Raw genomic sequence first — 57318 nt, 5'->3', positions numbered from 1 at the left:
AAGCAACTGATCAGCGTCGAAGACCTCAAGCACCAGGGCCAGTTGCACAGCGTCCAGCAGGCGATGGTCGATTGCCACGGCTCGCAATGCGGCTTCTGCACACCGGGTTTCGTCATGTCGCTGTTTGCCCTGCAAAAGAACAGCGATCAACCTGATGCCCACAAGGCCCACGAAGCCCTGGCCGGCAATCTGTGTCGCTGCACCGGCTACCGACCGATCCTGGCGGCCGCCGATCAGGCCTGCTGCGGCAAACAGCCGGACCAGTTCGACGCCCGCGAGGCCGAGACCATCGCCCGTCTCAAAGCCATCGCGCCCAAGGAAACCGGCGAGCTCAACTGTGGCGACAAACGCTGCCTGGTGCCGCTGACCGTGGCCGACCTGGCCGATCTCTACGACGCCTACCCCCAGGCGCGCCTGCTGGCCGGCGGCACGGACCTGGCCCTGGAAGTCACCCAGTTCCACCGCACCTTGCCGGTGATGATCTATGTGGGTAACGTCGCTGAACTCAAGCGCATCGAGCGTTTCGACGATCGCCTGGAAATCGGTGCCGCCACCGCGTTGTCCGATTGCTACGAGGCCCTGAAAGCCGAGTACCCGGACTTCGGCGAACTGCTGCAACGCTTTGCCTCGCTGCAGATCCGCAACCAGGGCACCCTGGGCGGCAACATCGGCAACGCCTCGCCCATCGGTGACTCTCCGCCTCTGCTGATCGCCCTTGGCGCACAGATCGTGTTGTGCAAGGGCCAGGTCCGTCGCACCCTGGCGCTGGAGGACTACTTCATCGAATACCGGGTCACCGCCCGCCAGGAAAGCGAATTCATCGAGAAGATCATCGTGCCCCGGGCCAGCGCCGAGCAGGCGTTCCGTGCCTACAAGGTGTCCAAGCGCCTGGACGATGACATCTCCGCGGTGTGTGCCGCGTTCAACCTGCGCATCGACAACGGCGTGGTCCGCGATGCCCGCGTGGCCTTCGGCGGCATGGCTGCCATTCCCAAGCGTGCCACGCATTGTGAAGCCGCGTTGATCGGCGCGCAGTGGAACGACAGCACCCTCGAACGCGCCTGCGCCGCCCTGGCCGAAGACTTCACGCCGCTGTCGGACTTCCGCGCCAGCAAGGAATACCGCCTGCTCAGCGCCCGCAACCTGCTGCGCAAATACTTCATCGAACTGCAAACGCCGCACATCGAGACTCGGGTGACCGCTTATGTCTAACCATCACGCCGTAGAAAAGACCCAAGCCGAACTGTCCAAGCTGTTCGCCCGCGACCTGACCACCGGCGTCGGTCGCAGCGTCAAGCATGACAGCGCCGCCAAACATGTGACCGGTGAAGCGCAGTACATCGATGACCGTCTCGAATTCCCTAACCAACTGCACGTGTACGCGCGACTGTCGGACCGCGCCCACGCCCGGATCCTGAACATCGATACCACGCCATGCTACGCCTTCGAAGGCGTGCGCATCGCCATCACCCACGCCGACATTCCCGGCCTCAAGGACATCGGCCCGTTGCTGCCGGGCGATCCGCTGCTGGCGATTGACGATGTGCAGTTCGTCGGCCAACCGGTGCTGGCCGTTGCCGCAAGGGACCTGGAAACCGCACGCCAGGCGGCGATGGCCGCGATCATCGAGTATGAAGACCTGGAACCGGTGCTGGACGTGGTCGAAGCCCTGCGCAAACGGCATTTCGTGCTCGACAGCCACACCCACCAACGGGGTGATTCGGCCACTGCGCTGGCGAGCGCCGAGCATCGCATCCAGGGTTCGCTGCACATCGGCGGCCAGGAGCACTTCTACCTGGAAACCCAGATTTCCTCGGTGATGCCCACCGAAGACGGCGGCATGATCGTCTACTGCTCCACCCAGAACCCCACCGAAGTGCAGAAACTGGTGGCCGAAGTGCTGGGCGTATCGATGAACAAGGTGGTGGTGGACATGCGCCGCATGGGCGGCGGCTTCGGCGGCAAGGAAACCCAGGCCGCCAGCCCGGCCTGCCTGTGCGCGGTGATCGCGCACCTCACCGGCCTGCCGACCAAGATGCGCCTGCCCCGGGTCGAAGACATGCTGATGACCGGCAAGCGCCACCCTTTCTACATCGAGTACGACGTGGGCTTCGACAGCAACGGGCGCCTGCACGGCATCGCCCTGGAACTGGCCGGCAACTGCGGCTGCTCGCCAGACCTGTCGGCGTCGATTGTCGACCGGGCGATGTTCCATGCCGACAATGCCTACTACTTGGGCGATGCGACCATCAACGGCCACCGCTGCAAGACCAACACCGCGTCGAACACCGCTTACCGTGGCTTCGGCGGCCCGCAAGGAATGGTGGCCATCGAAGAAGTCATGGACGCCATCGCCCGGCACCTGGGGCTCGATCCGCTGGCGGTGCGCAAGGCCAACTATTACGGCAAGACCGAGCGCAACGTCACCCACTACTACCAGACCGTTGAGCACAACATGCTCGAGGAAATGACCGCCGAGCTGGAAGAAAGCAGCCAGTACGCCGAGCGGCGCGAAGCGATCCGTCGCTACAACGCCAATAGCCCGATCCTGAAAAAGGGCCTGGCGCTGACACCGGTCAAGTTCGGCATCTCGTTCACCGCCAGCTTCCTCAACCAGGCCGGCGCCCTGATCCACGTCTACACCGACGGCAGCATCCACTTGAACCATGGCGGCACCGAAATGGGCCAGGGCCTGAACACCAAGGTCGCGCAGGTGGTGGCCGAAGTGTTCCAGGTGGAAATGGACCGGGTGCAGATCACCGCGACCAATACCGACAAGGTGCCGAACACCTCACCCACCGCAGCTTCCAGCGGCGCCGACCTGAACGGCAAGGCCGCGCAGAATGCCGCCGAAACCATCAAGCGGCGCCTGGTGGAATTCGCCGCGCGACAGTACAAGGTCAGTGAAGAAGACGTGGAATTCCACAACGGCCATGTGCGGGTCCGCGATCACATCCTGACCTTCGAGGCGCTGGTACAGCAGGCATATTTCGCCCAGGTCTCGCTGTCAAGCACCGGGTTCTACAAGACCCCGAAAATCTACTACGACCGCAGCCAGGCCCGTGGTCGGCCGTTCTACTACTACGCCTACGGCGCGGCGTGTGCCGAGGTGATCGTCGACACCCTCACTGGCGAATACAAGATGCTGCGCACCGACATCCTCCACGACGTCGGTGCCTCGCTGAACCCGGCCATCGACACCGGCCAGGTCGAGGGCGGCTTCATCCAGGGCATGGGCTGGCTGACCATGGAAGAGCTGGTGTGGAACGACAAGGGCAAGCTGATGACCAACGGCCCGGCCAGCTACAAGATCCCGGCCGTGGCCGACATGCCGCTGGACCTGCGGGTCCGGCTGGTGGAGAACCGCAAGAACCCCGAAGACACGGTGTTTCACTCCAAGGCCGTGGGCGAGCCGCCATTCATGCTCGGCATCGCCGCATGGTGTGCGATCAAGGATGCCGTGGCGAGCTTGGGGGATTACCGGCACCAGCCGAAAATCGACGCGCCGGCGACACCGGAACGGGTGTTGTGGGGTTGTGAGCAGATGCGTGGGTTGAAGGCGGTGGAGGTTGAGGTAGCTCAAGCCGAGGTGGCTTCGCTTTAGGACCGCGGCGCGGCTATCGCGAGCAAGCTCGGCTCCCACAGGAATTTTGTTAACTCTGAGATCCCTTGTGGGAGCCGAGCTTGCTCGCGATGAGGCCGCAACAGACAAAAGAGATGTCGAGGTGAATATGTATAACTGGATCAGCGCCCTCGCCGACCTGCAAACCCGCGGCGAGCCCTGCGTGCTGGTGACGATCATCGAAGAACTCGGCTCGACCCCGCGCAACGCCGGTTCGAAGATGGTCATCAGCGCCAGCCAGACGTTCGACACCATCGGTGGCGGGCACCTGGAATACAAGGCCATGGAGATTGCCCGGCAAATGCTCGCCAGCGGCCAGCAGGGCACGCACCTGGAGCGCTTCAGCCTCGGCGCCAGCCTGGGCCAGTGCTGTGGCGGCGTCACCGTGCTGCTGTTCGAACCCATGGGCCAGGTGCAGGCGCAGATTGCCGTGTTCGGCGCCGGTCATGTCGGCCGGGCCCTGGTGCCGTTGCTGGCGAGCCTGCCTTGTCGGGTGCGCTGGATCGACTCGCGGGAAGCCGAGTTCCCTGAACAACTGCCCCACGGCGTAGAGAAAATCGTCAGCGAAGACCCGCTGGATGAAGTCGATGACCTGCCCGCCGGCAGTTACTGCATCGTCATGACCCACAACCATCAGCTCGATCTGGAGCTGAGCGCGGCGATCCTCAAGCGCAACGACTTCGCCTACTTCGGCCTCATCGGTTCGAAGACCAAGCGGGTCAAGTTCGAACACCGCCTGCGCGATCGCGGCTTCGACAGCGGCGCTTTGCAACGCATGCGTTGCCCGATGGGCATTGGCGAAGTCAAAGGCAAATTGCCTGTGGAAATCGCCATCTCCATCGCCGGCGAAATCATCGCCACCTATAACGCGGATTTCGGCCAGCACACCGCCCGCGCCGAACCCATCGCCAAGCTGCTGCCGGCCTCGCGTCGCAGCCAAGCCAAATCCTGAGACTCCCCATGCCCAAGACACGCAAAGCCTACCGCGCCGCCCTGCTCCACAGCCTCGCCGACCCGGCCGAAGTCGGCCTCGAAGCCTCTTATGAATATTTCGAGGACGGCCTGCTGGTGGTGGAAAACGGCCAGATCAGCGCCCTCGGCCACGCCCATGACCTGCTGCCAAGCCTGGCGGCGGACATCGAAATTGCCCATTACCCGGACGCGCTGATAACCCCCGGCTTCATCGACACCCACATCCATCTGCCACAAACCGGCATGGTGGGCGCCTATGGCGAACAACTGCTGGACTGGCTCAATACCTACACCTTTCCCTGTGAGCGCCAGTTCGCCGACCCGGCCCACGCCGAAGCCGTAGCCGATATTTTCATCAAGGAGCTGCTGCGCAACGGCACCACCACGGCCCTGGTGTTCGGCAGTGTGCACCCAGAATCGGTGAATGCCTTTTTTGAAGCGGCCGAGAAACTCGACCTGCGGATGATCGCCGGTAAAGTCATGATGGATCGCAACGCCCCGGACTACCTGACCGACACCGCCGAATCCAGCTACACCGAGAGCAAGGCGCTGATCGAGCGCTGGCACGGCAAGGGCCGCCTGCATTACGCCGTGACCCCGCGCTTCGCCCCCACCAGCACGCCGGAGCAGTTGGCGCTGGCCGGTCAGTTGCTGGAGGAATACCCGGATCTGTACATGCAGACCCACATCAGTGAAAACCTCCAGGAAGTGCAATGGGTCAAGGCGCTGTTTCCCGAGCGCAAGGGCTATCTGGACGTCTACGATCACTACCGGTTGCTCGGCGAGCGCTCGGTGTTCGCCCACGGTGTGCACCTGTGCGACGACGAATGTGCACGCCTGGCCGAAACCGGTTCGGCCATCGCGTTCTGCCCCACGTCGAACCTGTTCCTGGGCAGCGGCCTGTTCAACCTGCCGATGGCGGAAAAGCACAAGGTCAACGTGGGGTTGGGCACGGACGTCGGCGGCGGCACCAGCTTTTCGCTGCTACAGACCCTGAACGAAGCCTATAAGGTGATGCAGTTGCAGGGCGCGCGACTGAGCCCGTTCAAATCGCTGTACCTGGCGACCCTCGGCGGCGCCCGGGCCCTGCGCCTGGAAGATCGCATCGGTACCTTGCAGCCGGGCACCGATGCGGATTTCCTGGTGTTGGACTACAACGCTACGCCGCTGTTGAGCTATCGCCTGAAGCAGGCCAGGGACATTGCCGAGAGATTGTTCGTGTTGATGACGCTGGGGGATGACCGGACGGTGGCGCAGACCTATGCGGCTGGCAGGTTGGTGCATCAGCGCTAGACCGCTATCGCGAGCAGGCTCGCTCCCACAGGGGATTTATGGCGTTCACATAATCTCTGTGGGAGCGAGCCTGCTCGCGATGAAGGCAACTCGGTATGACGGACTCAGCCCCCCTCAGAGCTTGGCCGTCGACCGCCCAGGCTTCTTGCTCTGCAGCAGGTGCGAAAACACCGCGTGCAGGTCGTCCGAGGCACCCTCCTCGTCGAGGTTGAGCTTGCTGTCGATGTGATCCATATGGTGCATCATCAGGTCCACCGCCAGGGTAGCGTCCCGGGCTTCGATGGCATCGATCAACTGGGTGTGTTCGTCGTAGGAACAGTGGGAACGGTTGCCGCTTTCATACTGGGCGATGATCAGTGAGGTCTGGGACACCAGGCTGCGCTGGAAGCTGATCAGCGGGGCATTCCTGGCCGCCTCGGCCAGTTTGAGATGGAACTCACCCGACAGACGGATGCCGGCGCCACGGTCGCCACGGGAAAAACTGTCGCGCTCGTCGCTGACCATCTGGCGTAATTCGGCAAGCTGCTCGGCAGTAGCGTGCTGCACCGCCAGCTCAGTGATCGCCCGCTCTACCAGGCGCCGGGCCATGAACACCTGGCGCGCCTCCTCGACACTCGGGCTGGCAACGACCGCGCCGCGATTAGGCCGCAACAACACGACCCCTTCATGGGCCAGGCGCGACAGCGCACGGCGGATGATGGTGCGGCTGACTCCGAAAATCTCCCCCAGTGCCTCTTCGCTCAACTTTGTGCCGGGCGCCAGGCGTTGTTCGAGGATGGCCTCGAAGATATGCGCATAGACGATATCGTCCTGGGTTCCGCTGCGGCCGGCTTTGCCTGCTCGCGGTTGTTTCTTGAGGGGCTGCAACTGTTCGTTCATGGGCACTCGGGTCGGGAGAACTGCGGCGAATTGACCGTGACTGTAATACGGCACAGCGGGTCGCTGGCAAGTATCGCGTAAAAAACACGGCGATTGTACACAACCTCTGATGGCAACACGACTGTACGGCTGTTTGCGGCCTTGGCTGTATTGCAATTGCCCACTGGGTTGAGTTTAGGCTTAAACCCTCAATCTGTGACACCTATGGCACTGTGGGAGCATCGCTTGCCCGCGATGAAGCTGACGTGGTGAACCTTGAAACCCAGGCCCCTTCATCGCGGGCAAGCCTTGCTCCCACAGGTACATAATCTATCCAAGGATCCCCTCTCACCATGACCGAAGTCACGACCGCGCCACTTCGCCCATTGGCCGATACCTCGCCCTCGGCCATCGTCGCCGGGTTCATCGCGATGATGACCGGCTACACCAGTTCCCTGGTGCTGATGTTCCAGGCCGGCCAGGCGGCGGGGCTGACCAGCGGGCAGATTTCCTCGTGGATCTGGGCGATCTCCATTGGCATGGCGGTGTGTTCCATCGGCCTGTCGTTGCGTTACCGCACACCGGTCACCATCGCCTGGTCGACGCCCGGCGCGGCGCTGCTAATCACCAGCCTGGGCGGCGTGAGCTATGGCGAGGCCATAGGCGCCTACATCACCTGCGCGGTGCTGGTGACGATCTGCGGCCTGACCGGCAGCTTCGAGCGCCTGGTCAAGCGCATTCCGGCGTCGCTGGCGGCGGCGTTGCTGGCGGGCATCCTGTTCAAGATCGGCAGCGAGATTTTCGTCGCCGCCCAGCATCGCACCGGCCTGGTGCTGGGCATGTTCTTCACGTACCTGATCGTCAAGCGCCTGTCGCCTCGCTACGCGGTGCTGGCGGCGCTGCTGATCGGCACCGCGCTGTCTGGCCTGATGGGCCTGCTGGACTTCAGCGGCTTTGCCCTTGAGGTCGCGACACCGGTCTGGACCACGCCGCACTTTTCCCTGGCGGCCACCATCAGTATCGGCATTCCGCTGTTCGTGGTGGCGATGACTTCCCAGAATATGCCCGGCATCGCCGTGCTCCGTGCCGACGGCTACAACGTTCCGGCTTCCCCCCTGATCACCAGCACCGGCATCGCCTCGCTGCTGCTGGCGCCGTTCGGCTCCCACGGCATCAACCTCGCGGCCATCAGCGCCGCCATCTGCACCGGGCCCCATGCCCACGAAGATCGCAACAAGCGCTACACGGCGGCGGTGTGGTGCGGGATCTTCTACGGGATTGCCGGGGTATTCGGCGCCACACTGGCGGCATTGTTCGCGGCGCTGCCCAAGGAGCTGGTGTTGTCCATCGCGGCACTGGCACTGTTCGGTTCGATCATCAACGGCTTGAGCATCGCCATGAGCGAAGCCAGGGAACGGGAAGCGGCGCTGATCACCTTCATGGTCACGGCGTCGGGGCTGACGCTGTTTTCCGTCGGTTCGGCGTTCTGGGGGATTGTGGCGGGGGTGCTGACTTTGCTGATCCTGAACTGGCGCAAAGCTTGAAAGCATCGCGAGCAGGCTCGCTCCCACAGGGAAACGCGATCCAATCGTGGGAGCGAGCCTGCTCGCGATAGCGGCCTGAAGGTCACCAGATACCCGACCGCCAGGCATAAAAAAAACCGGCGCCCAATCGGGCTGCCGGTTCAGGACATCACGCCTTGGCGTTGATTGGCATGTCCGGGTGCCACACGTCGATCAGCGGGCTGACGGTCATGTTGGTCAGTTCGCTGCGGCCCTTGAGCCAGGCTTCAACGGCAGCACGTTGTTCTTCCGAAACCGAGCCACGCTTCTGCAGGCAAACCAGACCGTAGTCGTCGCCGCCGACATAACCCAGGCCATTGGCTTCCATGGCTTGTTTCAGGAAAGCGTCGAGGAAAGCGTCAATCGCCTCATCGTCCAGATCTTCTTTGAGATCCAGGTTCAGTTCGAAACCCAGCTCCTGAAATTCATCCACACACAGTTTTTTGCGCAGACGCCGGGAACGGTTAGTCGCCATTGGAACAATCCTCATAAGTAATAACGGCCGGCACTTTACCAGTTTGGTGCAACGATTGCCCGGTTGATCGGGCATATCGATCTACCGTCGGTAAAAAATTGCCTCATCAAAGGCTCAGGCACGGCCCATGCCGGTGCGCCTTGGGGCATAATGCCGACACTTTCCTGACCGTTGAGGGCGTTCATTTTCATGTCCTCGTTTTTCCCCCCTCGCCCGTAGGGTTTTATTACACATGATCAAATCTTTGCGTCCACTGCTCCTGGCCAGCCTTCTTCTTCCCCTGGCCCTCCCTGCTTCCACCAGCGCCGCTACGATCAACACTGCCCTGTCGCCGAATGTGCAGAAGGCCCTGAAGACCAGCAAGCTGCAAAACGACGCGCTGTCCCTGGTGATGGTGCCACTCAATGGCCCCGGCACCCCGACCCTCTACAATGCCGACGTCTCGGTCAACCCGGCCTCCACCATGAAGCTGGTGACCACCTACGCCGCCCTGGAAATGCTCGGCCCCAATCACCAGTGGAAGACCGAGTTCTACACCGACGGCACCCTCAGTGGCGGGATCCTCAACGGCAACCTGTATCTCAAGGGCGGCGGCGACCCCAAGCTGAACATGGAAAAGCTCTGGCTGCTGATGCGCGACTTGCGGGCCAACGGCGTACAGCAGGTCACCGGCGACCTGGTGCTGGACCGCGGTTTCTTCATCCAGCCGCAATTGCCCGAGTTCAACGACGACGGCAACGACGAAAACAAGCCTTTCCTGGTCAAGCCCGACTCCCTGCTGGTCAACCTCAAGGCGCTGCGCTTCGTTGCCCGCAATGATGGCGGCCGGGTACTGGTGTCGGTGGAGCCGCCGATTGCCAGCATCCATATCGATAACCAGGTCAAGGCGGTCAATTCCAAGCAATGCGCCGGCGGCGTGCGCTACAACCCGGTACCCCAGCCGGACGGCAGCGTGGCCGTGACCGTCGGCGGGCAGTTGGGCGATGGCTGCAGCTCCCAGACCTACCTGTCACTGCTGGACCACGCCACCTACACCGCCGGCGCGGTGCGTGCGATCTGGAAGGAACTGGGCGGCAGCATCCAGGGCAAGGACCGTCTGGCCGCCACCCCGAGCAACGCCAAAGTGCTGGCCCGGGCGTTCTCGCCGGACCTGGCGGAGATCATCCGCGACATCAACAAATACAGTAACAACACCATGGCCCAGCAGTTGTTCCTGAGCCTGGGCGCGCAGTTTCGCAACGAAGCCGACGGTGACGACGCCAAGGCCGCGCAAAGGGTCGTGCGCCAATGGCTGGCCAAGAAAGGCATCACCGCGCCGCACCTGGTGATGGAGAACGGCTCCGGCCTGTCCCGCGCCGAACGGGTCAGCGCCCGGGAAATGGCGGCGATGCTGCAAGCCGCCTGGCGCAGCCCCTATGCGGCCGAGTACATCAGTTCGATGCCGATTGTCGGCACCGACGGCACCATGCGCAAACGCCTCAAGACCACGGCCATGGCCGGCGAAGCCCACATCAAGACCGGCACCCTGAACACCGTGCGCGCCATCGCCGGGTTCAGCCGGGACATCAACGGCAACACCTGGGCGGTGGTGGCGATTCTCAACGATCCAAAGCCATGGGGCGCTTCGTCGGTGCTGGACCAGGTGCTGCTGGACCTGTACCGCCAGCCGAAATTGCCGCAAACGGCTTCGGTGCTCTGATCCGAGCCTGCTCGCGATAGCCTTCATTCAACCGGGATGCGGGGAGCTGAGCCGACGCTATCGCGAGCAGGCTCGCTCCCACAGGAGGCTGATGGGATACATGGGTTCTGTGTCCGCCCCGGGTCAGGGTGGGAGCGAGCCTGCTCGCGATGACGGTGGGACATTCAACCTGTCCATCGACTGACATGGCCCTTTCGCGAGCGACTTCCCCAAAAAGACTACTTCACCTGCATCTCGACCCGATCCCGTCCGGCCTGCTTGGCCGCGTAGACGCCCGAGTCAGCCCGCAACAGCAGGGCATCCGCGCCCTCTCCGGCGCGCCAGCTGGCGATGCCGAAGCTCGCGGTGACCACGCCCACATCCTCGATCTCCGCACCGCGCAGGCCCTCCCACAGGCCTATGGCCAAGGCATGGGCACTTTCGCCATCGGTATCGGGACACAGCACCACGAACTCCTCCCCGCCCAGCCGACAGAAGACATCGGTACGCCGCAGACGCTGGGAAACACGCAGGCAAACCGCCTGCAACACCCGGTCACCCACGGCATGACCATGCTGGTCGTTGATGCGCTTGAAGTGATCGATGTCGAGCATGATGACCGACAGCTCCCCGGATCCGCGTTCGACCCGGATCATTTCCGAGTTCAGGCGCTCCTGGAAATAACGCCGGTTGCGAATCCCGGTCAAGGCATCGGTCACGGACAGTGCCCGCAACTCCTCTTCCACCCGCTTGAGGTCGGAAATATCGGAGATATAGCCATGCCACAACACGCCACCGCCCGGCAGTTGCTCGGGCGTCGCCTCGCCACGCACCCAGCGCAGGCCACGCTGCGGCAGTTGTACCCGATACTCTTCGCGCCATGGGCTCAGGGTGTCGGCCGAGGCACGGATCGACGCACGGACCCGCGCGTTGTCCAGCGGATGGATACGGGAGAAAACGGCTTCCGAGTTCTGGATCAGCACACGGGCCTCCAGTTCGTAGATGTCACGAATGCCGTCACTGGCATAGATCACACTGAAACGGCCATTGAAATCCATTTTGAACTGATAGATGCCGCCCGGCACATGGGCACTGAGTTTCTTCAATAACAAATCCCGGGCCGCCAGGGCCTCGTGGACACGCTTGCGTTCGGTGATGTCGATGCAGATCGCCAGGTGCCCGACCCAGAGCCCCTGATCGTCGAGCACGGGCGTGGCCAGCATGTTCACGGTCAAATGACTGCCGTCACGCCGTACCAGGGTCCACTCCCGGGCCTGCTGGCCGCCTGCCTCGCCCCCTTCCAGCAGCATCGCGTGACAGGTAGGAATCGGCTTGCCGAATCGGGCACCAAGCTCTGCGGCCCGGGCCTGGAGCTCCCGGGGCACGTGGAGGCTTTCGAGGGTCATGCTCTGCAGGACCTCGCAGCTTTGGTAGCCCAACATCTGCTCAGCGCCGGCGTTGAATGTAGTGATGACGCCACGCAGGTCCGTGGCGATGATCGCGACCTGGGTCGCGGCATCCAGCACGCCGCGCAACTGGCCATGAGTCCCCCGCAGTTCCTGCTCCCGGGCGCGCAACTCCTGGGTACGTTGTTCCACCAGGGTCAGGGCCCGTTGGCGCTGGCTGACCAGGACGTAGAGCAAGGCACTGAGCAAAAAGCTGAGCAAACCGCCCAATACCACCAGGCCCGACATCGCGGAGTGGTTGGTCGACAGGAACGTGCGGCTGGGCCGTAGCTCTACCCGGTAATCATGATCCGCCAGGCGCAACACGCGGATCGCCGCCAGTTCACTGTCCCCCGGGAGCTCGGGGAAATCGAACAGCACTTCCTCCTGGTCGGCGTCGGACAGGTCCAGGACGCGCATCGAAAGATTGTCATGACTGGCCGCCGGCAGGCCATCGCCCACCAGTTGGCGCATGCTGATAGCCGCCAACACGTAACCGAAAGGCTCCGTAGACGGGGCCCGGGTGACCGGCGCCACCAGCAATACGCCACGGACAAAGGCCGGATCGACACCCAGCAGGTCCAGTGGCTGCGATACAGCCAGGCTGTTCTGGCGACGAGCCCGCTCGAGCACGGCGCGGCGCAGTGGATGGGAAAGCAGATCGAAACCCAGCGTTGATGCTTGGGCAGTCTGGCTCAGCACATAGAGAATTGGCGCGTACTCGTCCCGTTCGGCGGACCGCCGCCAGCCGCCTGAATCGTCCGCCTCATGGATGGCGAAAGAACTGTTTAGCTTATCCCGCTCCCGTTGTTCGAATGCCTGCCGCTCGCCACGAAGCACTCGTGGCGCCCACGCAAGGGCCTGGGTACGCCGCAACAACGTTTCGGCATACCCATGGAACTCCTTTTCGGAAACCGCCGCCGAATTGGCAAAGAAACGCCTCAGGCTGTCGAGACGCTGCTCCTGCGCCTGGAATCTTTCCTCGATACGGCTGAAGCGCTCCTCGGCTTGCAGCTCGAAGCGCTGACGAAGTTGCTGGTTGAACAGGCTCATCATGGCCCAACTCAGCAAACCGGTCAGGAACATGCCGGCCAGGAAGACCAGCGAAGCCACTAACCAGGCCGATACATCTTCGCTGATAAAGCCCAGGATCCTGGGACGCACCGGATGCAATGCCATAGGACACAACTCAAAAAAGGGGCAGGCGTCGGTACAGCCCTGGCCACAGCCTCAGTTATAGCCATTAGCCATCACTTTGACCAGTCCTAAAATTTGGCTGGAAGCCTTGATCTACAAGGCTTCGTGGATCCAATCGGAAATTTCAACGAGCCATGATTTTCCAGGCACGGTGGATCTTGCTGTTGCGGGCAAAGTCCGGATCGATGGTTGCGGCGGTGATTTCCTCCACCGCATAGCGCTCGCCGAGGTTGTCCTCGAGCTGGAACTTGCGGAAATTGTTGGAGAAATACAGCACGCCCCCCGGCGCCAGGCGGGCCATGGCCAGGTCCAGCAACTGGACGTGATCGCGCTGCACATCGAACACGCCCTCCATGCGTTTGGAGTTGGAGAAGGTCGGCGGGTCGATGAAGATCAGGTCGTATTCGTCACGGCTGGCTTCAAGCCAGGCCATCACATCGCCTTGCTCCAGGCGGTTCTTGTCGGAAAAACCATTGAGCGACAGGTTGCGTCGGGCCCAGTCCAGGTAGGTTTTCGACAAGTCGACGCTGGTGGTGCTCCGGGCGCCCCCCTTGGCAGCGTGGACGCTGGCGGTCGCGGTGTAGCAGAACAGGTTGAGGAAGCGCTTGCCGGCCGCCTCCTTCTGGATCCGCAGGCGCATCGGCCGGTGATCGAGAAACAGCCCGGTGTCCAGGTAGTCGGTCAGGTTGACCAGCAGCTTCACGCCACCTTCATTGACCTCGGTGAACTTGCCCTGGGCACTCTGGCGCTCGTACTGCTTGGTGCCGCTCTGGCGCTCACGACGCTTGATCACCACGCGGCTCTTGTCGACATTCAGCGCCTGGGGAATGGCCGCCAGGGCATCGAACAAGCGGGCCGAAGCCTTTTCCGGGTCGATGGATTTCGGCGCGGCATATTCCTGCACGTGCACCCAGTCGTGATAGAGGTCGATGGCCATGGAGTATTCCGGCATGTCGGCGTCATAGACCCGATAGCAGTCCACGCCTTCGCGCTTGACCCATTTGCCCAGCTGCTTGAGGTTCTTTTGCAGGCGATTGGCGAACATCTGCCCGCCTTCGCTCAAACGCGCCTGCTCGACCACTGGCGCGGGGGCCGGGGTCGGCTTGATCGGGTTGCCATTCTTGTTGTACTGGCGCTCTTGCGGTACCTGGGGTGCCTGTCCCTGCTCTTCCTGGTCAAGGCGGGCTTGCTCGCGCTCGGCCTGACGCTGTTCCGGCGTGCGACGCTCGCCGGTGACGAACTGGTCCGGCAGCACCTTGATCAGCAGCAGCTTGCACGGCAAGGCACCGTTCCAGAAGGAGTATTGCTTGTGGCTGCGGATGCCCATGCGCTTGCCCAGGTCCGGGGCGCCGGTGAACACCGCCGCTTCCCAGTTCAGGCACGCCTGGCGCAGGCGTTCGCCGAGGTTCTGGTAGAGATAAAGCAGGCTGGCCTCATCGCCCAGGCGCTCGCCGTACGGTGGGTTGCAGATCACCAGGCCTTTCTGGTTCTGGTCCGGACGCGGCTCGAACGTGGCGACCTCGCCCTGATAGATCTTGATCCACTCGCTCAGGCCGGCACGCTCGACGTTGTTGCGACCTGGCTGGATCAGCCGTGGGTCGGCTTCATAACCGCGAATCCACAGCGCTGGCCTGGCCAGCCCGGCGGCGGCGCGGGCAGTGGCTTCTTCGTGGAGTTTCTTCCACAGCGCCGGCACGTGGCCCAGCCACGCAGTGAAACCCCACTGCTGGCGACGCAGGTTTGGCGCCATGTCGGTGGCAATCATGCCCGCTTCCACCAGGAAGGTACCGACGCCGCACATCGGGTCGGCCAGGGCGCCGCCTTCAGCGGCAATGCGCGGCCAGCCGGCACGGATCAGGATGGCGGCGGCGAGGTTTTCCTTCAGCGGCGCGGCACCTTGCTGCAGGCGATAACCACGCTGGTGCAGGCTGTGACCGGACAGGTCCAGGGAGAGGATCGCTTCGCCGCGGTCCAGGCGCAGGTGAATACGCAGGTCCGGGTTGAGCTTGTCGATGGACGGCCGTTCGCCGGAGGGCGTGCGCAGCTTGTCGACGATGGCGTCCTTGACCTTCAAGGCGCCGAAGTGGGTGTTGTCGATGCCCGAGCCGTGACCGCTGAACTCTACCGCCAGGGTGCCATCGGCCAGCATGTGGTCCTGCCAGTCGACGTCCAGCACGCCGTGGTACAGGTCCTCGGCGTCTTTCATCGAAAAACGTTTAAGGACCAGCAACACGCGGTTGGCCAGCCGTGACCACAGGCACAGGCGATACGCCGTCTCCATGTCGGCCACGCCGCGAACGGCCGAGGTGTGCTCGCGCGCCTCTTCAAGGCCAAGCCCGATGGCTTCCTCGAGCAGCAGGCCTTCGAGGCCCTTGGGGCAGGTGAGGAAGAGTTCGAAACGATCGGACATGGGGAGTTCCAGAGCCTTTGGCTAAGTGGACCGGGGCAACGCATTGCCGGGTCAGGTTCAATCAGGTGCTTTTCTCAAGAGCACCCGGTGGCACGAAAGTGTGCCATTCCACCCTCGCCGCTCAGGTTAAAAGAGCTTAGATGCAGGGGCAGATAAAAAATTCGGTGTAACAAATAGTGAAAAGTCACCCCTTTCGTCGAATAGTACCCGAGTGCAACAGGGGGACATTCTCATCCGGGAAAACACCGCACCGTTCAGCGCAGGGCCGATCATACAGGGGTCTTGGTCAAAAGCGGATGCTGAACACGCTGTTACTTATCGCCCTAACATCTTTAATGTTACGTGCTTATGACAAAACGATCATTCCATCCCTGTGACGCTTTGGTTAGAACTCAACACAGGTTGACGCCACAACGGCGCCAACACCTTGGCTCGTCACGCCGGCAACGAGCCACCAACGGCAGAATGATTCTGCCCCGGCCTCAACAGAGGCCGACGCGAAGTAACAGTCAACAAGTGAGGGCAATACCCTATGAGAAGACTTAAGCGTGATCCGTTGGAAAGAGCATTTTTACGCGGTTACCAATATGGTGTTGGTGGTAAATCCCGTGAGCTTTGCCCCTTTACTCTACCGTCGGTACGTCAAGCCTGGATCAATGGCTGGCGAGAAGGACGCGGCGACAACTGGGACGGTATGACCGGCACTGCGGGTATCCACAGACTCAACGAACTTCACGCCGTCGGCTGACACAGGGCTCAATACTCAGAACTCGACAATTTCGATCCACATAACGATTTAACCACGCGCGTCCCATCCGGACGGCGGGCTACGGCCCAGGGGCTCCTTCGAGGAGCCCTTTTTAATGCCCGTCAGAAACCCAAGTTGCGAACACTGTTGTGGCGAGGGGATTTATCCCCGCTGGGCTGCAAAGCAGCCCCAAAATCACAAGACCGAAACACCTTCATCGATTCATACATCGAAGGGGGCTGCTTCGCAGCCCAGCGGGGATTTATCCCCTCGCCACAGATGAATCCCCTCGCCACAGAGGGTTTGCACAACCTTCAGGCAGTGGCTGTATCACCCCAACGCCGCAATCGCATCCACCGACTCACGAATCAACGCCGGTCCCTTGTAGATGAAGCCCGAGTAAATCTGCACCAGGCTTGCACCCGCGGTGATCTTCTCGGCGGCGTGCCGTCCTTCGGTGATCCCGCCGGCCGCGATGATCGGCAAGCGCCCCGCCAATTCCCCAGCCAGCACCTTCACGGTGTGGGTGCTCTTGTCACGCACCGGTGCGCCGGACAATCCGCCCGCTTCGTCACCGTGCTCCAGCCCTTCGACCCCTTCGCGGCCCAGCGTGGTGTTGGTGGCGATCACCGCGTCCATGCCGGTCTCGACCAGGGCCTGGGCCACCTGGACGGTTTCTTCGTCGGTCATGTCCGGAGCGATCTTGATAGCCAACGGCACATGCCGGCCATGGGTCACCGCCAGTTCGGCACGACGCCGGGCCAGGTCGGCCAGCAATTGCTTGAGGGAATCACCGAACTGCAGGCTGCGCAGCCCCGGGGTATTCGGGGAACTGACGTTGACGGTCACATAGCTGGCGTGGGCGTAGACCTTGTCCAGACAAATCAGGTAGTCGTCGACGGCACGCTCCACCGGCGTGTCGAAGTTCTTGCCGATATTGATGCCCAGCACGCCCTTGTATTTGGCAGCAGCCACGCGGGCCAGCAGATGGTCAACGCCAAGGTTGTTGAAGCCCATCCGGTTGATGATCGCCTCGGCCTGCGGCAGGCGAAACAGTCGTGGTTTGGGGTTGCCCGGTTGGGGCCGTGGTGTGACGGTGCCGATTTCCACAAAGCCGAAACCCAACTGCGCGAAGCCGTCGATGGCCGCGCCGTTCTTGTCCAGGCCCGCCGCCAGCCCGACCGGGTTGGGGAATTGCAGGCCCATCACATTCACCGGCAACGATGCCGGCGCCTTGCACAGCAGACCATTGAGGCCCAAACGTCCGCCCGCGCCGATCAGGTCCAGGGACAGATCGTGGGAGGTTTCCGGGGAGAGTTTGAACAGCAGTTCACGGGCCAGGGTGTACATGGGCGGCTTTGACTCGGGCGACGAAATGAGGCGGCGATTATAGCCGCGCAACGGCGGTTCAAGCGAGGCACCAGCACAAAACAGCGCCGATGGCATATGCCTTGCACCCCTGTAGTCATCGACGCTCATGCCAACGATGGAATGAGTGAAACACTGTTTGAAGGACAACGGCGTCGTCATCCGGCCTTGCTCTGGCATTCGTCCGGGTACGGCGCTTTTTTTATATGGAAGGTGATGCCTCGATGAATGAAATTCCAGCCAACCCCCTGGCCTGGGTCAATGGCAGCGACGCCCCGGAAAAAAGCGCGATCAACCTGGGCTTCATGGCCTTGAGCGACTGCGCCCCGGTCGTGGTGGCCGCCACCCAGGGCTTCGCCCAACCCTACGGCCTGACCTTGAACCTCAAGCGCCAGACGTCCTGGGCCAACCTGCGGGACAAGCTGGTCAGCGGTGAAATCGACGCGGCCCATAGCCTGTATGGCCTGATCTACGCCGTGCACCTGGGCATCGGCGGTGTCGCGCCGACCGACATGGCGGTGCTGATGGGGCTGAACCAGAACGGCCAGAGCATCAACCTCTCCCACGGCTTGCAGGCGATGGGCGTGACCAGTCCTGAGGCACTGGAGCGCCATGTGCACCAAACTCGCCCGAAACTGACTTTTGCCCAGACATTCCCCACCGGCACCCATGCGATGTGGCTTTATTACTGGCTCGCCGCCCAGGGTATTCACCCCTTGTCGGATGTCGACAGCGTGGTGGTACCGCCGCCGCAGATGATTGCGCATCTGCAAGCCGGGCGTATCGACGGGCTCTGTGTCGGCGAGCCCTGGTGCGCCAGCGCGGTGAAACAGAACCTCGGCTTCACCCTGGCGACGACCCAGACCATCTGGCCCGATCATCCGGAAAAAGTCCTGGGCTGTACCCGTGCGTTCGTCGAGCAGTACCCCAATACAGCGCGGGCGCTGGTGATGGCGATCCTCGAAGCCAGCCGTTTCATCGAACAGAGCACCGAGAACCGCCGCGGCACCGCACACCTGCTGAGCGCTCCCGAATACCTCGACGCCCCGCTGGACTGCATCGAACCCCGTCTGTTGGGGACCTATGCCGATGGCCTGGGCAACAGCTGGCAGGATCCCCACGCCATGCGCTTCCATGGCGGCGGCGAGGTGAACGTGCCCTATCTGTCCGACGGTATGTGGTTCATGACCCAGTTCCGACGCTGGGGTTTGTTGCGGGAAGACCCGGACTACCTGGCCGTGGCGCAGGAGGTCCAGCAACTCGAGCTGTATCGCCAGGCGTGTACGGCACTGGGGATTTCGACCACCTTCCAGGCCATGCGCAGCAGCCAGTTGATCGACGGTACCACCTGGGACGGCTCGGATCCGGCCGGGTATGCCCGCAGCTTCAAACTGCACGCCTTGAGCGATGCGGCTCCCCTTTTCGCCAGCCGCTGACAGGAGCCCGACCATGCTGCGTATCCTGCTGATCAACGACACCGCGAAAAAAGTCGGTCGCCTCAAAGCCTCTCTGGTGGAAGCCGGGTTCGACGTCATTGACGAATCCGGACTGACCATCGACCTGCCCGAACGCGTCGAAACAGTGCGTCCGGACGTGATCCTGATCGATACCGAGTCACCCGGACGGGATGTCATGGAACAAGTCGTGCTGGTCAGTCGCGATCAGCCACGACCGATCGTCATGTTCACCGACGAGCACGACCCCGATGTGATGCGCCAGGCGATCAAGTCGGGAGTGAGCGCCTATATCGTCGAAGGCATCCACGCCGCACGCCTGCAACCGATCCTGGACGTGGCCATGGCCCGCTTTGAAAGCGACCAGGCCCTGCGCGCCCAGTTGCTGGCCCGGGACCAGCAACTGGCCGAACGCAAGCGCATCGAACTGGCCAAGGGCATGCTGATGAAGATGAAGGATTGCAACGAAGAACAGGCCTACACCCTGATGCGCCGCCAGGCCATGAGCCGCCAACAGAAACTGATCCAGGTGGCGGAGCAGATCATTGCGATGAATGAGTTGCTGGGCTGACGCCTCGCGGCGTCTCGCCCGGCACCATCGCGAGCAGGCTCGCTCCCACAGGGGTTCGAGGTGAACGCAACATTTGCAGCACCCCGCTCCCACCAGGATTCCCCCGGCGAAGCACAGCATTTGCGACACCCCGGGCCCACTGTGGGAGCGAGCCTGCTCGCGATGGCCTTCCCTCGATACCCGCTGTTGGCACAGATCTCGCTTAAGCAACCCCACAGGTAACCAACGGCGGTTGCCCCACCTACGACAAAGACGTCGCACACCCTCCTTGCCTCGCTGGCAATCCGGGTTGCGGCGTTTTTTTGTTTTGGCTCTTCGGGGCCGGTGGTGCGACCACAGCCGGCGCACTGCTCTGAGCACTGACTCATTTCTCGAGACTTTCACAGCTGAGGTGCGCGATGAATTCAAGCTTTTGGAAATCCGGCCACACCCCGACTCTGTTCGCGGCCTTTCTCTACTTCGACCTGAGCTTCATGGTCTGGTACCTGCTCGGTCCACTGGCGGTGCAGATCTCCGCCGACCTGCACCTGACCACTCAACAACGCGGCCTGATGGTGGCAACGCCGATCCTGGCCGGCGCCGTGCTGCGCCTGTTCATGGGCCTGCTGGCCGACCGGACTTCACCGAAAACCGCCGGCATGGTGGGTCAGGTGATCGTGATCTGCGCGCTGTTCTGCGCCTGGAAACTGGGCATCCACAGCTACGAGCAAGCCCTGTTGCTGGGCCTGTTCCTGGGCATGGCCGGCGCGTCGTTTGCCGTTGCCCTGCCGTTGGCTTCCCAGTGGTATCCGCCACAACACCAGGGCAAGGCCATGGGCATCGCCGGTGCCGGCAACTCGGGCACCGTGCTGGCCGCAATCATCGCGCCGCTGATGGCCGCCGCCTTCGGCTGGGGCAACGTGTTCGGTTTCGCGCTCGTCCCGCTGGCCGTGACCCTGGTCGTCTTCGCGTGGCTGGCCCAAAACGCTCCCGAGCGGCCGAAAACCAAATCCATGGCCGACTACCTCAAGGCCTTGGGTGACCGTGACAGCTGGTGGTTCATGTTCTTCTACAGCGTGACCTTCGGCGGCTTCATCGGCCTGGCCAGCGCCCTGCCCGGCTACTTCAACGACCAATATGGCCTGAGCCCCGTGACCGCCGGCTACTACACCGCGGCGTGCGTCTTCGGCGGCAGCCTGATGCGGCCGTTGGGCGGTGCCCTGGCGGATCGTTTCGGCGGTATCCGCACCTTGCTGGGCATGTACACCGTGGCGGCCATCTGCATCGCGGCGGTGGGCTTCAACCTGCCGAGCTCCTACGCGGCACTGGCGCTGTTCGTCTGCACCATGCTCGGGCTCGGTGCAGGCAACGGCGCCGTGTTCCAACTGGTGCCACAACGTTTCCGGCGCGAAATCGGCGTGATGACCGGGCTGATCGGCATGGCGGGCGGCATCGGTGGCTTCGCCCTGGCGGCGGGCATGGGCGCGATCAAGCAAAGCACCGGCAGCTACCAATTGGCGCTGTGGTTGTTCGCCAGCCTGGGCGTGCTGGCCTGGTTCGGCCTGCACGGCGTCAAGCGTCGCTGGAGAACCACCTGGGGCTCGGCAGCCGTCACTGCGGCTCGGGTATAAACAGCGACCATGAGCCTGCAACTGAGTTTTGCCGAAGCCACGGCCATCGGCCCACGGGAGGAAAACCAGGACGCCCTGCGCCTGGTCACCCCGGCCCCGGCCCTGGCGGCCAGCAAGGGCTACCTGTTCGCCATTGCCGACGGTGTAAGCCAATGCGCCGACGGCGGGTTGGCCGCCCGTTCAACCTTGCAGGCACTGGCCCTGGACTATTACTCCACGCCGCAGACCTGGGGCGTGGCCCAGGCGCTGGACCGGCTGTTGCTGGCGCAGAATCGCTGGTTGCAGGCCAACGGTGGCGGACAGCCGTTGCTCACCACCGTCAGTGCCTTGGTGCTGCGGGGCCGACGCTTTACCCTCGCCCACGTGGGCGATTGCCGGGTCTACCGCTGGCATGCCAATCATCTGCAACGGGTCAGCGAAGATCACGTATGGGAGCAACAGGGCATGCAGCATGTGCTCAAGCGCGCCCTGGGGCTGGATCAGCATCTGATCCTGGACTTCCTCGACGGTGAACTGCGCACCGAAGAAACCTTCGTGTTGCTCAGCGATGGCGTCTGGGCAGTCCTGGGGGATACGGCCATTGCCGGCATCCTTCGGGACCAGCCGGACCTGGACCTCGCCGCCCAGACACTGGTCAACGCCGCACACCTGGCCGGCAGCCAGGACAACGCCAGCGCCTTGCTGGTACGGGTCGACGCGCTGGGCGAAGCGAGCATCGGCGATGCGCTGATCCAGTTGCAGCAGTGGCCCCTGCCCCCAGCGCTGAAACCGGGCCAGATGTTCGAGGGCTGGCAGCTCGAAGGACTGCTCGGCCAGAGCCAGCAGTCGCTGCTCTACCGGGTACACGATGGCCAGGGTCAGCCATGGCTGCTGAAAACCCTGCCGGTGCAGCTACGGGACGACACCCAGGCCGGACAGGCATTGCTGTCGGAAGAATGGTTTCTCAAGCGGGTCGCCGGCAGGCAGTTTCCGGAAGTCCATGGTGTTCCCCAGCGTCAGCATCTGTATTACGTGATGCGCGAATATCCGGGCGTGACCCTGGCCGAGCTGTTCAACCAGGCCGGCGCCTTGCCGCTGGCTCAATGGCTGGATCTGGCGCAACGGCTGGTGCGGGCGGTGGGGCTGTTGCATCGACGGCAGATCTACCACCGCGACATCAAGCCGGAAAACCTGCATCTGGGAGACGACGGCGAACTGCGGCTACTGGATTTCGGCCTGGCGTACTGCCCCGGCCTGTCCGAAGACCAGGCCAACGTGCTGCCGGGCACACCCAGCTATATCGCACCGGAAGCCTTCGGCGGTGTCGCGCCGACGGCGCAACAGGACTTGTATGGCGTCGGGGTGACCCTGTATTTCCTGCTGACCGGGCATTATCCCTATGGCGAAGTCGAAGCCTTCCAGCGACCGCGCTTTGGCGTGCCGGTCAGCGCCAGCCGCTATCGGCCGGACCTGCCCGAATGGCTCGGCCAAAGCCTGGAGCGCGCCATTGCGGCGGATCCGGACGAACGCTTTGAAACCGCCGAGGAATGGTTGTTGTTGCTGGAACAGGGCGAGCGCCGCAGCTTGAGCGTCAGGCCCCGGCCATTGCTGGAGCGCGAACCGCTGAAGGTCTGGCGGACCTTGGCGCTGGCGTCTTTAGTGGTCAACATTGTGCTGCTGTTTCTGGTGTTCCACAGCTGAGATCCAGTTGCGCCCATCGCGAGCAGGCTCGCTCCCACAGTGTCTATGCAGATCCAAATGTGAGAGCGAGCCTGCTCGCGATGGCGGCCTGTCTGTCCCCCCTCTAGGCCCACGCGCCATTACCGTGCAACACGCTTTGAATCAGTGCAGTAAATCCCTCTCCAGCGCCTGTATATGCCCCGCCCTTCAATAAAACCGCACTCCGAAGCCACTTGGCACAACCACTGCATAACCCCTCTCAACAGACATAAGGCAACGCCTCCAACGATGAAGGCGGTGCTTCCCGAGAGAACGGGACCAGGACAAAGGCGTCCTCGCTAGCACACTAGCGGGACGCCTTTTTTTGTTTTCGTGAAAATTGCCGAGCCAGTCCGATCGCCGTGATGAAACGTGACGAAACCGGGTCTGGGCTTGCGGAGAACCCTGATGAAAAAACTCAAACTGGTGATGATCGGCAATGGCATGGCCGGGGTTCGAACCCTCGAAGAACTGCTCAAGCTGAGCAACGAGCTGTACGACATCACGGTGTTCGGCGCCGAGCCCCACACCAACTACAACCGCATCCTGCTTTCCCCCGTGCTCGCCGGCGAGCAAACGTTTGAAGAAATCGTCCTCAACAACCTGAGCTGGTACCAGGACAACCACATCAACCTGCTGCTGAACCGCAAGGTCGTGGAGATCGACCGGGTCAAGCGTCGGGTCATCGCCGAAGACGGCACCGAGGCCGAGTACGATCGCCTGCTGATCGCCACCGGCTCCACGCCGTTCATCTTGCCGATTCCCGGCCACACGCTCGACGGCGTCATCGGTTACCGCGACATCGCCGACACCCAGGCGATGATCGAAACCGCCAAGACCCACAAGCACGCCGTGGTGATCGGCGGCGGCCTGCTGGGCCTGGAAGCCGCCAATGGCCTGAAGCTGCGGGGCATGGACGTGACCGTGGTGCACCTGGGTGAATGGTTGCTGGAGCGCCAGTTGGACAAGACCAGCGGCCAGCTGCTGCAAACCGCCTTGGAAGACCGCGGCCTGAAATTCCGCCTCAACGAGCAGACCCAGGCTCTCCACGACGCCGGCAATGGCCGGGTCGGGTCGGTGCAGTTCAAGAACGGCGACATCATCCCCGCCGACCTGGTGGTGATGGCGGCCGGCATCCGCCCCAATGTCGAACTGGCGGAAAAAGCCGGCATCCCGTGCAGCCGCGGGATCCTGGTCAATGACACGATGCAAACCTATGACCCGCGCATCTACGCCATCGGTGAATGCGCCAACCATCGCGGCACTGCCTACGGCCTGGTGGCCCCGCTGTTCGAACAGGCCAAGGTCTGCGCCAACCACCTCGCTCAACTGGGCTTCGCCACCTATAAAGGCTCGGTGACCTCGACCAAGCTCAAGGTCACCGGCATCGACCTGTTTTCCGCCGGGGATTTCATGGGCGGCGAAGGCACCGAGACCATCACCCTCTCCGACCCCATCGGCGGCGTCTACAAGAAACTGGTGATCAAGGATGACGTACTGGTCGGCGCCTGCCTGTACGGCGATACGGCAGATGGTGGCTGGTACTTCCGCCAGATCCGTGAGAATGCCACCATCAGCGAAATCCGCGATCACCTGATGTTCGGTGAAAATGCCCTGGGCGACGTAGGTCACCAGGGCCAGGACAAAGCCATGAGCATGGCCGATTCCGCCGAAGTCTGCGGCTGTAATGGCGTGTGCAAGGGCACCATCGTCAAGGCGATCCAGGAGCATGGCCTGTTCAGCGTCGATGACGTGAAAAAACACACCAAGGCCGCCAGTTCCTGCGGTTCCTGCGCCGGCCTGGTCGAGCAGATCCTCATCAACACCGTCGGCGGTGCGGCCGACGTCAAGCCGAAAAGCGAAAAAGCCATCTGCGGATGCAGCGACCTCACTCACGGCCAGATCCGCCAGGCGATCCGCGACGAGCACCTGCTGACCATCGCCGGCACCATGAACTACTTGAACTGGCGCACCCCGAACGGCTGCGCCACCTGCCGCCCGGCGCTGAACTACTACCTGATTTCCACCTGGCCCGGCGAAGCCCATGACGATCCGCAATCCCGGCTGATCAACGAACGGGCCCACGCCAACATCCAGAAGGATGGCACCTACTCGGTCGTCCCACGGATGTGGGGCGGCGTGACCACGCCGTCGGAGCTGCGGCGCATTGCCGACGTGGCCGACAAGTACAGTGTGCCCATGGTCAAGGTCACCGGCGGCCAGCGCATCGACTTGCTGGGCATCAAGAAGCAGGATCTGCCCGGTGTCTGGGCAGACCTCGACATGCCGTCCGGCCATGCCTACGGCAAATCCATCCGCACCGTGAAGACCTGCGTGGGCAGCGAGTTCTGTCGCTTTGGTACGCAGAACTCCACGCAATTGGGCATCGAACTGGAGCACGACCTGTTCAACATGTGGTCGCCGCACAAGGTAAAACTCGCCGTCTCCGGTTGCCCTCGCAACTGCTCGGAAGCCGGCATCAAGGACGTGGGCATCATCGGTGTCGATTCCGGCTGGGAGATGTACATCGGCGGCAATGGCGGGATCAAGACCGAGGTCGCCGAGTTCTTCGTCAAGCTCAAGACCGCCGAGGAAGTGCGTGAATACAACGGTGCCTTCTTGCAGCTGTACCGCGAAGAAGCCTTCTACCTCGAGCGCACCGTGCATTACATGCAGCGGGTCGGCATGGAACACATCAAGAAAGCCGTGCTTGAAGATCCGGTGCAGCGCAAGGCCCTTCACGAGCGCCTGAAGTTTTCCCTGTCGCTGGAACAGGACCCATGGAAACAGCGCCTGGAACAACCGCAGCTGAAGAAAGAGTTTGAAGTCATCCCCGCGAAGAATCTGGAGGTGCCGGCATGAACTGGCTGGATATCTGCGCGCTGGAAGACATCAATGCCCTGGGCTCACGCATCATCAATGGCCCGAAGGGCGACATCGCGATTTTTCGTACCAGCGACGATGAGGTTTTTGCACTCGATGACCGCTGCCCGCACAAGGGTGGCCCGTTGTCTCAAGGCTTGATCTATGGCAAGCGCGTGGCCTGCCCGCTGCATAACTGGCAGATCGACCTGGAGACTGGCCAGGCCCAGGCGCCGGATGTGGGCTGTGCCCATCATCATTCGGCCCGGGTCGAGAACGGCCGGGTACTGTTGGCGCTAAGGGACGCAAGCTGATGAACCGCCAGACCACTGCCTCGACCTGCTGTTATTGCGGGGTCGGTTGCGGCGTACTGATCGAACACGACGACGAGCGCATCCTCGGTGTCAGTGGCGATCCCGCCCACCCGGCCAACTTCGGCAAACTGTGCAGCAAGGGCTCGACCCTGCATTTGACTGGCGACCTCGCCGCGCGAGCCTTGTACCCAGAGCTGCGCCTGAGCAAAAGCCTGGCCCGCGCCCGCACCGACTGGGACAGCGCCCTGGAGCACGCCGCTGGCGTGTTCGCCGAGACCATCGCCGAACACGGTCCCGACAGCGTGGCGTTCTACATCTCCGGCCAGCTGCTGACCGAGGATTACTACGCCTTCAACAAACTGGCCAGGGCCCTGGTCGGTACCAACAACATCGACAGCAATTCCCGGCTGTGCATGTCCTCGGCGGTAGTGGGCTACAAACGCAGCCTCGGTGCCGACGCGCCGCCCTGCAACTATGAAGACCTGGAACTGAGCGACTGCGTCATGATCGTCGGCAGTAACATGGCCTACGCCCACCCGATCCTGTTTCGCCGCCTGGAAGAAGCCAAATCCCGCCGGCCGCAGATGAAGATCATTGTCATCGACCCGCGGCGCACCGATACCTGCGACCTGGCGGATCTGCACCTGGCGATCCTGCCAGGGACCGATGTCGCCTTGTTCCATGGGATTTTGCACCTGCTGTTGTGGGAAGACTGGGTCGACCGCGACTTCATCAAGGCCCACACCGAAGGCCTGGCGGACCTGAAAAACCTGGTGCGCGATTACACGCCGGCCATGGTTGCCCAGTTGTGTGGTATCAGCGTCGAGCAACTGCACCAGTGCGCCGAAGCCGTCGGCACGGCCCCCAGCTTCCTGTCGTTGTGGTGCATGGGCCTGAACCAGTCCACCGCCGGCAGCGTCAAGAACAGTGCCTTGATCAACCTGCACCTGGCCACCGGGCAGATCGGTCGTCCGGGTGCCGGGCCCTTCTCGCTGACCGGCCAGCCCAACGCCATGGGCGGCCGGGAAACCGGCAGCCTGTCGAACCTGCTGCCAGGCCATCGCGAAGCCGCCAACCCGGAGCATCGCGCCGAAGTCGCCGGGTACTGGGGCGTCGAGCAACTGCCCGCCAACCCTGGCCTGAGCGCCATCGAGCTGTTCGAGCAGGTGCGCAACGGCAAGATCAAGGCCTTGTGGATAGCCTGCACCAACCCGGCTCAATCGATGCCGGACCAGACGGCGGTGCGGGAAGCCCTGCGAGCCTGCCCGTTCGTGGTGCTGCAAGAGGCCTTCCGGACCACCGAGACCGCCGGGTTTGCCGACTTGCTGCTGCCAGCAGCCAGTTGGGGCGAAAAGGAAGGTTCGGTGACCAACTCCGAACGACGCATTTCCCACGTCCGCCGGGCCATCGACGCACCGGGCGAAGCACGACCGGACTGGGCCATTACCGTGGATTTCGCACAACGTCTGGAGAAACGTCTGCGACCGGGCCAGCCCAGCCTGTTCGCCTTTGACGCGCCCGCCCAATTGTTCGACGAATACAAGCAATTGACCCGCGGACGCGACCTCGACCTGTCCGGTATCAGCCATGAACTGATCGATCGACTCGGTCCCCAGCAGTGGCCCTTCCCCGACGGCGCCACGGTCGGAACGGCTCGCCTGTACGTCGATGGGATTTTTCCCACCGACAACGGCCGGGCGCGATTTATCGCCGAACCGTATCGCGCCGCCAGGGAACTGCGTGACGCCCGCTACCCGTTGACCCTCAACACCGGCCGTCTGCGGGACCAGTGGCACGGCATGAGCCGTACCGGCACCGCCGCGCGGTTGTTCGGGCATGTGAACGAAGCCGTCCTCAGCCTGCACCCCGACGAGCTTCAGCGCCAGCGCCTGCAACCGGGCGACTTGGTCAGCCTCAAGAGTCGTCGTGGCGCGGTGATCGTGGCCGTGGACAGCGACGACAGCGTGCGGCCCGGCCAGGCGTTCCTGCCGATGCACTGGGGCGACCGGTTCCTCAAGGGTGGGGTCAATACCCTGACTCAGCCGGCTTTCGATCCCTTGTCGAAACAACCGGAACTCAAACACAGCGGCGTGCGCCTGGAACCGGTGAACCTGCCTTGGCAGCTTTTCGCCCTGGTCGAGGACGATGTCCAACAACATCTGGAGACGTTGCGCCCGCTGTGTGAGGCGTTTGCCTACGTCAGCCTGAGCCTGACCGGCCGTGAACGTCCCGCGCTGCTGATTCGGGCTGCCAGCGCCGTGGCGCCTGACCCCGCACTGCTACAAGCGATCGACGAACAACTGGGGCTGATCGACGGGCCGGTACTGGCCTACGACGATCCCCGTCGCGCCATCGGTAAACGGGTGCGGATCGAAAACGGTCGCATCACCGCCATCCGCCTGGCCGGCGAAACCCTCGCCCGCCATTGGTTGCAGAGCCTGTGGCAGGAAGGTCGTGCCGATGAGCAACTGCGCCGCTGGCTGCTGGCGCCGTTGAGCGCACCGCCGGGCAATGTCGGCGCGACGGCAGGAGGCAGCAAGACCCTGTGCAATTGCTTGAACGTCAGCCAGCGTGCGATCTGCGCCGGCATTGAACGAGGGCTGGATTTGCAAGGGCTGAAACAGGAACTGGGCTGTGGCACGCAATGCGGCTCCTGCGTACCGGAAATCAAGCGCCTGCTGGTTGCCACTGCGCAACCGATGGCCGCTCTCTCGTGAGGAAAACACTATGAACGCGAAAGTCTGGCTGGTGGGTGCGGGTCCTGGCGACCCCGAATTGCTGACCCTCAAGGCCGTGCGCGCCCTGCGCGAAGCCGACGTGGTGCTGATCGACGATCTGGTCAACGAAGCGGTGCTGGAACATTGCTCCGGCGCGCGCATCATCGCCGTGGGCAAGCGCGGCGGCTGCCGCTCCACGCCACAGGCCTTTATCCATCGCTTGATGCTGCGCTATGCGCGCCAAGGCAAATGCGTGGTCCGCCTCAAGGGCGGCGACCCGTGCATCTTTGGCCGGGGCGGCGAAGAGGCGCAATGGCTGCGCGAGCATGGCGTCGAAGTGGAGCTGGTCAACGGCATCACGGCCGGGCTGGCGGGGGCGACCCAGTGCGATATTCCACTGACCTTGCGCGGTATCGCCCGGGGCGTGACGCTGGTCACTGCCCACACCCAGGACGGCAGCAGCCTGAACTGGCAAGCCCTGGCACAGAGCGGGACGACCTTGGTGGTGTACATGGGGGTGGCGAAACTGAGCGAGATCCGCGAGCAACTGCTGGCGGGGGGCCTGGCAGCGGATACCCCCGTGGCCATGATCGAAAATGCCTCCCTGCCCCATCAGCGAGACTGCCGTAGCGACCTGACCTCAATGGAGGTCGACGCAGCGGCATTTCAACTCAAGAGCCCGGCGATACTGGTGATTGGTGCAGTGGCTGCGGCGGCCGAACTGGAAAAAAACCCATCTGAATGGCTCCAGGCTTCGGTCCTGTAACAACCCCTGCTCGCGAAAGCGGCGGCACATCAACATTGTCGCAAGCTGATACACCGCCATCGCGAGCAAGCTCGGCTCCCACAGGTCTTGTGTCCGCCACAAAAAACCACCGCACACCGCAGCTCCCACAGGTCTTGTCAGCTCGGGTAAATCGCAGGCAAGAAAAAGCCCGGCATAAGCCGGGCTTTTTCAAAGCTGTGGGCTAATTACTTAGCTTGGGCTTCAACCTGCGCTTCTACGCGACGGTTAACAGCACGACCAGCGTCAGTGGCGTTGTCGGCAACTGGACGGGTTTCGCCGTAGCCAACAGCCTGAACGCGGGACGATTCAACACCATACTGGTTGGTCAGAACCTGCTTAACGGCGCTTGCACGACGCTCGGACAGTTTCTGGTTGTAAGCGTCAGGACCGACGGAGTCAGTGTGACCTTCAACAGTGGTGGTGGTTGCTGGATACTGCTTCATGAAGTCAGCCAGGTTCTTGATGTCGCCGTAGCTGTTTGGCTTGACGGCCGACTTGTCGAAGTCGAATTTCACGTCCAGCTCAACACGTACGGTTTCAGCAACTGCTGGGCAGCCATCAGCGTCAACGGTAACGTTGGCTGGGGTGTCAGGGCACTTGTCGACGTTGTCGCACACGCCATCGTTGTCGCTGTCGGAGCAGACTTCAGCCGGAGCTGGAACTGGAGCAGCAGCAGGCTTGGAGCCGCCACCGAAGTTCACACCGATACCGACGCTTGGAGCCCACTCGGTGTCGCCCTGGTCGATGTTGTACTGAGCTTCAACACCGGCACGGGCGTAGAAGTTCTCGGTGAAATACAGCTTGGCGCCACCGCCAACGTTGGCGAAAGTCGAACGGTTACGACCGTTGCTGCCATTCTGGTCGATGCTCTGGTCGGAGAAACCGGCCGAAACGTAAGGACGCAGCATGTCGCCTGGGTTGTTGAAGTGGTACAGAGCGTCCAGAGCGGTGTTGGCGCCCTTGACGTTGGTGCCATCGTCGGTACGTGCGTTGTGCACTTCGTCGTAGGCCAGACGCAGTTCAACGTCGTCGGTCAGGAAGTAACCAACCGAACCGCCGAACAGGTTGCCGTTGTTCTTGAAGTTACGAGCGCTGTCGAATTGCTCTTTCTTGGCGAAGCCTTCGATTTCAACTGCGCCTTGGCCTTGTGCCAGCGCGCCGAACGAAGTAGCGGCAATAAGAGAACCAATGGCAAAGCCCAAGGTGTTTTTCAGTTTCATCCGTTAAATCCCCATCTGGTGATTGTGAAGCAGTCCCGCAAACCGGGGGACAACTCGGCGGCAAGTCTATCAGAACTTGCCTACACGTAAGAGATATTTGCGCCGAACTTAAGTTTCGGCAATACCCGCAAATTTCTCACGCAGCTTATCGAGAGCGCGCTTGTAACGCATTTTTGTCGCGCTCAAACCCATGTGCATTATGTCTGCGATCTCTTGGAATTCCAGTTCTGCGACAAATCGTAGCACCAGAATTTCACGGTCGATCGGGTTCACATAAACTAGCCAGCGATCGAGTCCACCCTTTTCCTCGGGCTTGGGCGCCTTTTCTTCAGACGCTTCCTCGAGAGGGTCAAGGCTCAAGGCGTCCATCAAGCGACGCTTTCGCCGTTCCTTGCGATACTGTGTGATGCATTCGTTGTACGTGATGCTATATAGCCATGTTTTAAACTTCGATTTCCCCTCGAAGTTCTTCAAGCCATACAACACCTTCAACATCACCTCCTGACAGACATCGTCAGCATCGCGATCGTTCCCCAGATAACGTGCACAAACGTTAAATAATGTACGTTGGTAACGACGCATCAACTCTTCGTAGGCACGTGTTACGTGGAACAGCTCCGTATGCGCGCGCGCGACCAACTCCTCATCAGAGAGATCACGGGGGTCATAGCGCATGGACAGCGATTGGGGTTTGTTCAAAACAAGTCGGGCCGACGGTCTAGGTCAATGTGCGCCGCAACCTGCGGTAGCAGGCATTTTGCGGCGGCATACATTAGCAGAGTTTGCCGGGTTAGCGGCTACTCACATGCTGCTCCAGCAGGATCCGATTGGAGAGCGACACCAGTTCGCCCTCCTCGGTCAGCAATGTGGTCTTCACCGTGCCGATCTCCTCGATCTGGCCTTCGACCTCTCCAACCCGCACCTGTTGCCCGACTTCATACAGTTCACGCACATAGATTCCCGCAAGAATCTGACCGGCGATCTCCCGGCTTCCCAATCCCATTGCCAGCGCAATCGCCAGACCAACGGTAATCAACACGATCACGATCACATGGTTGAGCAGGTCGGTCTTGACCTCCAACTGACTGATCGCGACAGAAATACTGATGATGATCACCAGGCCCTGGGCGATTCGTCCCAGGCCCGAGGCGTAATCCAGCCCTACACCTTCGGCTGCGCCGCGCACCAAGCCGTTGGCCAACTGAGCCAGCAGCACGCCGACCAGCAGCACCAGGGCCGCCCCGAAGACCTTGGGCAGGTACAGCGCAAGCATGTCGAGGGTGGCCGAAACCCGCTGGAGCCCCAGGGATTCAGCCGCAGAGACGAGAAAAATAAGCAACACGAACCAGTAGACAATCTTGCCCACCAGGGTCGAGATCGGTACCTGGATGCCGCCACGGGACAGCAGCTTGGTCAGGCCCGTGCCGCCCATCAGTCGATCCAGACCCAGTTTGGCCAGCAGCTTGGAAAGCAGCGTGTCCAGCAACTTGGCCACGACGAACCCCAACAGCACCACTACCAGGGCACCGAACAGGTTCGGGATGAAATTGGCCACTTTGGTCCATAGCGCAGTCATTGCCGCGACGAGGCTCTGGGTCCAGAGATTCAGTTCCATATTCAATCAGCCTTATCAGCGGTGCGGGTAACAGGTTTACGACGGGAAACCGGCAAGACATGCGCCGACCCGTTGTTCAAGGCGATCATCAGCGCGGGCAGCCAACGGCCCAGCAGACTGAACAGATCGCCCGCGCCGACCTGGCGGTTGGCGGTTTTCAGCACACGCCCCAGGCACGCATCGTCATCCCGACTGGACGGCGAGGCCTTGAGCATGTCACGCAAAGACTGTTCAAACGGATCGTGCATACGCACCTCTCGTGATGTCTGTGAAAGACGCGATCAAATTTCGTCGGGTCACATGAAACCTGTCACACCCAGCGCAGACGACGGAACAACCACCACTGTCCCAGGGCCACGCAGACCATCAGCAGGCAGGCGACCAGGAAGCCATAGGGGCTTTGAGAGAGTGGAATACCGCCGACATTGATGCCCAGCAGGCCCGTGAGAAAACTCATCGGCAGGAAGATCCCGGTGACGATGCCGAAGCGGTACATCGTCCGGTTCATGCGTACGGAAAGGCGCCGGTCTTCAGCCTCCAGCACAAGCCCCACGCGCTCCCGGGTCAATTCCAGCTCTTCGAGATAGCGGGTCAGGCTGTTGTTCAGTTCATTCCAGTAATCGCCGTCGTCCTCGACGAACCAAGGCAGTTTGATGCGCGACATCTTCCCGAAAATGTCCCGCTGCGGCGCCAGGAACCGCTTCAGTCCGGCGGCCCGACGACGAATGTGCAAAATGGCATCGTGCTCGGGTGCATACCGTTCGTCGGCATCGAGCATTTCCTCTTCGCCGTCGACGATTTCCGAAAGCTGGGAAACCAGATCCTGGACCTTGTTGGTCAGGTACTGCGCCATATAAAGGATGAGTTCCGACGCGGTTTTCGGTCCCTTGCCTTCGGCCAGGTGCGCCAGCAGCTCGTCCGTGGCGCGCAAAGGACGCAGACGCAGGGAGATCACGCGCTGGGCGGAGGCGAAAATCCGCACCGAGACCATGTCTTCCGGCTCCGCGCCCGGATTGAGGTTGATACCTCTGAGGAACAGCAGCAGCTCGGCCTCAGGCAACGGCAACAGGCGTGGCCGGGTGTTTTCCTCAAGCAGCAGATCGCAGTTGAACTCGCTCAGTCCACTGGATTTGCGCAACCAGGTATGGGTCTGCGGATGGCTGCGATCCCAATGCAGCCACAGGCTTTCGTGCGCCAGCAACTGCAGATCGTCGAGCTCGGTCCGGGCAATCGAACGCGCACCGCCCTTACCGTCCAGCACCAGGGCATGCACCAGCCCCCACTGCGCGTTTTCTTCCTCGAACATCCTCATCCCTTACGGCTTTGACGCTTCATTCAGGCATTTTCAGCGGACTTGGCGAGACGATCACACCGTTGTTGTCCGCATAGACATATTCGCCCGGACGAAACGTCACGCCGGCAAAGGTCACGGCCACATTGAGGTCACCGATACCGCGCTTGTCGGTTTTCATTGGATGGCTGGCGAGGGCCTGGACACCGAGGTCGGTCTGGGCGATGACATCCACGTCGCGGATGCAGCCGTAGATCACCAGCCCTTCCCAACCGTTTTTCGCGGCTTTCTCGGCCAGCATGTCGCCCAGCAGCGCCCGACGCAGGGAGCCGCCGCCATCGACGACCAGTACCTTGCCATTGCCCTTGAGTTCAACCTGCTCCTTGACCAGGGAGTTGTCTTCGAAGCACTTGATGGTCACGATTTCACCGCCAAACGAATCGCGGCCGCCGAAATTGCTGAACATCGGTTCCAACACCTGCACCAGGTCCGGATAGGCATCGCACAGGTCGGGCGTGAGGTAATGGTTCATCGAACAACTCCTGAAAGGCTGGAAACGTCAGACTGGATGAGCAACCGTTTGTGACCGGAACCGTTTAACGCGTCATAGCTTAGCCGCAAGCCGACCAGAGCGAAATGCCCTTGGCCTCAAACCGCCTCGGCCAGAACCGGCAGGGTTGCCGGTAAAGGCATGCTCTGTTCCTCCAGCCAACGCGCCACCAGAGGCCAGACCTCGGCGTGCGCAGCCTTGCTGACCAGCATCGCCACATGACCGAAATCGTCACCGAAGCCGTGTTCCCGGCCCAGGCAGACGAACTGCTTGCGCTCGGACCCCACCTGTTCGAAAAGCTTGCGGCAAGCCCAGGTCGGGTCCTGGAGATCGCCGGCGGCGCTTACTGCCAGCACCGGCACTTGCACATCGGCCAGGCCCGCCCACCAGTCTTTCTCGGCATCGCCAAAACGCCCGAACAAGCCGTACCAACGCATGCTCTCCAGGGCCAGGCCGATGGGCTCGTCCTCCGGGCCGCGCTTGAGTCGGGAGCCGGACAACTGCGCAAAACGCTTGAGAATGAAGCGTCCACTCCATTCCACCGGTGGAATTTTCAACGGCCAGTAGGTGCGGCTGACCTGGGTGCCGAAGAACGCCGCCGACGCCACGGCCGGTTCGCCCAGGTATTGGCCGCCCAAGGCTGCCGCCAGGGTGATGCCGCCCAGGGAATGGCCGATCCAGTGCGGCACCTGCCCACTCTGTTCGCGCACAAAGGCGCCGATGGCCGGCAGGTCGTAGCGGGCGTAATCGGCCACCCGATTGTTGCGGTAGTTCTGGTTGCGCTGGGACAGCCCATGGCCACGCATCTCGGGAATCCATACATCGAAGCCCAGGCGTGTCAGGTACGCCCCAAGGCCCAGGCCCTTGGGTGAATACCAGAAGCGGCGGTTGGAGAAGCTGCCATGCAGCAGGATCACCGGGACGCCACGGGTCTGGCCGGCGTCGGCCATGCCCAGGCGGGTGACAGCCAGTTCGACGCTGTAGTCCGGGCTGTTGCCGGGTTTCAAACGGTAGACGTCTTCGCTCAGATCGCCACGCCGCTCGGCGCTGATCAGGGCGACAGGAAAAAGGTCACTGCTGCTTTGCATAATACTCTTGCACAAAAAAGGGCGGCTTCCATCAGGAGCCCGCCCTACTTCAATCAAAAGGGACCTGGCGACAAACCCTCGTGGGAGCGAGCCTGCTCGCGAATGCGGTGGATCAGGCCCATTGATGGCGACTGATCCAGCGCTTTCGCGAGCAGGCTCGCTCCCACAGATTTGCAGCTCAACTCATCGGCATTGCCGTTAGAGGCCTCTCTCCACTCAGGCCGCGCCTTGGCCCTCGGCCAGGAAGAACCAGGTTTCCAGGACGGAGTCCGGGTTCAACGACACGCTTTCGATGCCCTGCTCCATCAGCCACTTGGCCAGGTCCGGGTGGTCCGAAGGGCCCTGACCGCAGATGCCGATGTACTTGCCAGCCTTGTTGCAGGCGGCGATGGCATTGGCCAGCAGCTTCTTGACCGCCGGGTTCCGCTCGTCGAACAGGTGCGCAATGATCCCGGAGTCGCGGTCCAGGCCCAGGGTCAACTGGGTCAGGTCGTTGGAACCGATGGAGAAACCATCGAAGAACTCGAGGAACTCTTCCGCCAGGATCGCGTTGGATGGGAGTTCGCACATCATGATCACCCGCAGGCCGTTCTCGCCACGGGCCAGGCCGTTTTCCGCCAGCAGGTCGACCACCTGGCTCGCTTCGCCCAGGGTGCGCACGAACGGCACCATGATCTCGACGTTGGTCAGGCCCATGTCGTTGCGTACGCGCTTGAGGGCACGGCACTCGAGCTCGAAGCAGTCACGGAACGTTTCGCTGATGTAGCGCGAAGCACCGCGGAAGCCCAGCATCGGGTTTTCTTCTTCCGGCTCGTAGAGCTTGCCGCCGATCAGGTTGGCATATTCGTTGGACTTGAAGTCCGACAGGCGCACGATGACCTTTTTCGGATAGAACGCCGCCGCCAGGGTGCTGATGCCTTCCACCAGTTTCTCGACGTAGAAGCCGACCGGATCGTCGTAGCCGGCAATACGCTTGTCGACGCTGTCCTTGATCTCTGGCGGCAAGCCGCTGTAGTTCAGCAGCGCCTTGGGGTGCACGCCGATCATGCGGTTGATGATGAACTCCAGGCGGGCCAGGCCCACGCCAGCGTTCGGCAACTGTGCGAAGTCGAAGGCACGGTCCGGGTTGCCGACGTTCATCATGATCTTGAACGGCAGCTCCGGCATGGCATCCACGGAGTTCTTCTTGATGTCGAAGCCCAGCTCACCCTCGAAGATGTAGCCGGTGTCGCCCTCGGCGCAGGAAACGGTCACGCCCTGGCCATCCTTGAGCAGTTGGGTGGCGTTGCCGCAACCCACCACCGCCGGGATACCCAGTTCGCGGGCGATGATCGCCGCGTGGCAAGTACGCCCGCCACGGTTGGTGACGATGGCGCTGGCGCGCTTCATCACCGGTTCCCAATCCGGGTCGGTCATGTCGGAAACCAGTACGTCGCCGGCCTGGACCTTGTCCATCTCCGAGACGTCCTTGATGATCCGCACCTTGCCGGCGCCGATGCGCTGGCCGATGGCGCGGCCTTCCACCAGCACGGTGCCGGTTTCCTTGAGCAGGTAGCGCTCCATGACGTTGGCCTGGGTGCGGCTCTTCACGGTTTCGGGGCGGGCCTGCACGATATACAGCTTGCCGTCGTCACCGTCCTTGGCCCATTCGATGTCCATCGGACATTTGTAGTGCTGCTCGATGATCATCGCCTGCTTGGCCAGCTCGCTGACTTCGGCGTCGGTCAGGCAGAAACGTGCGCGCTCGGCCTTGTCGACGTCGACGGTTTTCACCGAACGACCGGCCTTGGCTTCGTCGCCGTAGATCATCTTGATGGCCTTGCTGCCCAGGTTGCGGCGCAGGATGGCCGGGCGACCGGCTTGCAAGGTGCCTTTGTGTACGTAGAACTCATCCGGGTTCACCGCGCCCTGAACGACGGTTTCACCCAGGCCGTAGGCGCCGGTGATGAACACCACGTCACGGAAGCCCGACTCGGTGTCGAGGGTGAACATCACGCCGGCGGTGCCGGTCTCGGAGCGGACCATGCGCTGTACGCCTGCGGACAGGGCGACCAGCTTGTGGTCGAAGCCCTGGTGCACGCGGTAGGAAATGGCACGGTCGTTGAAAAGGGAGGCGAAGACTTCCTTGGCGGCGCGGATGACGTTTTCCACGCCACGGATGTTCAGGAAGGTTTCCTGCTGGCCGGCAAAGGAGGCATCGGGCAGGTCTTCGGCGGTGGCCGAGGAACGCACGGCGACCGCGATGTCGGGGTTGCCTTCGGACAGCTTGGCGAAGGCCGTGCGGATTTCGCTGTTCAGTTTCTCGGGGAACTCGGCTTCCATGATCCATTGGCGGATCTGGGCGCCGGTCCTGGCCAGGGCATTGACATCATCGACATCCAGGGCATCGAGGGCGTCGTGGATCTGCTGGTTCAGGCCGCTCAGTTCCAGGAAATCACGATAGGCCTGAGCCGTCGTGGCGAAGCCACCCGGTACCGAGACACCGGCACCGGCGAGGTTACTGATCATCTCGCCCAGGGATGCGTTCTTGCCCCCCACATGCTCCACATCATGGACGCCGAGCTTATCGAGGGAAACTACGTACTCTACCAAGGTGATCTCTCCACTAACTGTGTTGGAAAAGCTCAAGGCACCGGCGACTCCTGGGGAGCGTTGGCCGGCGATATGGCCTGGACCTGGAAAATAAGTGAGAATGCTGGCCACTGGCGGCCAGCAAATCGCGCCTATCATATCCAAGAATCGTCACTAGCTTAAGGCCCAAGGCGCAAATGAAACGATCTGCTTTCTTTATCTCCGATGGGACCGGCATCACCGCCGAAACCCTGGGCCAAAGCCTTTTGGCACAATTCGAAAACATTACCTTCACCAAGCTGACACGTCCGTACATCGACAGCGTCGACAAGGCGCGGGCCATGGTACAGCAAATCAATAAAGCCGCCGAAACCGACGGTTTTCGCCCGATCATCTTCGATACCATCGTCAATCAGGACATCCGTGAGATTCTCGCAACGTCCAATGGTTTCATGATCGACATTTTTTCTACCTTCCTGGCGCCCCTGGAGCAGGAGCTGAGCGAGCATTCTTCCTACTCGGTCGGCAAATCCCATTCCATCGGCCACAACTCCAATTACATGGAGCGGATCGAGGCGGTCAACTTCGCGCTGGATAACGATGACGGCGCCCGCACGCATTATTACGATAAGGCCGACCTGATCCTAGTGGGGGTGTCGCGTTGTGGTAAGACACCGACGTGCCTGTACATGGCGATGCAGTTCGGCATCCGCGCGGCCAACTATCCGCTGACCGAAGAAGACATGGAGCGCCTGCAACTGCCCAGCGCCCTGCGCGCCCACCAGCACAAGCTGTTCGGCCTGACCATCGACCCGGACCGCCTCACCGCGATCCGCAACGAGCGCAAGCCCAACAGCCGCTATTCGAGTTATGCCCAGTGTGAGTTCGAAGTGCGCGAGGTGGAAAACCTGTTCCGGCGGGAAAATATCCCCCACATCAACTCCACGCATTTTTCCGTGGAGGAGATTTCGGCGAAGATCCTGGTGGAGAAAGGCGTGGAGCGGCGGTTCAAGTAGCCACGGACACAACACTTGTGGGATTCGCGAAAATCCTGGATCAATGCTTCAACCGCCCGCCAGCGACTTGTGCATCGCAATGGCTGCGACACCACCAATGGCAAAGGCCTTGGCGCTTTGCTCAAACCCCAGGCGCCTATAGAACCCGTAGCTGGTGCCTGTGCTGTTTAGCCGCACCTGGGCGAGCCCGCGGCCACGCAACCATGCCTCGATATCCTGCACCAGCGCCCGCCCGGCCCCGCGCCGAAACCACTCCGGCTGCACGTAGCAGAATGCGATCCGACCACTGACCGAAGCCATCGCAATGCCCACCGGCCGCCCGTGCAGACGAGCCAGGGTCAGGCGCAACCGGGGCTCGGCCAGCCAGGGGCGAATACGCGCAAGGGTATTATTGCGGGTCCAGGCGGCTACGATGCGCGGGTCGTTACGGTGCTCCGCGGCACAACCGACCCGGATGGAGCGCTCGGCGATCCGGCTGATGATGCCGGCATCGCCGGGGGCGGCCGTGCTGATTTCGATGAAGGTGTCCATTGTCACTGTTTTCCTCAGTCCTTGAGTCGAGCTGAAAAAAACATAGACCCGGATAAGCCGGATGCGCCAATAGCAATGGTTGCAGAAAGCTTCGAGCGATCAGCTACCGAACCTGCACCTGTACCGGCATCGTCAACTCCACTCGCAGCCCGTCCGGACGGCTATCGAAATGCAGGCTGCAACCACAACGCTGGACAATGGCCTGGACGATCGCCAACCCCAGGCCGCAGCCGGTGCTCTGACCGTTGCGCCAGAAGCGCTGGGTCAGGTGCTGGATATCGTCGGCGGCAATGCCAGGACCGTGATCGCGGACCTGGAAACGCACCCGCTGGCCGACCATCTCCAGGCTCAGCTCCACGTCGGTACCCTCAGGGGTATGGCGCAGCGCGTTATCCAGCAGGTTGCGCAACGCCGCGATGGACAGCACCGCCGGCATCTGCACCGGCGCATCGGATACCCCGGCAGAGACATGCAGTCTGATTCGCCCGGGATCGCCACTGGCCGCATCCTGGATCGCCAGCCGCGCAACCTGCTCGGCATTGCATTGCACCCCATCGTCGAAGGACAGGCTGCCTTCCACCCGGGCCAGCAGCAGTAACTGCTCGAGCGTGCGATGCAACCGGTCGGCGCCCTCCTCGGCCCTGGCCAGGGACTGGTCGCGCGCGGCGCCTTCGGTCATTCGCGCTACTTGCAGGTGAGTCTTGATGGCCGTCAAGGGGCTGCGCAGCTCATGGGCAGCATCGCCGGTCAGCCTGCGCTCACGCTCGATGGTCTTGCCGATGCGTTGGAACAGCTGGTTTTGTGTCTCCAGCAGGGGGCGCAGCTCGCTGGGTAACGGATGGATCTGCAAGGGTTCCAGGGAGTCGGCATTGCGGCGCATCAGCGCATCGCGCATGCGATTGAGCGGCGCCAGGCCCTGGCCAATGCCCAGCCACAGCAGGCACAGGCAGCCAAGCAACGCCACACCCACCGGCACCGAAGCCGCCAACAGGATCGACATATTGAGGGCTTCCCGCTCGATCTGGCGGTCGGCGGTGGTAATGCGTACATCGCCCCGGGCCAGGGTGAAACTGCGCCAGGGCGCGCCGTCGATCATCTGATCGTGAAAACCCATTTTCTCGGCTTCCAGGACCTGTTCCGGGGTGCCGTGACTACGGGCCAGGATTTCGCCACGCAAGGAGCTGACCTGGCAGGCCATGCCACCGGGAATGCTCAATTGCTCGGCGCTGAAATGCGTGCCCTCGCCCTTGCTCGGCAACGGTGGCAACTGCTCCAGGAGGCCGGCGACCATCCGCGCCGACGCCACCAGGCGCTGGTCGAGGGAAAACATCATCTGGTTGCGCAGATCGCTGAGCATCCACGCCGCCGCCAGGGCCCAGATCAGGGTGAACGCCGCGCCGAGGGTCAGGCTCAGGCGCAATCGCAGGCTCATCACTTGGAAGGTTCTCCGCCATCGGCCGGTCCCAGGCGATAACCCAGCCCGCGTACCGTCTCGACAATCCCGTTGCCGAGCTTGCGCCGCAGGTGATGGATATGGACGTTGAGGGCGTTGCTTTCCAGTTCGTCGTTGAAGCCATACACGCTGTCCTTGAGCTGCTCGGTGGACAGCACCCGGCCACGACTGTGCAACAGCGCCTGCAACAGCGATTGCTCGCGCCGGGATAAATCCACCGGCTGGCCATCCAGGAGGGTTTCACGGCTGCTGGGATCGTAAGTCAGGCGACCGTGCTCGATCAGGTTGACGCTGCGACCCGCCACGCGACGCAGCAGGGTGTGCAGGCGCGCCGCCAGCTCGCGCAGGTCGAAAGGCTTGAGCAGATAGTCATCGGCACCGGCTTGCAGGCCGTCGACCCGATCGGTCACCGAATCCCGCGCGGTAAGGATCAGCACCGGAATCTCCAATCCTTGCTGGCGTAATTGCTTGAGCAGTTTAAGACCGTCCTCATCGGGCAACCCCAGGTCCAGCACCATGACGTCGAACTCGGCCACGCCGATCATCGCCCGCGCCGCCGAGGCCGACCCCACGTGCTCGACGGTCAGGCCCTGGGCCGTGAGACCGGCAACGATCCCGCTGGCGATCAGTTCATCGTCTTCGCACACCAGTACACGCATGGTAAGCCCCGTGGAAAAAGGTACATTAGGCCGCCGGCCGATTAAGCCGACATTATGCGACGAGTACGGCAGACATGGGCGATCATTGCTGCATGTGGCCCTCGCCGTTTAATCGACGGTTAATCGCCATTCGCCATCGTGCTTTCCACTTGCTTCGTTCTAAGGCTTTATCCATGCGTCGATTGTTTTTGCTGTGGCTGCTGCTGATTTCGGGCCTGGCCCAGGCCGCCAATCCCTTCGAAACCAAACCCGATTTCCTGCCGGTGGAAAAGGCCTTCGTGTTTACTTCCGAACGCCTGGACTCCGGTGAGACCCAGCTCTTCTGGCAGATCGCCGATGGATACTACCTGTATCAGCAGCGACTCAAATTCGATGGCCTTGCCGACGCGCAAAAACCGAAACTACCGGCGGGAGAAGCCCACAGCGATGAGTTTTTCGGTGACCAACAGGTCTATCGCCAAGCGCTGGAGCTGAAGATTCCAGCAGGCGCCACCGGCAAGATCAAAGTGGGCTTCCAGGGCTGTGCCGATGCAGGGCTGTGCTACCCACCCCAGACCCAGGTGGTCGACCTGGGCGGCGATACCTCTGCGGTGGCCAAAGGCGAAGCGCCGGATCAGGCCCTGGCCAGCGGCCTGCAGCAACGGGCATTGGGCTGGAGCCTGCTGGTGTTTTTCGGTCTGGGACTGTTGCTGGCGTTTACACCATGTTCCCTGCCGATGTTGCCGATCCTCGCCGGCCTGGTGGTCGGCAGCGGTGCCGGGCCTCGACGCGGCCTGGCCCTGGCGGGCAGCTACGTGATCAGCATGGCCCTGGTGTATGCCGCCATGGGTGTGCTGGCCGCACTGCTGGGCGCCAACCTTCAGGCCTTGCTGCAACAACCATGGCTGCTGGGCACCTTCGCCGCGGTGTTCGTGGTGCTGGCGCTGCCCATGTTCGGTTTCTTCGAATTGCAACTGCCGGCCGCCTTGCGCGACCGCCTGGAGAACGCCGGGCGTCAGCGCCGCGGCGGCAGCCTGGTGGGCGCTGGGATTCTCGGCGCACTGTCCGGCCTGCTGGTAGGCCCGTGCATGACCGCCCCGCTGGCTGGCGCGTTGCTGTACATCGCCCAGAGCGGTAATGCACTGCACGGCGGCCTGATCCTGTTTGCCATGGGCGTCGGCATCGGTCTGCCGTTGTTGCTGCTGGTGACCGTGGGCAACCGTTTCCTGCCCAAGCCTGGCGCCTGGATGGATCTGGTCAAGGGCGTGTTCGGCTTCCTGTTCCTGGGCACCGCGCTGCTGATGATTCGTCCGGTCATCGACGGCTCGCTATGGATCGGACTGTGGGGCGTGCTGTTGTTGATCGCTGCCTACAGCGCCTGGCGCCAGACCGAAGGCTTCGGCCGCATGGCCTATGCCTGCGGCAGCGCGTCACTGCTGTTTGGCTTGTGGGGCAGCGCGCTGCTGGTGGGTGCTGCCGGTGGTAGCGATGATTTCTTCCAGCCCTTGAAGGTCTACACCGGCGCCCAGGGCAGCGCGGCGGTCAGCGCCCACGACGCCTTCGTCACGATCCGCGAGCCTGCCGTCCTGCAACAGGAACTGGACGCGGCCCAGGCCCAGGGCCAATGGGTGCTCGTGGATTATTACGCCGACTGGTGCGTGTCCTGCAAAATCATGGAGAAACAGGTGTTCGGCCGCGCCGAGGTGCTGAATGCCTTGAAGGACGTCCGCCTGCTGCGCCTCGACGTGACCGCCGACAACGCCGCCAGCCGCGAACTGCTGAGCCGTTATCAGGTACCCGGGCCGCCGAGCCTGCTGTGGATCGGTGCCGACGGCAAAGAGCGCCGCAGCCAGCGCATCACCGGTGAAGTCGACGCCAAGGATTTCCTGGAACGCTGGAACAGTACCCGGGATGCGAACTGATGCTGACACTCACCCTGGGTACCTTTGCCATCGCCCTTAACCATCTGCTGCTGATCAGTGCCCTGGCGCTGGCGACTTTCGTGGGCTGGCGAGTGGCCAAGCGCGGTGGCGAGAACCCCGAATCGGTGCTGTTCATGTTGTTCCTGGTTGGGCTCCTGGCCGCGCGGATCAGCTTTGTCGTCGCCTATTGGAACCATTATCAGGACGATCCGTGGCAGATCGTCGACTTGCGCGACGGCGGCTTCCTGGCCTGGCCAGGCATCGTGGCGCTGGTAATCGGGACTTTGCTGTGGGCCCGACGCCGACCGGCCCTGCGTCGACCATTGGGGATCGGCGTCGGCAGCGGCCTGCTGTTCTGGCTGGTGGCAACGATGGCGCTGACTCTCTACGAACAGGGCACCCGGGTGCCGGACATCGACCTGCGCGACGCCAGCGGACAGACCGTGAAGCTCACCGATTATCAGGGCGGCCCCCTGGTGATCAACCTCTGGGCCACCTGGTGCCCACCCTGCCGGCGTGAAATGCCGGTGCTGGAAGAAGCCCAACAGCAGCGTCCGGACCTGACCTTCCTGTTCGTCAACCAGGCCGAAAGCATGCAGAGCGTCAGCACCTACCTCGCCACCCAGGGCCTGAGCCTGGACAACGTCTTGTTCGACGGCAGCGGTCTCCTCGGCCAGGCCGTGGGTTCCATGGCGCTGCCGACGACGCTGTTCTACAGCGCCGACGGCCGCCTGCTGGGCAGTCACCTGGGTGAGCTGTCGGAGGCGAGTCTGGCCCGGGCACTGGAAAACTTCGAAACGCCGGGTTCCACCACGGCATCCCACCCCGCCACAAGGAAACCGCCATGCCCCGCCTCCGCCACTTGCTGACGCTGGCCGTCGCCACGGCGCTGCTGCAAGCGCCGCTGCTACAAGCCGAAGAACTGCCGGCAGCCATCAAGAAAATCGAAGCCAAGGGCGCGAAGATCGTCGGCACCTTCGAGGCACCAGACGGGCTACGCGGTTACGCGGCGCAATACCAGAACCGCGGCATGGCGCTGTACCTGACCCCGGACGGCCAGCATGTCCTGCTCGGCAACCTGTACGACGCCGACGGCAAGGACCTGAGCACCGAGCCGCTACAAAAACTGGTCTACGCACCGATGGCGAAGGAAATATGGGCAAAAATGGAGGCGAGCAACTGGATCGCCGACGGCAGCAAGGACGCACCGCGCATCGTGTATCTGTTCAGTGATCCCAACTGCCCGTACTGCAACATGTTCTGGGAACAGGCCCGACCATGGGTCAAGGCCGGCAAGGTGCAGTTGCGTCACATCATGGTGGGCATCATCCGCGAAGACAGCCCCGGAAAATCCGCCGCGCTGCTGGCCGCCAAGGACCCACAAAAAGCCCTGGAGGACCATGAAAAGTCCGGCAAGGGCAGCACGCTCAAACCCCTCAAGGACATACCGCCCGCCGTTCAGGCCAAGCTCGATGCCAACCAGCAGTTGATGGATGAGCTGGAACTGTCCGCCACCCCGGCGATTTTCTACCTGGATGCCAAAGGCGAGCTGCAACAGCAACAAGGCGCCCCATCGCCGGACAAACTGGTGAAAATTCTCGGGCCGAAATAGCCGACCCTGGAAATCGTTGCGGGGGCGGGCTTGCTCGCGATTGCAATGGATCAGTCGACAACGATGTTGACTGTACCGCCGTCTTCGCGAGCAAGCCCGCTTCCACAATGGCCCGGTGTTGCCAGCTCAATGTGGGAGCAAGCCTGCTCGCGATTGCAGTGGGTCAGCTACGCAAGAATTCAAGCAATGCCTCGGTAACGAACCCAGGATTCTCCAGGTTGGAAATGTGCCCCGCCTCCGGGATCAGCACATGGGGACAACCGATCAACCCGGCCATCTCCAGGGACTCGGAAGGTGGCCGTGGCTTGTCCTGGTCACCACACATCACCCAGGTCCTGTCGGCATCCAGCTCACCCAGGCGCGGCAGGATATCGTCGCGGCCAAAAATGATTCGCCCCAACGGCACGATGCTGTCGCGCAGGCGATCAGCCGGCAGCACGGCCAGTGTCGCGCGGAACTGCCGGTACAGCGGCGACTGCGGATCGATGCCTGGCCGGAAGAAGATCGGCACGACGATATCCAGCAACGGTTCCGGAATGCTGCCGCCGGCTTCGATCTTGTCGAACAGCGAGAAGTAATACAGGCGCGTCGGCTCCGGTTCGACGCCCACATAGGTGTCCATCAACACCAGCGCCTGGAGCCGTTTCGGGGCCATCAACGCCAGCCTTGCTCCCCACATCCCGCCCACCGAAAGCCCCACCAGACTGAAGCAATCGATGTCCAGATGGTCCATCAACCCCAGGACCTGGCGGGCCAGGTCGTCCAGGGAAGACATGCCCTGAGGCAAACGTCCGGATTGACCATGGCCCCACAGGTCCGGGGCGATCACCCGGTAATGTCGCGACAACGCTTCGATCTGCGGCGCCCACATGCCGTGGTCCCACAAATAGCTGCTGCCCAGCACTACTACCGGGCCGCGACCCTGATCCAGGTAATGCAGCGGTTGTCCGTCAAGGGTTGCAAAAGGCATCGATGACCTCCTTGTTTGCGTGAAAAAAACCCGGCCAGACTGACGTGCCATACGGCAAGCCGTCAATCGCCAAGGTCATCCATGTCGCGACAGGCACCTGTCAGGCTTGACAGTAGACCGACCCGGTTGCCGGCGATAGCGTGAGACTTCACAACGATCGGTGGAGAAACAGCCATGACAAAAGTCGAGCTTGAAGCGTTCGCTCAAGAGCAGATCGATCTCCTGAAACCGAAAGCCATCAACACAGACCGGGCATCCGGGCAAAGGGCCAAAGCAAAGCTGCTGTTTTTTGAAGCGCTGCTGGCCGCGTGTAGCCACACGCAGACACAGGAACAGTTCGGCTTGATGGATGCGGTCAATGACACCTTCCAGAAAATCGGCGCGTTTGGACCCGGTGAAGTCTTTTTCCATCAGCCTGAAAAATGCTGTTCGGTCTATCGCTCCGATTCGCCGGCCTGACGTCATCGCGAGAAGTGGACAAGAAGGGAGACCCTGAGACTGCGGTCAATGAGCGTGCGATGGCACCAGTTCAATCTGGTAAGGCTTGAAAATCGCCAGCAGTTGACCGTTATCGCGAAGCTTCTGCAGCAATTGTGCAAACGCTTCACTGGTAATCGGTGCCTGCGGCCGGATCAGGGCATAGTGGTGGTAAACCTGATCGATACGTTCGGACACCAGCAACTGGGGGCCGACCTCAGGGTTGCGCAGTACGTAATCGTTCAGGTACGAACGGGTCACCAGGGCGATGTCGGCACGTCCGCGCAAGACCATCAACAGGTTGCTGGCGTGGGAGTATGTCAGCGTGGCGTTGTATTGGCCCATCAGGAACTTGGGGTCGGCGTTGAACTCGGCAAAGGCGTAGTGGTAGCCGCTGAACAACGCCAGGCGCTTGCCTCTGAGGTCGCTGAAGTAGCTCTGCTTGCGATCCGGCTGTCGTTGGGTGACGAAAATTTCCGCATCTTCAAGGCCCATGTCCACTGCGGTATGAGGCACATCCTCCCAGCCCCACTCGGGGTTCTCGAAGATCGCCATATCGACCCGGCCTTGCTTGAAATCGTTGAAACGGCGTGGAATCGACGTTGGTACCAACTCGAACTGATAATCGGTCTGGGAGTGATTCAGGGCTTCGACCAACTGCGGCAGCAGGCCGGTGTCGGCGCCGTTTTCGGGGCGCACGGTGTAGGGTGGAAAATGCGCGGCCCCGATCCTGACCAGTTGCGCCGCCGAGGCCGGCACCATCAGGAAAACAGCCAGTGCAGCCAGCAAAGCACGCGAGGTCATCCCCTTCGGTGAAAACGTCAAGGCATCACTCCCCAAAAGTCCATCCATACATTCAAGCTAGGCGGTTTCAGCCACTTAGCCAGCTCCGCGGCCACTCAACGGGGCCGCTTGATTATTGTTTTTCTTCAAGCACCAGAATCAACGCTTGCTCGGCCAGCTGATCGAGACTCAGACTGCCCCCGACGCGAAACCAGGTAGTGGTCCAGGACAACGCGCCAGTGAGAAAACGCCGGGTAACGAACACGTCTCCGCGAATATACCCGGCATCCTTGGCCTGACCCAATACCTCGAGCCACAAGTCTTCATAAATATCCCGCAAGGCCAGCACTTGCCGTTGCCCTTCCCCGGATAGCGAGCGCCACTCATAGACCAACACCGCCATTGCCTCGCCGGTGCCGCCCATGATCGACTGCAATTCACAGCGGATCAGCGCGAGCACCCGTTCACGCACGCTGCCCGCCTCGGACAGTGCCGCACGCATCAAGGCGGTGTTGTAGAGGATGGTTTCTTCCATCACCGCCCGCAGGATCTCGTCCTTGCTTTTGAAGTGGTGGAAAATGCTGCCGGACTGAATGCCCACGGCGCTCGCCAGGTCGCGCACCGTGGTGCGTTCGAAGCCCTTGCTGCGAAACAGGTGGGCGGCGCTCTGGAGCAGCCTGCCGCGAGCACTGTCCGGGTCGGTCAATTGTCCGTGGCCAACCAGCTCACGCATCACCGTCAGGGCTTTTCGCTCGTCCACCCATTCTCCTCCCGCAGTCGTCGTGGCGCCGGCAATTTAAGCCGGGCCGGCCACCCAGGCAAGCGCTCGGACAGAAGTTGCGCGCATGAATCACTGGTGGCCTGCGTGGCTAATTCGCGCACTCAAATTAACCGTACAGGCCACTAGGCGAATGTACCGCATTTGACTACGCTCAAAACCATCTGCACGCCGATACCGGAAACCCGTGATGTCTCAATGGCTGGTGATTGATCTGGAGGCCACCACCGATGAAGGTGGCTGGCCGGTAGCCGAGATGGAAATTATCGAGATCGGTGCCACCCTGGTGAACCGTGACGGGCGCGAGCTGGATCACTTCCAGCGTTTCGTGCGGCCCCTGAGACGACCGCTGCTCACGCCCTTTTGCCGCGAGCTGACGCACATTACCCAAGCCAATATCGACAGCGCAGCGACCCTCTCCGAGGTCTGGCCAGCGTTCGAACGCTGGCTGGCGCCCTACCACGCGAACCTGGGGGGATGGGTCAGTTGGGGCGACTATGACCGCAAGCAGTTGCTCCAGGAATGGCAGCAGCAACAGTTAGACAGTGCTCTCGCCCGCGTGCCCCACATGAACCTCAAGCAACGCTTCGCCAAGACCCGTCGACTGGAACGGCCGCTGGGACTTAACGGAGCGTTGCAACTGGCCGGCCTGCAATTTTCCGGTCAACAGCACCGCGCCCTGGAAGATGCGCGCAATACGGCAAGGTTATTGCCCCTGGTGCTGGTGGATTGACCTGCCCCCGCCACAGATGACGAGTGTCGAAGCCTTGTGCATACTGGCCGGCCTTTTTCAGCCCTTTTTCGAGGAATCGCCCATGTTCAAAGTCAACGAGTACTTCGACGGCACCGTCAAATCGATCGCTTTCGGTACGGCTGAAGGCCCTGCGACCATCGGCGTCATGGCGCCGGGCGAATACGAATTCGGCACGGCCCAGCGGGAAATCATGCACGTGGTGTCCGGCGCCCTGACCGTGAAACTGCCCGGCAATACCGAATGGGAAACCTTCGCAGCCGGCAGCCAGTTCAATGTACCGGCCGACAGCAAGTTCCAGCTCAAGGTCGCGGTCGACACGGCCTACCTGTGTGAATATCGCGCGTAAGAGCTGTCGAGTGCAACGAGGCTGCGATCTTGTCCCAGGCAGTTGAGTCTTAGCGAAAGACCAAGGCAAAAGATCGCAGCGTTCGGCAGCTCCTACAGAGGGCTGTCCAGGATTTATTCGAGCACTTCGACCGGCATGCCGACTTCAAGCCGGCCATTGCCGTCATTGACCAGGTTCTGACCGAACATCGGACCGTCCGGTGTCGAACGATACTGCTGCAAGGTGGCGAAAGGCTCGCGGCCCGGATCGCGCTCGCCGGTCTGCGGGTCTACCGTGGTCATGATGCACCGCGAGCAGGGTTTGACCACCCGGAACTCCACATCACCGATACGAATGCGCTTCCACCCATCCTCGGCAAACGCCTGGCTGCCTTCGATCACCAGGTTGGGCCGAAAACGCAACATCTCCATCGGGCGACCGACCCGATTCGACAGATCCTGCAGCGAGTCCTGGCCGATCAGCAGTAACGGAAATCCGTCGGCGAAGGCAACCTTGTCGTCGTCCTTGCCATAACCGGCCGCCGTGGTGCGTGCCAGTTCCACCGGCACATGCACCAAGCGGGTGGTGTTGCCGATGAATTCGCTGACCCAGGCCGCCGCCTCGTCACCGGCATCCGGCACACGCAGGGTATCGCGCCAGATAATCACCCCGCGGCGCTGCTCTTCCCGGGTAGATGGCAGCGGCACGTCAATACTGCCGTAGCCCGGCGCACTGAGGGTCAAGCCCCCCGTCTCGCTCCATAATGCCGAGAGCTGGCTCATCTTCGCCACGGCCCGCTGGGTCAGGAATCGCCCGGTGCCTTCATCCACCAGCATCCAGCGCCGGTCACCATCCAGGCCTAGCTTGTCCAGGCCAATCCCTTGCAGGGACTGGCCCTTGCCGGACTTCAACGGATAACGGTACAGCGCGCTCAGACGCAACATGGTCAGCTCCCGGATGGTAAAAAAACGCCACCATATACGAGCCGGCCATCGAAGCAAACCACGATCAGCTTCAGTCGAGCATCAGTCGCTGGCGCACCACGTCGACCAGTTTGTCCGGCTGGAATTTGGAGAGGAAGTTATCGCAGCCGACCTTCTTGACCATCGAGTCGTTGAAGCTGCCGGACAGCGAGGTGTGCAACACCACGTAGAGTCCACGCAACCGTGGGTCGTTGCGAATTTCAGTCGTGAGGCGGTAGCCGTCCATTTCCGGCATTTCCGCGTCGGTGAAGATCATCAGCAGCTTATCGGTCATCACCTCGCCACTGTCGGCCCATGCCTTGAGCATGTTCAGGGCCTTCAAGCCATCGCTGGCAATGTGCATCTTGATGCCCAACTGACCCAGGGTGTCGCGCAGTTGCGAGAGCGCGACGTTGGAGTCGTCCACCAGCAGCACCTCACGTCCACGGGCACGCTCCAGCACCGGGTCTTCGAGTTTGTCTCGGGAAACCTTGGCGTTGTACGGCACGATTTCGGCCAGGACTTTTTCCACGTCGATGATTTCCACCAACTGATCGTCCACCTTGCTGATGGCGGTCAGGTAGTGTTCACGACCGGCGCTGGTCGGAGGTGGCAGGATCGCTTCCCAGTTCATGTTGACGATGCGGTCCACGCCACCCACCAGGAACGCCTGAACCGAGCGATTGTATTCAGTCACGATAATGGTGCTGTTGGCCCCCGGCACCAATGGACGCATGCCGATAGCCTGGGACAGATCGATCACCGGCAACGTCTGGCCCCGCAGGTTGACCACGCCACAGACAAATGGATGGCGCTGCGGCATCAGGGTCAACTTGGGCAGTTGCAACACTTCCTGGACCTTGAACACGTTAATGGCGAACAATTGCCGGCCCGCCAGGCGAAACATGAGAATTTCCAGGCGATTCTCACCCACCAGCTGGGTTCGTTGATCTACTGTGTCGAGAATGCTGGCCATCGATGACTCCTGGGGATTGTTCGGATGAATCCAATAGAACAGCTATCGGCCGCCCAAAGCGGATCTTGACCCCTGCCTGAAATACCTGCGCGAAGGATTGATATCACCTTAACATCATGTTTTACTGCCTTCACCTTCTTCATCCCCGCTTGCTTCCTCGCTGCGCGACTACGTTTTGCGCAAAAGGTTCCCCTGTCTAAGGGATTCCCCTAGGCACAATCAGGTCCAACCTGATATTCCCGATATCCAATAGCCATTAATGTGACGCCATTCTCATTGCTGAACGGAGTCAGGCCTTTGTGTGCGACCCCAGGACATCAGACTTCCAGCCTTTCGGCCGTTCCCGCCAGTGCAATCGCCTGCAGGCTCGTCCTTACCCAGGCAAGGCACAACGACGCGAGGTCCGTTCGTTGCCGACTGTCAGGTCCCGTCGCTCGCCACAAGCGGTTTCCTTTCGCCTGACATGATGTTGTGGAGATAAGCATGCCGAACGATCGTAAGAACTGGATCCAGCGCTTTCCCGAATTCCTGACCGAAGCCGAGACCCTTTTGGCCAAGTCGGAGGAATGCCTGAGCCATCTGCAATTGATCAGTAACGACAAGGATGCGATCGATTGCATGCTCAGCTCCCTGCTGAAGTTGGCAAACAAGGCAAATGCCTTGGCGCTGGAAGCCGTTTCGGAGTTTTCGCTGCATATCCATGGCTTGCTCAGTCATGCGCAAAACCACATGGAATTGCATGATCAGGCTCTGGAGGCATTGAAGGACTGCTTCACACTGATGGCATGGCAACTTGAACTCGTCGACCCCACCACCGGCCAGCTCAGCCTGGACAACAGCGAACAGACCTCGTTGATCGAAGCATTTGCACTCCAGGTGGGCCAGAGCCCCTGCGAGGCATTGCCTGCGGCACCTCCCCTGAGTCTGCTCTCCTATTCCCAGAAACAAGCGTGATAACGATGATGCCGGCCCAGCTCGACGAGCCTGCTCCACGGCGCTTTCAAGCGATCATGCCGAGCGCGACCAACCATGGATGAAGTGGTACTATGTCTCGCGTCGGGCACTTCAAAACAACGGCAGGAAATGCCGTCAATCTGAAGCCAGCCTCGACCAGAACCATTTACCGACCCGGGCCGCCCCCTGTGCTGACCGGCTCGCCCGCAGCGAACACTCAGTGGCTCCATCCGTCATGTACGCCAGCCTCAAGTCACTCGTCACCTGGCCGCCTTCCCGAGAAAACGCCCGCCGGTTCACACTGTTTCTGTGCACTTGCTCGACCCTTGGCTGCCTGCTGATCTATCTGCTTGCCCGTACATTGCCATTGGGCTTGCTGGTGTTGAATATTGCGGCCCTGGCCTGTGTCTGGATCCAGTACCAGTTGTCGCGAAAATCCATCAAGTTCCAACCCCAGGAGTTGGCCGACCGGCTGCTCGAAGTCCAGGAAAATGAACGCCATCGGCTCAGTCGCGAATTGCACGACGATATTGGCCAGCTACTGACGGCGGCGAAATTGCAGAGCGAATGGCTCAAGCGCCGGATGCCGGATGATCTGCAAGCGCAGTGCTCGATACTTGGCGAAACGTTGGACGAAACCCTCAACAAAGTCCGCGATGTATCGGCCATTCTCAACCCGAGGCAGTTGACCAGCCTCGGGCTTGAAGCCAGCCTGCGCGCGCACCTGCTCAAGACACTGGCCAATACTCCGGTAAGATGGAGCCTCGACTGCCAGCAGCGCATGACGGGCATCCCGGAGGAAATGACGGTCGCTGCCTTTCGGATCACCCAGGAAGCGGTCACCAACGTCTTGCGCCACGCCCAAGCGAGTAATCTGCTGGTGCGCCTGCAACGCCTGCCCGAAGGCCTGTCGCTGCTGATCCACGATGACGGTCATGGGTTCGTCCCGGCGCCCCACCCCGGTCGCGAAGGACAGCGCGGCATGGCCGGCATGTCAGAGCGAGTCGAGCAGTTGGGCGGCACGCTGAAAGTCATCAGTGAAGCCGGCAAGGGCACGCACATCGAAGCCCGTTTCCCCTGGGCCCCTCGCGCCCTGGCACGGGCCAGTAAAAATAAGGTTCTCCATTGACTTGTAATTTGCTCCTGGTAGATGACCACTCACTGATCCGCGCCGGTGTGCGCGCACTGATCACGGATCTGCCCGGCTATGCCGTCATCGGTGAAGCCAGTGACGGCGCACAACTCCTGGCGCTGGTCGAACGGCTGGACCCCGATATCGTGTTGCTGGACATCTCCATGAAGAACACCAGCGGCCTGGACGCCCTGCGCGAGCTCAAGCAGGTACGGCCACGCAGCAAGGTGCTGATCCTGTCGATGCACACCGATCCGGCGCTGATCATGCAGGCGCTTGAGTCCGGTGCCCATGGGTATCTGCTCAAGGACACGACGGCCACCGAGCTGGAACACGCCCTGAACGCATTACGTAACGATGAACACTACCTGAGCCCCGCCATCGCCCATACCGTGATCAACCAGGCCCTGACCCGCACCCAGCCGAAGCATCAGCCCTCCCCTGCCCAGACCCACAACCTGACGGCACGCCAGCTGGAAATACTGCGGCTGATCGTGCGTGGCAAATCCACCCGCGAAATTGCCAACGGCCTGAGCCTGAGCATCAAGACCGTGGAAACCCATCGGGCCCAGATCATGAAGCGCCTGCAGATCCATGACGTGGCCGGACTGGTGCTTTTCGCCGTGCGCGAGCAGATCATCAGCCTGGACGATTGAGCCTCGCCGAGGCAACCAGCAAAGGCGAGTCGGGTGGCAAATGTACACGCAGCGCCTTCGAACGCACCGTGAATCGCAGACTGCCAACCTGCAAGGGCTCGCCATCCAGATTGATATCCAGGCCCTGGGCCACGTTGATTTCCACCCATGGCAAGCGTGCGCGCACGAACATGTTGTCGATACCCAGGCCACCGGCGAGCAAGTCCTTTAGCGTACTGACCACTTCCTGGGGGGCTGGCAGGATGCTGATATCCAGCAACCCGTCATCGATCAGGGCCTGCGGACACAACTCATGGCCTCCTCCGGCCTGCCGGCCATTACCGATGCCCAACGCGAGCAGATCGCCCTGCCAGCTGAATCCCGGTCCCTGCAATTCGCCATAGGCCGCACTCAGTTCACTGAAGCGCGTGAGCCCGGTAAACAGGTAAGCGGCGCCCCCCAACACCTTTTTGAGTTCTTCGGAGGTATTTGCTGTTACCTGGCTGCCGAAACCGCCCGTGGCCATGTTGAGGAAAATCCGCCCGCCGACCTCGCCAAGATCGATGGGGTACGGTTCAACGTCCAGCAGATCCAGGGCCCGATCCGGCTCCAGCGGCACCCCGACCGCCCGGGCAAAATCATTGGCAGTGCCCAGGGGCAGCAACACCAGACTGGCCTCGCCGGGCGCGAGGGCCATCGCTTCGGCAATATCACGCAAGGTTCCGTCACCGCCGCCGGCAATCAGCCGCGTATAACCGGCCTCCAGCGCCTCCTCGACGCACCGCCGGGCATCGCCCGCCTCCCAGGTCAATCGCACCGCCAGGTCCCAACCCTGCTTGCGCCTGAGCATCACGGCGGCGCGAACCTCTTCGTTGAGCGCTTGCTTGCCATGCAGAATCAATAGCGCCTTGCCTTTGCTCATCCCTATCTCCGTCATTGGAAGGTTCCAGGGATTGGGACCACGCATTCGGCTGAAAAAGCCCTCGCCGCGTCAATTTAATAAAAAAACCCCACATCTGGCCCACGGATAAAGCGCCAGCCGGCGCATCGGAGCGACGTATCCGCAGTCAAAGAGTTTTCTTACAAGACTTGGCGAATCAGCTCAATTGACCCTCCAGCAGTATTGAGACACCTTGGCACTCTGTTGTGCTGGACCGATAAAAACACTTACTACACAAGGATGTGCTAACCCATGGATGGATACGTCACGGCCCGCAGGGGACGGATCAGTGGTTCGAACAGTAATGGCCAAAGGGATGAAGCGTCCCATGCGTAGCCATGAATACAAGCTGTCGCCTCGACAGTTCGCATCTCTCGGGAGCGAGCGGGCCGATGCTCAGAACGAATGCAAAAGTTGCAGTAATCCCGTTGGAGGAATTGATTTGGAACCGCGCGTCGTTGAACTGGAAACCCACCTCAAGTACATCCGCCGAGACATGGATGAAATCCGTACCGATGTGAAGGTGATCCGACACAGACTTGCCTATTCGGCCGGCGCGGCGGCGGTGATCGTCGGCCTCCTGGGCTGGATCGCGAACAGCCGTTTCGATCAACTGGTGATGCTGCTGTCGCGATAAAAGCAATGGCCGCCAGCACCGGACATCGACGTGGGCCGCAGTACACCACCTGTTGGGGTGGTGTGCCGTCTCACAAATACGGTTTATTTCCGATGGCGTCTGTACCGTGACAGTCGCCGTCAAAAGCCCCGAATTTGCGAGACAGATAGTAAGTGGGCTGTATGGCGGGTTCGTGCAGGTCACTAGGCTCTGTACGAAAGGTCTTGAGACGAAGGTCAGGCAAGGCGAAAACAGCCGAGCAAGCGCAGTGTACTGGAGTACATGAGCATTCCGAGGCTGTTTTCAACGCAGCATGAACGAGTCTTTTCGTACAGAGCCTAGTCCAGGAGCTCGCTCAAGGGGATGAAGCTCACTTCGTCACCCTCGACCAACGTCTGTCCTTCGAGCACTTCGACCAGCCCTTCGGCCCAGGCCGCACTGCGCAGGACTCCGGAACTCTGATTCCGATAGATGATTGCCCGGCCGTCCTCCATGCGGCCTCTCAGGTACTCTCGCCGACCGCCGGCCTTGGCCCAGACAAATCCGGCCGGCACCTTGAACCTGAGCGGCGCCACCGATTGAACGCCTTGGCGACGCAGCAGGTAAGGCCTGGCCAGCAACGCAAAAGTCACCAGTGTCGAGGCAGGATTTCCAGGCAAGCCTATGACCGGCACACCACGGAAGTGCCCAACCGTTAGCGGTTTTCCGGGTTTGATGGCGAGTTTCCAGAGTGTCAGTTCACCCTCCTCGCGTAGCACCACACCCAGGAAATCCGCCTCCCCTACCGATACACCACCGGTAGACAGGATCAGATCAACATCCGACAGCTGGGCCAGGCGGGTCCGGGTAGTCGGCAAGTCGTCGGGCAGGATACCTGCGTCGACCACTTCACAACCCAGGCGCTGCAGCCAGCCACAGAGCAGCACACGGTTGCTGTTATAGATCTGGCCGGGGCCCAGCGGCTGGCCCGGCTCGACCAGTTCATCACCGGTGGACAGGACCGCAACCCGGACCTTGCGTAGCACCTCCAGGGACGCGCAGCCCAGGGATGCGGCCAGCCCCAGCTCGATCGGTCCCAGGCGGGTGCCGGCGGCCAGCACCTGTTCGCCAACGGTGGTTTCCTGCCCTTGGGGACGGATGTTCTGTCCACTGACCAAGGGCTCGTTAAACCGTACTCGCTGGTCGCTTTCAACCAGGACGTTTTCCTGCATTTCCACGCAATCGGCCCCAGCGGGAACCGGCGCTCCCGTGAAGATCCGCGCGCAGGTCCCGACAGCCAACGGTTGCGGAGCCTGCCCGGCGAAGATCCGCTGGCTGACCACCAGCGGTTCACCCTTCCAGTCAGCCAGCCGCAAGGCATAGCCGTCCATGGCGCTGTTGGGCCACGGTGGCAGATCCAGGGTCGCCACCAGATCCTCCGCGAGCACCCGCCCTTGCGCCTCAGCCAGCGGCAGATGCTCACGCTGGGTCACCGGCGTGGCCGCCGCCATTGCCAGCAGTTGTTCCAATGCAGCCTCGACAGCCATCAAGGCGCCGGTCTTGCCAGGTTTACCCACGGGATTCACAAGGAGCCGCCTGTTTCAGATGGGCCACGAAGTTACAGGGGCGGTGCCGCGCATCCAGCTGCTCGGCGAGAATCCCGTCCCAACCGGTGCGTACCGCGTTGGTAGAACCCGGCAAGCAGCACACCAGCGTGCCATTGGCCAGACCCGCCAGTGCTCGGGACTGAACGGTGGAGGTGCCGATGTCCGCCACGGAAATCTGCCGGAACAATTCACCGAAACCGTCGACCTGCTTGTCCAGCAGGCACGCGACCGCTTCCGGGGTGCTGTCACGGCCGGTAAAACCGGTGCCACCGGTGATCAGCA

The 57318-nt window shown here is 61.8% G+C and carries 50 protein-coding genes (2 of these 50 only partly in view); 26 read left to right on the top strand and 24 right to left on the bottom strand.

Annotation, left to right across the window (positions count from 1 at the left end):
• From xdhA to guaD, 4 genes are all read left to right on the top strand, one after another.
• A protein-coding gene (gene xdhA, locus LOY35_RS09150; RefSeq protein ID WP_258632020.1) for a xanthine dehydrogenase small subunit crosses the window boundary here: on the top strand, nucleotides 1–1212 show its 3' portion. The gene continues 243 nt to the left of window position 1, outside the view; 1212 of the gene's 1455 nt are visible here — the last part of the coding sequence; its start codon lies beyond the left edge, outside the window; the stop codon is at nucleotides 1210–1212.
• On the top strand, nucleotides 1205–3604 hold the full coding sequence (gene xdhB / locus LOY35_RS09145) for a xanthine dehydrogenase molybdopterin binding subunit (RefSeq protein ID WP_258632019.1): 2400 nt from the start codon (nucleotides 1205–1207) through the stop codon (nucleotides 3602–3604). The genes xdhA and xdhB overlap by 8 nt, the downstream gene beginning before the upstream one ends.
• A gap of 127 nt (nucleotides 3605–3731) precedes the next feature.
• Nucleotides 3732–4574, top strand: a complete 843-nt coding sequence (gene xdhC, locus LOY35_RS09140; protein WP_258632018.1) for a xanthine dehydrogenase accessory protein XdhC — start codon at nucleotides 3732–3734, stop codon at nucleotides 4572–4574.
• A gap of 8 nt (nucleotides 4575–4582) precedes the next feature.
• Nucleotides 4583–5887, top strand: a complete 1305-nt coding sequence (gene guaD, locus LOY35_RS09135; RefSeq protein ID WP_258632017.1) for a guanine deaminase — start codon at nucleotides 4583–4585, stop codon at nucleotides 5885–5887.
• A 114-nt stretch (nucleotides 5888–6001) separates the two neighbouring features.
• On the opposite strand, the gene LOY35_RS09130 is transcribed toward guaD, so the two are convergent.
• Nucleotides 6002–6766: a GntR family transcriptional regulator gene (locus LOY35_RS09130; protein ID WP_024776765.1), complete on the bottom strand. Its 765-nt coding sequence runs from the start codon at nucleotides 6764–6766 to the stop codon at nucleotides 6002–6004.
• Between the two features lie 332 nt (nucleotides 6767–7098).
• Here LOY35_RS09130 and LOY35_RS09125 point away from each other — a divergent pair, with 332 nt between their 5' ends.
• A complete protein-coding gene (locus LOY35_RS09125; protein ID WP_258632016.1) occupies nucleotides 7099–8289 on the top strand; it encodes a benzoate/H(+) symporter BenE family transporter in 1191 nt (396 codons plus the stop codon).
• A gap of 148 nt (nucleotides 8290–8437) precedes the next feature.
• Here the strand turns inward: LOY35_RS09125 and LOY35_RS09120 are convergent, their stop codons facing one another.
• A complete protein-coding gene (locus LOY35_RS09120) occupies nucleotides 8438–8782 on the bottom strand; it encodes a YggL family protein (RefSeq protein ID WP_258632015.1) in 345 nt (114 codons plus the stop codon).
• Nucleotides 8783–9014: 232 nt separating this feature from the next.
• Between LOY35_RS09120 and dacB the strand changes: the two genes are divergently transcribed.
• A complete protein-coding gene (gene dacB / locus LOY35_RS09115) occupies nucleotides 9015–10481 on the top strand; it encodes a D-alanyl-D-alanine carboxypeptidase/D-alanyl-D-alanine-endopeptidase (protein WP_258632014.1) in 1467 nt (488 codons plus the stop codon).
• A gap of 218 nt (nucleotides 10482–10699) precedes the next feature.
• Here the strand turns inward: dacB and LOY35_RS09110 are convergent, their stop codons facing one another.
• Nucleotides 10700–13084 (bottom strand): GGDEF domain-containing protein, encoded by a 2385-nt coding sequence (locus LOY35_RS09110; RefSeq protein WP_258632013.1) that lies wholly within the window; start codon nucleotides 13082–13084, stop codon nucleotides 10700–10702.
• A 142-nt stretch (nucleotides 13085–13226) separates the two neighbouring features.
• Complete coding sequence (rlmKL, locus tag LOY35_RS09105; protein ID WP_258632012.1) at nucleotides 13227–15512, bottom strand: bifunctional 23S rRNA (guanine(2069)-N(7))-methyltransferase RlmK/23S rRNA (guanine(2445)-N(2))-methyltransferase RlmL; 2286 nt, start codon at nucleotides 15510–15512, stop codon at nucleotides 13227–13229.
• Between the two features lie 532 nt (nucleotides 15513–16044).
• Here rlmKL and rmf point away from each other — a divergent pair.
• A complete protein-coding gene (rmf, locus tag LOY35_RS09100; protein ID WP_003223300.1) occupies nucleotides 16045–16260 on the top strand; it encodes a ribosome modulation factor in 216 nt (71 codons plus the stop codon).
• Between the two features lie 330 nt (nucleotides 16261–16590).
• Here the strand turns inward: rmf and LOY35_RS09095 are convergent, their stop codons facing one another.
• Nucleotides 16591–17610, bottom strand: a complete 1020-nt coding sequence (locus tag LOY35_RS09095; RefSeq protein ID WP_258632011.1) for a quinone-dependent dihydroorotate dehydrogenase — start codon at nucleotides 17608–17610, stop codon at nucleotides 16591–16593.
• A 242-nt stretch (nucleotides 17611–17852) separates the two neighbouring features.
• Here LOY35_RS09095 and LOY35_RS09090 point away from each other — a divergent pair, with 242 nt between their 5' ends.
• From LOY35_RS09090 to cobA, 8 genes are all read left to right on the top strand, one after another.
• On the top strand, nucleotides 17853–19064 hold the full coding sequence (locus LOY35_RS09090) for a CmpA/NrtA family ABC transporter substrate-binding protein (RefSeq protein WP_258632010.1): 1212 nt from the start codon (nucleotides 17853–17855) through the stop codon (nucleotides 19062–19064).
• Nucleotides 19065–19077: 13 nt separating this feature from the next.
• Nucleotides 19078–19653 (top strand): ANTAR domain-containing response regulator, encoded by a 576-nt coding sequence (locus tag LOY35_RS09085; protein ID WP_258632009.1) that lies wholly within the window; start codon nucleotides 19078–19080, stop codon nucleotides 19651–19653.
• Between the two features lie 398 nt (nucleotides 19654–20051).
• Nucleotides 20052–21263: a NarK/NasA family nitrate transporter gene (locus tag LOY35_RS09080; RefSeq protein WP_258632008.1), complete on the top strand. Its 1212-nt coding sequence runs from the start codon at nucleotides 20052–20054 to the stop codon at nucleotides 21261–21263.
• A 9-nt stretch (nucleotides 21264–21272) separates the two neighbouring features.
• Entirely contained in the window at nucleotides 21273–22943 is a 1671-nt protein-coding gene (locus LOY35_RS09075; RefSeq protein ID WP_258632007.1) for a bifunctional protein-serine/threonine kinase/phosphatase, read from the top strand.
• Nucleotides 22944–23369: 426 nt separating this feature from the next.
• Nucleotides 23370–25823, top strand: coding sequence for a nitrite reductase large subunit NirB (nirB, locus tag LOY35_RS09070; protein ID WP_258632006.1), 2454 nt, complete (start codon nucleotides 23370–23372; stop codon nucleotides 25821–25823).
• On the top strand, nucleotides 25820–26137 hold the full coding sequence (nirD, locus tag LOY35_RS09065; RefSeq protein WP_024776753.1) for a nitrite reductase small subunit NirD: 318 nt from the start codon (nucleotides 25820–25822) through the stop codon (nucleotides 26135–26137). Before nirB ends, nirD begins: the two co-directional genes overlap by 4 nt.
• Nucleotides 26137–28854, top strand: a complete 2718-nt coding sequence (locus LOY35_RS09060) for a nitrate reductase (protein WP_258632005.1) — start codon at nucleotides 26137–26139, stop codon at nucleotides 28852–28854. Before nirD ends, LOY35_RS09060 begins: the two co-directional genes overlap by 1 nt.
• 10 nt (nucleotides 28855–28864) lie before the next feature.
• Nucleotides 28865–29620 (top strand): uroporphyrinogen-III C-methyltransferase, encoded by a 756-nt coding sequence (gene cobA / locus LOY35_RS09055; protein ID WP_258632004.1) that lies wholly within the window; start codon nucleotides 28865–28867, stop codon nucleotides 29618–29620.
• A gap of 206 nt (nucleotides 29621–29826) precedes the next feature.
• On the opposite strand, the gene LOY35_RS09050 is transcribed toward cobA, so the two are convergent.
• The 8 genes from LOY35_RS09050 to ppsA all read right to left on the bottom strand — a co-directional run bounded on the left by LOY35_RS09050 (nucleotide 29827) and on the right by ppsA (nucleotide 37997).
• Complete coding sequence (locus tag LOY35_RS09050) at nucleotides 29827–30861, bottom strand: OmpA family protein (protein WP_258632003.1); 1035 nt, start codon at nucleotides 30859–30861, stop codon at nucleotides 29827–29829.
• Between the two features lie 108 nt (nucleotides 30862–30969).
• Complete coding sequence (gene sigX, locus LOY35_RS09045) at nucleotides 30970–31560, bottom strand: RNA polymerase sigma factor SigX (protein ID WP_024776749.1); 591 nt, start codon at nucleotides 31558–31560, stop codon at nucleotides 30970–30972.
• A gap of 91 nt (nucleotides 31561–31651) precedes the next feature.
• Nucleotides 31652–32476: a mechanosensitive ion channel family protein gene (locus LOY35_RS09040; RefSeq protein WP_041021634.1), complete on the bottom strand. Its 825-nt coding sequence runs from the start codon at nucleotides 32474–32476 to the stop codon at nucleotides 31652–31654.
• 2 nt (nucleotides 32477–32478) lie between these two features.
• Nucleotides 32479–32724 carry a CrfX protein gene (locus LOY35_RS09035; RefSeq protein WP_258632002.1) on the bottom strand — a complete coding sequence of 82 codons (246 nt, stop codon included), beginning with the start codon at nucleotides 32722–32724 and terminating at the stop codon, nucleotides 32479–32481.
• Nucleotides 32725–32786: 62 nt separating this feature from the next.
• The gene (locus tag LOY35_RS09030; RefSeq protein ID WP_258632001.1) at nucleotides 32787–33782 is read right to left on the bottom strand and encodes a zinc transporter ZntB; all 996 of its coding nucleotides are present in this window, start codon (nucleotides 33780–33782) and stop codon (nucleotides 32787–32789) included.
• Nucleotides 33783–33807: 25 nt separating this feature from the next.
• Nucleotides 33808–34299 carry a ribonuclease E activity regulator RraA gene (gene rraA, locus LOY35_RS09025; protein ID WP_041021633.1) on the bottom strand — a complete coding sequence of 164 codons (492 nt, stop codon included), beginning with the start codon at nucleotides 34297–34299 and terminating at the stop codon, nucleotides 33808–33810.
• Between the two features lie 116 nt (nucleotides 34300–34415).
• The gene (locus LOY35_RS09020) at nucleotides 34416–35405 is read right to left on the bottom strand and encodes a lysophospholipase (protein ID WP_258632000.1); all 990 of its coding nucleotides are present in this window, start codon (nucleotides 35403–35405) and stop codon (nucleotides 34416–34418) included.
• A gap of 216 nt (nucleotides 35406–35621) precedes the next feature.
• Complete coding sequence (gene ppsA / locus LOY35_RS09015; protein WP_258631999.1) at nucleotides 35622–37997, bottom strand: phosphoenolpyruvate synthase; 2376 nt, start codon at nucleotides 37995–37997, stop codon at nucleotides 35622–35624.
• Between the two features lie 176 nt (nucleotides 37998–38173).
• Between ppsA and LOY35_RS09010 the strand changes: the two genes are divergently transcribed.
• On the top strand, nucleotides 38174–38992 hold the full coding sequence (locus LOY35_RS09010) for a pyruvate, water dikinase regulatory protein (RefSeq protein ID WP_042732259.1): 819 nt from the start codon (nucleotides 38174–38176) through the stop codon (nucleotides 38990–38992).
• Between the two features lie 48 nt (nucleotides 38993–39040).
• Here the strand turns inward: LOY35_RS09010 and LOY35_RS09005 are convergent, their stop codons facing one another.
• From LOY35_RS09005 to LOY35_RS08995, 3 genes are all read right to left on the bottom strand, one after another.
• Nucleotides 39041–39523 carry a GNAT family N-acetyltransferase gene (locus LOY35_RS09005; RefSeq protein ID WP_258633533.1) on the bottom strand — a complete coding sequence of 161 codons (483 nt, stop codon included), beginning with the start codon at nucleotides 39521–39523 and terminating at the stop codon, nucleotides 39041–39043.
• Between the two features lie 103 nt (nucleotides 39524–39626).
• Complete coding sequence (locus LOY35_RS09000; RefSeq protein WP_258631998.1) at nucleotides 39627–40958, bottom strand: sensor histidine kinase; 1332 nt, start codon at nucleotides 40956–40958, stop codon at nucleotides 39627–39629.
• On the bottom strand, nucleotides 40955–41635 hold the full coding sequence (locus tag LOY35_RS08995) for a response regulator (RefSeq protein WP_047701500.1): 681 nt from the start codon (nucleotides 41633–41635) through the stop codon (nucleotides 40955–40957). The genes LOY35_RS09000 and LOY35_RS08995 overlap by 4 nt, the downstream gene beginning before the upstream one ends.
• Before the next feature lie 173 nt (nucleotides 41636–41808).
• Between LOY35_RS08995 and dsbD the strand changes: the two genes are divergently transcribed.
• From dsbD to dsbG, 3 genes are read left to right on the top strand one after another with little or no spacing between them, the layout of a single operon-like run.
• Nucleotides 41809–43536, top strand: coding sequence for a protein-disulfide reductase DsbD (dsbD, locus tag LOY35_RS08990; protein ID WP_258631997.1), 1728 nt, complete (start codon nucleotides 41809–41811; stop codon nucleotides 43534–43536).
• The gene (locus LOY35_RS08985; RefSeq protein WP_258631996.1) at nucleotides 43536–44405 is read left to right on the top strand and encodes a TlpA disulfide reductase family protein; all 870 of its coding nucleotides are present in this window, start codon (nucleotides 43536–43538) and stop codon (nucleotides 44403–44405) included. The genes dsbD and LOY35_RS08985 overlap by 1 nt, the downstream gene beginning before the upstream one ends.
• Nucleotides 44381–45148: a thiol:disulfide interchange protein DsbG gene (dsbG, locus tag LOY35_RS08980; RefSeq protein WP_258631995.1), complete on the top strand. Its 768-nt coding sequence runs from the start codon at nucleotides 44381–44383 to the stop codon at nucleotides 45146–45148. Before LOY35_RS08985 ends, dsbG begins: the two co-directional genes overlap by 25 nt.
• A gap of 163 nt (nucleotides 45149–45311) precedes the next feature.
• Here dsbG and LOY35_RS08975 read toward each other — a convergent pair whose 3' ends face one another.
• Entirely contained in the window at nucleotides 45312–46118 is an 807-nt protein-coding gene (locus LOY35_RS08975) for an alpha/beta fold hydrolase (RefSeq protein WP_258631994.1), read from the bottom strand.
• Nucleotides 46119–46292: 174 nt separating this feature from the next.
• Between LOY35_RS08975 and LOY35_RS08970 the strand changes: the two genes are divergently transcribed.
• Nucleotides 46293–46577, top strand: coding sequence for a hypothetical protein (locus LOY35_RS08970; RefSeq protein ID WP_258631993.1), 285 nt, complete (start codon nucleotides 46293–46295; stop codon nucleotides 46575–46577).
• A gap of 45 nt (nucleotides 46578–46622) precedes the next feature.
• Here LOY35_RS08970 and LOY35_RS08965 read toward each other — a convergent pair whose 3' ends face one another.
• Both LOY35_RS08965 and LOY35_RS08960 read right to left on the bottom strand, forming a co-directional pair.
• Entirely contained in the window at nucleotides 46623–47399 is a 777-nt protein-coding gene (locus LOY35_RS08965; protein WP_258633531.1) for an ABC transporter substrate-binding protein, read from the bottom strand.
• A 112-nt stretch (nucleotides 47400–47511) separates the two neighbouring features.
• Nucleotides 47512–48138, bottom strand: a complete 627-nt coding sequence (locus LOY35_RS08960) for a TetR/AcrR family transcriptional regulator (protein WP_258631992.1) — start codon at nucleotides 48136–48138, stop codon at nucleotides 47512–47514.
• Between the two features lie 208 nt (nucleotides 48139–48346).
• Here LOY35_RS08960 and LOY35_RS08955 point away from each other — a divergent pair, with 208 nt between their 5' ends.
• A complete protein-coding gene (locus LOY35_RS08955; protein ID WP_258631991.1) occupies nucleotides 48347–48889 on the top strand; it encodes an exonuclease domain-containing protein in 543 nt (180 codons plus the stop codon).
• Nucleotides 48890–48971: 82 nt separating this feature from the next.
• The gene (locus LOY35_RS08950; RefSeq protein ID WP_258631990.1) at nucleotides 48972–49256 is read left to right on the top strand and encodes a pyrimidine/purine nucleoside phosphorylase; all 285 of its coding nucleotides are present in this window, start codon (nucleotides 48972–48974) and stop codon (nucleotides 49254–49256) included.
• A gap of 113 nt (nucleotides 49257–49369) precedes the next feature.
• On the opposite strand, the gene LOY35_RS08945 is transcribed toward LOY35_RS08950, so the two are convergent.
• Entirely contained in the window at nucleotides 49370–50179 is an 810-nt protein-coding gene (locus LOY35_RS08945; RefSeq protein WP_258631989.1) for an MOSC domain-containing protein, read from the bottom strand.
• A 70-nt stretch (nucleotides 50180–50249) separates the two neighbouring features.
• Complete coding sequence (locus tag LOY35_RS08940) at nucleotides 50250–51173, bottom strand: chemotaxis protein CheV (protein WP_024776730.1); 924 nt, start codon at nucleotides 51171–51173, stop codon at nucleotides 50250–50252.
• 483 nt (nucleotides 51174–51656) lie between these two features.
• Between LOY35_RS08940 and LOY35_RS08935 the strand changes: the two genes are divergently transcribed.
• From LOY35_RS08935 to LOY35_RS08925, 3 genes are all read left to right on the top strand, one after another.
• Nucleotides 51657–52127: a hypothetical protein gene (locus LOY35_RS08935; protein ID WP_258631988.1), complete on the top strand. Its 471-nt coding sequence runs from the start codon at nucleotides 51657–51659 to the stop codon at nucleotides 52125–52127.
• Nucleotides 52128–52362: 235 nt separating this feature from the next.
• Nucleotides 52363–53256 (top strand): sensor histidine kinase, encoded by an 894-nt coding sequence (locus LOY35_RS08930; RefSeq protein ID WP_258633529.1) that lies wholly within the window; start codon nucleotides 52363–52365, stop codon nucleotides 53254–53256.
• Nucleotides 53253–53915: a response regulator transcription factor gene (locus LOY35_RS08925; RefSeq protein ID WP_258631987.1), complete on the top strand. Its 663-nt coding sequence runs from the start codon at nucleotides 53253–53255 to the stop codon at nucleotides 53913–53915. The genes LOY35_RS08930 and LOY35_RS08925 overlap by 4 nt, the downstream gene beginning before the upstream one ends.
• Here the strand turns inward: LOY35_RS08925 and yegS are convergent.
• Nucleotides 53899–54816: a lipid kinase YegS gene (yegS, locus tag LOY35_RS08920; protein WP_258631986.1), complete on the bottom strand. Its 918-nt coding sequence runs from the start codon at nucleotides 54814–54816 to the stop codon at nucleotides 53899–53901. The genes LOY35_RS08925 and yegS overlap by 17 nt on opposite strands.
• A 346-nt stretch (nucleotides 54817–55162) precedes the next feature.
• On the opposite strand from yegS, the gene LOY35_RS08915 reads away from it, so the two are divergent.
• The gene (locus tag LOY35_RS08915) at nucleotides 55163–55471 is read left to right on the top strand and encodes a hypothetical protein (RefSeq protein WP_258631985.1); all 309 of its coding nucleotides are present in this window, start codon (nucleotides 55163–55165) and stop codon (nucleotides 55469–55471) included.
• A gap of 317 nt (nucleotides 55472–55788) precedes the next feature.
• On the opposite strand, the gene glp is transcribed toward LOY35_RS08915, so the two are convergent.
• On the bottom strand, nucleotides 55789–56976 hold the full coding sequence (gene glp, locus LOY35_RS08910; protein ID WP_258633527.1) for a gephyrin-like molybdotransferase Glp: 1188 nt from the start codon (nucleotides 56974–56976) through the stop codon (nucleotides 55789–55791).
• 22 nt (nucleotides 56977–56998) lie between these two features.
• On the bottom strand, nucleotides 56999–57318 hold the 3' portion of the coding sequence (gene moaB / locus LOY35_RS08905) for a molybdenum cofactor biosynthesis protein B (RefSeq protein WP_047701515.1). 220 nt of this gene lie beyond the right edge of the window; the window shows 320 of its 540 coding nt (coding positions 221–540); its start codon lies off the right edge, out of view; the stop codon is at nucleotides 56999–57001.

Origin of the sequence: Pseudomonas sp. B21-028 (assembly GCF_024749045.1) — a bacterium.
GTDB lineage: Bacteria > Pseudomonadota > Gammaproteobacteria > Pseudomonadales > Pseudomonadaceae > Aquipseudomonas.
Note: the sequence above shows the minus strand (reverse complement) of the source record. Positions and strands in the feature narration are given on the sequence as shown.

Bases quoted from the DNA above. Each gene is read 5' to 3' on its own strand.
- xdhB (WP_258632019.1), top strand. From the start codon at position 1,205: ATGTCTAACCATCACGCCGTAGAAAAGACCCAAGCCGAACTGTCCAAG.
- xdhC (WP_258632018.1), top strand. From the start codon at position 3,732: ATGTATAACTGGATCAGCGCCCTCGCCGACCTGCAAACCCGCGGCGAG.
- guaD (WP_258632017.1), top strand. From the start codon at position 4,583: ATGCCCAAGACACGCAAAGCCTACCGCGCCGCCCTGCTCCACAGCCTC.
- LOY35_RS09130 (WP_024776765.1), bottom strand. From the start codon at position 6,766: ATGAACGAACAGTTGCAGCCCCTCAAGAAACAACCGCGAGCAGGCAAA.
- LOY35_RS09125 (WP_258632016.1), top strand. From the start codon at position 7,099: ATGACCGAAGTCACGACCGCGCCACTTCGCCCATTGGCCGATACCTCG.
- LOY35_RS09120 (WP_258632015.1), bottom strand. From the start codon at position 8,782: ATGGCGACTAACCGTTCCCGGCGTCTGCGCAAAAAACTGTGTGTGGAT.
- dacB (WP_258632014.1), top strand. From the start codon at position 9,015: ATGATCAAATCTTTGCGTCCACTGCTCCTGGCCAGCCTTCTTCTTCCC.
- LOY35_RS09110 (WP_258632013.1), bottom strand. From the start codon at position 13,084: ATGGCATTGCATCCGGTGCGTCCCAGGATCCTGGGCTTTATCAGCGAA.
- rlmKL (WP_258632012.1), bottom strand. From the start codon at position 15,512: ATGTCCGATCGTTTCGAACTCTTCCTCACCTGCCCCAAGGGCCTCGAA.
- rmf (WP_003223300.1), top strand. From the start codon at position 16,045: ATGAGAAGACTTAAGCGTGATCCGTTGGAAAGAGCATTTTTACGCGGT.
- LOY35_RS09095 (WP_258632011.1), bottom strand. From the start codon at position 17,610: ATGTACACCCTGGCCCGTGAACTGCTGTTCAAACTCTCCCCGGAAACC.
- LOY35_RS09090 (WP_258632010.1), top strand. From the start codon at position 17,853: ATGAATGAAATTCCAGCCAACCCCCTGGCCTGGGTCAATGGCAGCGAC.
- LOY35_RS09085 (WP_258632009.1), top strand. From the start codon at position 19,078: ATGCTGCGTATCCTGCTGATCAACGACACCGCGAAAAAAGTCGGTCGC.
- LOY35_RS09080 (WP_258632008.1), top strand. From the start codon at position 20,052: ATGAATTCAAGCTTTTGGAAATCCGGCCACACCCCGACTCTGTTCGCG.
- LOY35_RS09075 (WP_258632007.1), top strand. From the start codon at position 21,273: ATGAGCCTGCAACTGAGTTTTGCCGAAGCCACGGCCATCGGCCCACGG.
- nirB (WP_258632006.1), top strand. From the start codon at position 23,370: ATGAAAAAACTCAAACTGGTGATGATCGGCAATGGCATGGCCGGGGTT.
- nirD (WP_024776753.1), top strand. From the start codon at position 25,820: ATGAACTGGCTGGATATCTGCGCGCTGGAAGACATCAATGCCCTGGGC.
- LOY35_RS09060 (WP_258632005.1), top strand. From the start codon at position 26,137: ATGAACCGCCAGACCACTGCCTCGACCTGCTGTTATTGCGGGGTCGGT.
- cobA (WP_258632004.1), top strand. From the start codon at position 28,865: ATGAACGCGAAAGTCTGGCTGGTGGGTGCGGGTCCTGGCGACCCCGAA.
- LOY35_RS09050 (WP_258632003.1), bottom strand. From the start codon at position 30,861: ATGAAACTGAAAAACACCTTGGGCTTTGCCATTGGTTCTCTTATTGCC.
- LOY35_RS09040 (WP_041021634.1), bottom strand. From the start codon at position 32,476: ATGGAACTGAATCTCTGGACCCAGAGCCTCGTCGCGGCAATGACTGCG.
- LOY35_RS09035 (WP_258632002.1), bottom strand. From the start codon at position 32,724: ATGCACGATCCGTTTGAACAGTCTTTGCGTGACATGCTCAAGGCCTCG.
- LOY35_RS09030 (WP_258632001.1), bottom strand. From the start codon at position 33,782: ATGTTCGAGGAAGAAAACGCGCAGTGGGGGCTGGTGCATGCCCTGGTG.
- rraA (WP_041021633.1), bottom strand. From the start codon at position 34,299: ATGAACCATTACCTCACGCCCGACCTGTGCGATGCCTATCCGGACCTG.
- LOY35_RS09020 (WP_258632000.1), bottom strand. From the start codon at position 35,405: ATGCAAAGCAGCAGTGACCTTTTTCCTGTCGCCCTGATCAGCGCCGAG.
- LOY35_RS09010 (WP_042732259.1), top strand. From the start codon at position 38,174: ATGAAACGATCTGCTTTCTTTATCTCCGATGGGACCGGCATCACCGCC.
- LOY35_RS09005 (WP_258633533.1), bottom strand. From the start codon at position 39,523: ATGGACACCTTCATCGAAATCAGCACGGCCGCCCCCGGCGATGCCGGC.
- LOY35_RS08995 (WP_047701500.1), bottom strand. From the start codon at position 41,635: ATGCGTGTACTGGTGTGCGAAGACGATGAACTGATCGCCAGCGGGATC.
- dsbD (WP_258631997.1), top strand. From the start codon at position 41,809: ATGCGTCGATTGTTTTTGCTGTGGCTGCTGCTGATTTCGGGCCTGGCC.
- LOY35_RS08985 (WP_258631996.1), top strand. From the start codon at position 43,536: ATGCTGACACTCACCCTGGGTACCTTTGCCATCGCCCTTAACCATCTG.
- dsbG (WP_258631995.1), top strand. From the start codon at position 44,381: ATGCCCCGCCTCCGCCACTTGCTGACGCTGGCCGTCGCCACGGCGCTG.
- LOY35_RS08975 (WP_258631994.1), bottom strand. From the start codon at position 46,118: ATGCCTTTTGCAACCCTTGACGGACAACCGCTGCATTACCTGGATCAG.
- LOY35_RS08970 (WP_258631993.1), top strand. From the start codon at position 46,293: ATGACAAAAGTCGAGCTTGAAGCGTTCGCTCAAGAGCAGATCGATCTC.
- LOY35_RS08965 (WP_258633531.1), bottom strand. From the start codon at position 47,399: ATGACCTCGCGTGCTTTGCTGGCTGCACTGGCTGTTTTCCTGATGGTG.
- LOY35_RS08955 (WP_258631991.1), top strand. From the start codon at position 48,347: ATGTCTCAATGGCTGGTGATTGATCTGGAGGCCACCACCGATGAAGGT.
- LOY35_RS08950 (WP_258631990.1), top strand. From the start codon at position 48,972: ATGTTCAAAGTCAACGAGTACTTCGACGGCACCGTCAAATCGATCGCT.
- LOY35_RS08945 (WP_258631989.1), bottom strand. From the start codon at position 50,179: ATGTTGCGTCTGAGCGCGCTGTACCGTTATCCGTTGAAGTCCGGCAAG.
- LOY35_RS08940 (WP_024776730.1), bottom strand. From the start codon at position 51,173: ATGGCCAGCATTCTCGACACAGTAGATCAACGAACCCAGCTGGTGGGT.
- LOY35_RS08935 (WP_258631988.1), top strand. From the start codon at position 51,657: ATGCCGAACGATCGTAAGAACTGGATCCAGCGCTTTCCCGAATTCCTG.
- LOY35_RS08930 (WP_258633529.1), top strand. From the start codon at position 52,363: ATGTACGCCAGCCTCAAGTCACTCGTCACCTGGCCGCCTTCCCGAGAA.
- yegS (WP_258631986.1), bottom strand. From the start codon at position 54,816: ATGAGCAAAGGCAAGGCGCTATTGATTCTGCATGGCAAGCAAGCGCTC.
- LOY35_RS08915 (WP_258631985.1), top strand. From the start codon at position 55,163: ATGCGTAGCCATGAATACAAGCTGTCGCCTCGACAGTTCGCATCTCTC.
- glp (WP_258633527.1), bottom strand. From the start codon at position 56,976: ATGGCTGTCGAGGCTGCATTGGAACAACTGCTGGCAATGGCGGCGGCC.